The organism is Paraburkholderia sp. LEh10 (assembly GCF_017814945.1).
In the GTDB taxonomy this organism is placed as follows: Bacteria; Pseudomonadota; Gammaproteobacteria; order Burkholderiales; family Burkholderiaceae; genus Paraburkholderia.
Genome location: NZ_JAGIPX010000014.1, coordinates 114,170 through 165,939, shown reverse-complemented (window position 1 = coordinate 165,939; position 51,770 = coordinate 114,170). Strand labels below are relative to the sequence as shown.

Sequence of the window (51,770 nt, the reverse complement as noted above, 5' to 3'; positions counted from 1 at the left end):
GGTTGCTCAGGTCAAGGTTCAGGTCGGTCTGTTTCATGCGCTTATTGTGCCTGGCAGGCTTCGGGTTGAACAGCATGGCATGGGCGAGTTTTGAACACTTTCCCTAAAGTTCCAAACCGGAATGTCTACGTCCTTGGAGACGGCAGATGCGCGACATCGACCTGAAAACGCTGCGGTTGCTCGTCGCCGTGTGCGATCACCGCAATATGGCGCGGGCGGCGCAGGAAGCTCATATCGAACCCTCCGCGATCAGCAAGCGCATCGCGCAACTCGAAAGCGATCTGGGCGTGCCGCTCCTCACGCGCTCGCGGCGGGGTGTCGAGCCGACTGCCGCGGGCAATGCGCTGCTCGAGCACGCGCGCAGCGTGCTCTTCACGATGGAGCGCATCGCGAGTGACGTCGCGGCGTTCGGTGGCGGGCTGAAGGGGCGGGTCAGCCTATGCGCGTCAGCGTCGGCGATCGCCGAGGCATTGCCCGACGACATTTCGTCCTTCATGCGCGAACCCGCGAATCAGAACATCAGGGTCGATGTGGAAGAACGGCTGTCATCCGATCTCGTGCGGCTATTGCGCGAAGGCGCGGCGAGCTTGGGCGTGTGTTGGGACAACGTCGACCTTCAGGGCTTGCAACACCGGCCGTATCGGCAGGACCGGCTGGCGCTGGCCGTGCATCAGGATCATCCGCTCGCGAACGAAGCGTCCCTATGCTTTGATCAGACGCTGGAGTACGAACACGTTGGTCTGCTACCGTCGACGGCCGTCCACACGATGCTGCAGCGCGCGGCCGCAGGCGCGGGCAAGAGCGTGTCGTATCGCGTGATCGTGTCGAGTTTCGATGCCGCATTTCGCGTGGTTGCGGCTGGTCTTGGCATTAGTGTCGTGCCCGTGGAGGTCGCCGAGACCTACCGCCCAGTGCGTGGCATCAAGGTGATCCCGCTCACCGACGCGTGGGCTCAGCGCCGGTTCGTCGTGTGTTTCAGGAGCTTTGACGCGCTGCAGCCGGCCGCACAGCGGATGGTTGACTATCTGGCCAGCCAGGCCGGGACTTTGACGGTGAACGGCAGTACTTGAGAAATTGGCATTGAGACAACCACGTCAAGTACTACGCATCCTATTGCCTCCTCAAGGACCCACAGGCCAGGCGGACCAGCGCAGTTCAGCAACTGAGCGGCTGAGCATGTAATGTAGCCGCGCCGGGGCCTGACCGGTGCGGAACGAGACTGGCCGCTGTGCATTCGAAAGCGGCCGTCATGCGAGTGCGGTTGCGTATGACCGGAGAGGGATCGGCAACTGACATTGGCCTCTCCGCGTTGCCCGGAATGGCGTGGCATGCTGCACACAGCCATCGCAGCTCCCGCTAGAGAGATGGACATACGCATGGGCTCCCGCGATTCATCTCCATACAATCGGGATTACCGGTCTGGTAGCCGCCATGACCTTCGTCTCTTGCGCGAAAGGGGCGGCTGAAAACAAGGCGGCCGGTTACCTTGACCCGCCCCCGCCGTGACCGCCTCCGCCGTTCCCGCCTCCGCCATTCCCGCCGCCGCCGTGACCGCCCGAGCCGTTTCCGCCTGAGCCGTGACCACCTGCGCCTGCACCGCCTGCGCCCGCACCGCCTGCGCCCGCACCGCCTGCGCCATTCCCGCCTGCGCCGTTTCCGCCTGAGCCATTCCCGCCTGCGCCGTGACCACCTGCGCCTGCACCGCCTGCACCCGCACCGCCTGCGCCTGCACCGCCTGCGCCCGCACCGCCTGCACCCGCACCACCTGCGCCCGCACCGCCTGAGCCATTCCCGCCTGCACCGTTTCCGCCTGAGCCGTGACCACCTGCGCCTGCACCGCCTGCACCCGCACCGCCTGCACCCGCACCGCCTGAACCATTTCCGCCTGCGCCGTGACCGCCTGCGCCTGAGCCCGCACCGCCGGCGCCTGCCCCGCCTGCGCCCGCACCACCTGCGCCCGCACCGCCTGCGCCGTGACCGCCTGCGCCTGCGCCGCCTGCACCCGCACCACCTGCACCCGCACCACCTGCGCCTGCGCCGCCTGCGCCCGCGCCGCCTGCGCCCGCACCGCCTGCGCCCGCACCACCTGCGCCTGCCCCGCCTGCACCCGCACCGCCTGCACCCGCACCACCTGCGCCCGCACCACCTGCGCCCGCACCACCTGCGCCCGCACCACCTGCGCCCGCACCACCTGCGCCCGCACCGCCTGCGCCCGCACTGCCTGCGCCCGCACCGCCGACGCCCGCACCCGGACCGCCCGCACCCGAACCACCTCTGCCCTGACCGACCGCAGGCTGTCCTTCAGCCAGCTTCAGTGAAGCAGGTTTCGGAGAAGGTGCACCGCGATGATCGACCGAAGCGGAAGCCACTGGCGCGGTGCGCTCGGCACTGCCAATAGCAGTTCCCTGGGCAGCAGGTGACGATGAACTCGCGACATGACCGGACGAAGACGCTTGTTGCGTTGGCGATATAGGTCGGGTGATCCGGGGCGCATGCCGCGCGATTGCTCCCGCTTGCGGCGCGGGATGGCGGCGATTCTGTCTGGCGGCATAGCTTGCTTGACCAGGCACTCGTGCAACCGACTGCGGTGCAGCAGAATCCGGAGGAGGTCCAGCGCGTTGATCGGATGGAGCGGACGACACAGGTGGCGCGAGCTCTGCACTGGCAACCGCAGTTCCCTGAGCGGGAGGCGACGGTGGTAGCGCGACATCACCGGACCAGGACGTGTGTTCCGCTGGCGTCGTGGATCCGATGATCCCGGGCGCCTGATCATAGTGGAACCGATCGCCAAACGCGACGACACCCATCACCCCGACAGCCAATGATGCGCTCGCCCACGCAACCCAAAGCGCAAGACGTCTGCCCCGCACAGGCGGTGCGGCCTCGATGTCTGCATCCGGGTTACTCGCCCCCGAATGCGCAAGCTCGGCCTCGCGGGACACTGCAACACGCTTCGGCTCGTTTCGTCTGATCCTTCCATTCACTACGTTCATGTGCCGTCCCCTTGCGGAATGCTCATCGAAATGCGCCGCGGGACCGTTCTGCGTGTTCGACCTCTGGCTCCGCCACGGCAATGGGAGCGGAAAACCAATTGCCTATAGTAAGGCTTCGAGCGATGAAAGCGCTCGCCATCTTCGTGGCCGATCTGGACGGGTGGCTAGAGTCGCCGTCCGTGGGCTTCCCGCGATGATTCCACAGTTGGCGACGACACGATGCAAGTGAAGCATTCGCTGTGCCTGTTAGTCCGAATCAGATTGGATTGCGAGATCGTGGACATAGCATCGACATACACGATACGACACGGTCCGCGCCAAGCGACGCGCGGATCGAACTGGGAAAAGATAGAAGAGAATGATCTATGTGCGAATCTACTCAACCTTGACGCGGAAATAACGCGAAGCGATGGCTTGCGAGTAACAGGGCGATAGCGAATAACCTCCTTCTACTATCGGCTAAGGACCGACTGGCCGATTTAAGAGGCACCTCGTTTAAAAATCGCAGAAGCGCGAGACCAGGACGTCGCAAGTTCGCATTGAGCGTTGGGTAATCAGCCTGGATGTTACCGATAAGGTTGAAACTGCGACCCCGCCGAATCGCCCTGTCGTCGCGATGTTTGAATCGATGTCCACTCAAGCGAATGATCTGGACTGCTTTGCAACGATCGACCGCGGCGATTGCCGCCAGGACACGTTGTTCCTGCCGACCGCATCAGGCACAGGTCGGCCCCAACTACGATTGCACGGACCGCTTGAATCCGCAGATGCCAAACGGCCAGTGAAGCGTCTGCGTCACGTCAGCGGCGGACGTTGCCTGATGTGCCGGCCACCGCACACTGCGGCTTGACGGATAAGAGCGTTCACCGCTTCAGTTTGTTACAAAAAATTCGCGCAGCGTTCTTTGCCACGACCTAAAGTCATTCCATGCGTCTGACAAATGATGGTTCATCGCAAAGGGAACGCTCGTAGCGAGGCAAAATTTCCGACGCACGAGGAAACCGGTTGGTGTTGGGTAGTGAAGTCGCGACCGACGCGCTGGCGGTGATCAGCGCTCGCAGTCTGTGCAGTTGAAGCGGTAGTGAGTATGGCGAGCGGATAAGGTGGAAAGAAGGCGCGCCGACGATGCCATCGTTGAGACCTCAGGCATGGGTGCAATGGCGCTCCACTTCTTTCGCAACTGCCAGCAGGCTACCGTGGGCTGTTACAGGCCGCAATGGAGAAGGAGCCGTCCATGCGTTGCAACAAGCCCTCTGTAATTTTGAGCAGTGTTCCGCTCGCTGTTGTCCTCGCAACAGGCATTACAGCCAGTCGGGCTGCGCCCGTCCTGGTTTCCGGTCCCAGTCTCTTTGCCACGTGCACCATAGGCGGCCCCGGCACGAACTATGTGAACGCCGAAGTCGAGCCTTGGCTCGCCACGAACCCGAAAAATCCCTCGAACCTTATCGGCGTATGGCAGCAGGACCGGTGGAACAACGGCGGCGCCCACGGCCTGGTTGCCCGTTCGTCATTCGATGGCGGTTTTACGTGGAACACGCCAGCTGCACTGCCTTTCTCTGCATGCGCGGGCGGGACTGGTTACGAGCGCGCGTCCGATCCGTGGGTATCGATCGGCCCCGATGGAACGGCGTACGCCGTGTCGATCTCCTTCAATCAATCCAACAACAGCAATGCGGTGCTCGCGTCGGTTTCGAAGGACGGCGGCCTGACATGGGGGAAGCCGAGCATCATCATAGCCAACAACGAACCGTCACTGCAATTCTTCAACGACAAGGAATCGGTGACGGCGAATCCCGTCAAGGCAGGCGTCGCCTATGCAGTGTGGGACCGGCTGGAACTGCCGAACGGCAATCCTTACGCCAACAGGCATACGGCCGCCTTCCGGGGGCCATCGATGTTCTCGAGGACGCTCGATGGCGGCAACACATGGAGTCCGCCATCCGTGATCGTGACGGTGCCTTCGCGGCAGCAGACGATCGGCAACCAGATCGTGGTCAACTCGCAGACCGGAACGCTCTATGACTTCTTCAACCTGATCTCTCCGCCGTTCTCGAAGGCGGCCGGCAAGGTGGCGTTCATCAAATCGACCGATGACGGCGCAACGTGGACGAAGCCGAAAATCATCTCGGGTTTGCAGACCGTATCGGTGTTCGATCCGAACACGGGCGAAGCGGTGCGTTCAGGAGACATCATTCCCGAGCCCGCGATCGATCCGAAGACGGGGCAACTCTATGTCGTTTGGCAGGATTCGCGCTTCAATGGCGGGCACTACGACGAGATCGCGCTCTCTACGTCAACAGACGGCGGCAGTACCTGGAGCGCGCCGATCCGGGTCAATACGCCCACGGGACGGCCGGCATTCAATCCAAGCATTAACGTCAATTCATCGGGGACCGTTGCAGTGACGTACTACGATTTCCGCAATCTGGCGGATGGCAACACCACGACACTACCAACCGATATCTGGCAAACGACATCGACGAACAAGGGAACGACGTTCGCCAATGAAGTTCATCTGGCGGGGTCGTTCGACCTCAAGACGGCGCCGAACGCGGAGGGCTTCTTCGTCGGCGACTATCAGGGGTTGGCCGTGTTCGGCTCGACGTTCGTGCCGTTCTTCGTGCAAACAAACTCGGGCAATCTCAGCAATCGCACGGACGTATTCGCTCAGCCGTAAAGTACGCAACGCAGCACTCGGCGCGCAGCGTGCACATGCACGCGCGCTGCGCGCGACGGTGCGCGACGGTGCGCATTTGCGGTGAGCGAAAAACGCCTTCACACCACGCACCGCAATCACGATTCGCTCGCGCCCTCCGGCGGCACGAGCACGACGACATTCGTGATGCCCTGCCGCGCCATCTTCGTATAAGGGCAAAAGCGTTCGGTGTTGCGCACCAGTTCCTCGGCCACGGCGCGGTCGACGCCGGGCATGCGAATCCGCGTATGCGCGGTGACGAGATACAGGCCATCGACGGGATCGCGGCTCAACTCGACGGTGACGTCCACCGACGTATCGGCCATGGAAAGACCAGCCCGCGTCGCAAGCAGACTCAACGCGCCATGAAAGCAGGCCGCATAGGCGGCGGCGAATAGCTGTTCAGGATTGGTGCCGTCGCCCGGTCCGCCCATCTCTTTCGGCAATCGCAGCTCAAGAGCGAGATTGCCGTCGTCGGAACGCACGACACCCGACGCGCGCCCATGAGCCGCGTCGCCTCCCGTCACCGTGACCGTCGTCGAATACAGCGCTTGACGGTCCCGCCCGTGGTACTTGTCGAGCAGCGTCAGCGGAGGTGGGTTCAAAGTGGTCATGGCGCGCGTCATCTCTGTCGTGTGCGATTGTGGCTTGTGTCGCGTTGCCGCCCGCATGCATGCCGCGCGCGTCGCCGCCATTTCGCGTACTGCGACTGAGCGAACCACTTGTCGAAGTTCATCGCGCCAACGCGTGGATTTGCGCCCGGGCAGAGCGTGTCGTCCTGAAGCTTGGCGCCGAAGTAGCGGGCCTGCGCGTCCTCGACGGCCTTGCGCGAATCGTGAGTCGCGTTCAGGAAGCGCTGCACCATGTCGGCAAGTCGCGCGCGTTCCGGGCCTGCGATCTCGACGATACCATTACGCGGCGCACCATGTTGCATCAGAAGCACCAATCGGCAGGGCGCGCCCGGCATTGGCATGTCATTCGACCGTCATAGCCGAAGCTGGCGCAGCGGCACGGCATGGCGTCATCGTCGTGAGGCACTGCAGATCGAGCGCCCGCGTCTTCTCCGTCATGTAGTCAACGAACACGCGAATGCGCGCGGGAAGATGCTTGCGGCTGAGATAGCAGATGTAATGACCGCCATCGTCGGGCGCATATTGCGTGAGACAACTGACGAGCTGCCCCTTGCGAAGCAGATCGCAAGCTTCATAGGCGGGCAGTTGCGCAATGCCCTGCCCGTCGAGCACTGCCTGCAGGATCAGATCCGGGTCGTTGAACGTGTGATGCGCAGTGAGCTGGCGCCGCTGCGGCAAACCTTCCACCTTGAACTCCCACTCGCGCACGCGCCCCGACATCATCCGGAAGTTGATGCATTGATGACTCGCCAGCTCGTCGACCTGATGCGGCAAGCCATGCGCCCGTACATATTCGGGCGACGCGCAGACGATCATCTGCATCGGGATCAATTGCCGCGCGACGATTTCGCTGTCTTCCAGGCGTCCATCGCGAAACGACACGTCGATGCGGTCTGCCGTGAAGTCCGCATGACGGTCGATCAGCATCAGCTCCAGCGTGATGTCGGGATACAGCTCGCGAAAGCCGCGCAGCAACGGCGCGACGATCTTGCGCCCGAAACCGGCCGTCGAGCAGATGCGCAAGTGGCCTCGCGGCGGCCCGTGGCGCAGTTCGCGCATGTCTTCCAGCGCCTGCGCAATGCGCTCCACGCCGGGCTGACACTTCTCGTAGAAGAGTTCGCCCTCGCGCGTCAGCGACGTGCTGCGCGTCGTGCGGAAAAAAAGGCGCGCATCGAGTTGGGCCTCGAGCTTCTGCACGTTGCGGCTGACCGACGACCGGCCGATGCCGAGGCGATCGCCCGCGCGCGCGAAGCTGCCTTCGTTGGCGACAGCGAGAAAAGAGACGACGCATGCATAACTGGTCGCAAAGCTGCTTGCGAACGGGTCTTCGGCGTCGGTGACGGAACTGCGTGATGAGTAGTCTGACATTGAAAGCGCAAGGCAAGTAGAGTCCGTTACGAGACTAGACGTACGAGCGCCCTCGCTTGTGACACGGCCGGCCGTTTTTTTCGCGGCGGGCGTATCGGTGTGCATGCGGACTTACGGCTTCATCACCCGTTGCGCACCGGGTCAGGGCCTCATCGCGCACACGCCCGCGTGCGCGCCGGACGGGCTCGGCAATCACCCGATGCTGCACGCGGCTGCGATGCGCGCGAGCTTGTCGGGATTGCGTTGCACATGAATGCGGACGATGCGGTTGCCGTCCGTCTCGAACGATTGCGCCGATTCGAGCTGACCTTCGATAAAACGCAGCAGCGCCCACTCGCCATTGAGCAACACGAGCTTCACGCGAACCTCGCTGCGATAGCGCCGGCACGCGGCAAAGAAGAGCTGCGCGATGCGCCGTCCGCCCACCATCGGCTTCGGGAAGCTGGGCACCTTGCCGCCGCCGTCGCCGAACAGAATCGCGTCTTCGGCAAGCAGCGCGTTGATCGCGGAGAATTCGCCAAGCTGAAGCGCGCGCGCGAACGTCTCCAGCAGGCGGTGATGCGTCTCGCGCGACACCGTATAGCGCGGGCGCTCGTCGCGCAATTGCGCTTTCGCACGGCTCACCAGCTGACGGCATGCGGCTTCCGTCTTGCCGATCGCATTGGCGATGTCATCGTAATCCGTGTCGAAAACTTCGCGCAGCAGAAACGCCGCCCGCGCTTCCGGCGTCAGCCGTTCGAGCAGCATCAGAAAAGCGACGGAGACATCGTCGGCGCGCTCGGTCATCTCTTCGGGCGTGGCGGGGGACTCGGTCAGTTGCGGTTCCGGCAGCCATATGCCCGTGTAGTGCTCGCGCTGCAGTTTCGCCGCGCGCAGGCGGTCGATCGACATTCGCGTCGTAACCGAGACGAGCCACGCCTGGGCGTTGTCGATGCCCTCGCGGTCCGCAGCATGCCAGCGCAGCCAGACGTCCTGCACGATGTCTTCGGCTTCGGCAACGGACCCCAGCATCCGATACGCGATCTTCTGCAGGCGCGGCCGAAGCTGGTTGAAGACATGCAAATCGTCATCCATGAAAGCGCTCCTCTAGCGCGGAAAAGCACCACGGCCGCGCGAGCCGCGTGCCGGGCGCCCAGCATAGTGCCATGGTGGTGAAAAATTTCTGACGGTCTTTTTGTTGGCGTCCGGCGTCCAACGGAAAAGCGGTAATCGCCCTTCCCTTCCGCGCGAAATTCAGCGGGATCGTTCAACATCGCGTGGCCGCGCGGCACCGGCATCGCGCCACCGGCCATGACGAACCCGGGACCACATCCTTTCTATCGGCTTGCCACGGGATTACTACATACTTTAGCGGATAAGTCCCGCAAGAAAAGGAGGAACCATGTCTGCTGTGTCGGCATTCAAGCTGGTGCTGCTCTCGCTGATCGCGATCATCGCGCTTGAACTGCTTGCGAAACGCGTGCGCTTGCCGCCCGCCGCTGCGTTGCTGGTCGGCGGCGCCGCGATGGCGTTCGCCCCCGGCCTGCCGCCCGTCGTGCTCGACCCCGATCTCGTGCTGATCGTGTTCCTCCCGCCGCTTTTGATGAACGGCGCGTACTTCTTCGTCTGGACCGAGTTCAAGCGGCACCTCGCGCCCATTCTGCTGTTCGCCATCGGCGCCGTCGCGTTCACGACATGGATCGTCGGCGTCGTCGTGCATCTCGTCGCGCCGTCATTGCCGTGGGCCGTGTGCTTCGCGCTCGGCGCAGTCGTCTCGCCGCCGGATGCCGTCGCGGCAAAGGCCGTGCTCGCACGCGTCGCGCTGCCGCGCCGCCTGATGGTGCTGCTCGAAGGCGAGAGCCTGCTCAACGACGCCGCCGGCCTCGTGCTGTTCCGCTTCGCCGTCGCTGCGGCGCTGACGGGAGCGTTCAGCGCGTCGCATGCGGTGCTGAGCTTCGGCGCGCTTGCGCTCGGCGGCATCGTCGTGGGATGCGCCGTGGGCTATGCGGTCTTGTGGCTGTTACGCCTGCTCGATGACGACTACCTGATCATCACGACCTCGATGGTCTCCGCATGGATCAGCTATATCGCGGGCGAAATGCTCGGCGTGTCGAGCGTCATCGCGACGGTGACCTGCGGCATGTTGCTCGGCTGGCATCAGCACGAGGTCTTTTCGGCGACGGTGCGCACGCGCGGCACGGCATTCTGGCTGGTCGTCATATTCGTATTCGAAGCGCTGGTGTTCGTGCTGATCGGCTTGTCGCTGCGCGGCGTGATGCAGCGGCTCGGCGGCATCGACAACGCGATCACGCTGCTCGGCCCCGTCGCGATGGCGACTGTGGCCACCGTCGTCGTGTCGCGTTGCGTGTGGACGTTCGGTATCGAGTCGATCAAGGCGATCGTCCATCGCGTCTCGGCGCGCGTCGCCGAGCCTGCCGACTGGCGCTCGGCCACCATCGTCAGCTGGGCGGGCATGCGCGGCGTCGTGACGCTGGCTATCGCGCTGTCGCTGCCGGAAACGATTCCGGGACGCGACCTGATCCTCTTCTCTGCATTCGTCGTGATTCTTTTTACGGTGCTGCTGCAAGGCGCCACCCTCGGACTGTTGATCCGCCGCGTCAAGCCGGCGACCGATGCGCATCCGCAAAGCTATCTGACGGAGCCCAACGCATGGGCGCGGCTCGAAGCGGCCCAACTGGAAGCGATCAAGCCGCTCGTGTACGCGCCCGACGGCAGCGTGCTGCATCCGCGATTGCTCGAACAGTACAGCTACCGGGCCCGCCTGACACGCGACTATCAGAATGCCGCCGCCTTTCCGCTCGAAAAGCGCAAAGCGCACTACGACGTCGTGCTGGCCGCGATCGCCGCGGGACGCGCTGAATTGTTGCGGATGCATCGAAGCGGTCTGATCCACGACGATCTGCTGCACACGATGGAGCACGACCTGGATCTGCAGGAGATGGCCTCGCGCCACTCGCGCGGGTAAGTTCGCGAGGGCAGGTTCAAAAGCGCGCCCACTGCCTGGCGGAATGCCGCCGTCTGCTCATTGCTGCGGCGCTTGCGCGGCATGCGGCTTCACGCGCGCGACGACGGAATCCGTCACCTGGCGGGCGGCCTGCTTGATGTTCGCCTGCTCGTCGTTGCCCGCCATCACGTACCTTGCGGCCGCCACGTACGGATTGAGCTTGACGATCGCACCGGGCGCATGCGTGTCCGATTGCCCTTCGACTGTCTGATAGAGCGGCGCCGGCGACGGATTGGGCAGCTGATCGATCGCGACGGCCAGTTCGATCCTGCCCTGTCCCGCGCCGAAGCCGACGACGGCGCGCCGCACGCGATTGCCTTCGTCGACGCTCACGAAGACGCCGCGCACCAGCCACCCTTGCGCCGGCACGTCGGCGCCAGCGGGAAGACGGCGGGCATCGAAGCCTTCATGCTGAAGATCGGCGATGAGCGTCTCCGACATCCCGGAGACGATCTGCTGCGATTTCTTCTGCGGGTCCTGTTCCGTCAGATGCAGCGGCGACAGACTGCCTGCAAGGCGACGCGCTCTGCTCAGCCGGCTTTGGTCAGGCGTCACGTTGGCCGCATCGAGCTCGAAATCCGCCACATAGACGACGGGAGCGCCGCCGCCCTGCTGCGCGGGCGCAATCGACACGAACCCGCCTAGCCAGAAAGCTGCAACGACGCATTTCCACCATCGATTGTTCATCGCGGTCTCCGGATCGTCGCGATCATGCGGAAATTGTGTGGGTCGTGGATGAATATACGCCTCCTGCACCGACGCGGCTGGCGAGCGGCCGCAACATGGGCGCGGCCGCCGGGCAGCGCGACAACGCGTTCGCCGTGCAAATCGCCGATGAGCTGTGCGTCGACAAAGGGAAAGGCGCGAGATCGGCCGCGGCGGGACGCGATCAATACGAAAGTGATCGCCGTGCGGATCGAAGGTGGCGGCGGACGGCCGACCCGGACACAACGCCGCCTCCGGCCAGCGTCTCCAGGCGCTGCCGCGTGCAGCGTGTCATCACATGACGCGCGGCTTCACGCCGTCAGTCACGCGCGCCGTTTGGAATAGAGGCCGGACCAGAACCGGCGGCATGATTCCAGTCCGACAGCGCTCAAGCGCGCCACCGCGCTCAATTTCCAAAGAAAATCGTCCTCGGATGGCCGTCCGCCGTGCGGGGGGCGCCCGTCTGCATCGTACCGTTCGACGCCACGCCACCCACCGCGGTCTGCTCCATCGGCTGCTCGCCTGCCTTTGCTTCCGCGGCCTGGATGTCGGCCGGATACGTCGCGTCGTCGCTGGTCGCGCGATAGCCCGCCTGTTCGACGCGCTGCAGATCGTCGCGAACCTGCGCGCGCGTCTCGCCGCCCTGCTCGGCCTGGGCAAAGGCAAGTGCCGGCGCAGCCAGCGCGCACGAAACGAGGACTGCCTGAATCAGTGCTTTCATGATGGTTCACCTGCATGTGAGTCATTGACCAGCGCCACGTTCGTGATGAATGTGGCCCCAATGCCCTTCGCCGCATTTCGCGCAGTTCGCCATTTATCGGTTCCGGGCTCGTTCGCAAAGGGTTAACGCCATTGTGTGCAATGAGCGCTGACCTAAGCCTGTCTCTCACGTGACAAATGCGTCATCTACGCCGCGCGGCGAGATGTCGATTTTGTAATGTGGCAGTCACCGATGGGTAAGTGCGCCCCCGCCACACTTCGACCTCACGAAGCCCCCGCGCGTCCGCCGCGCCCGGGCCTCCCGGCAGATCATCGTCCAAGGAAACGTCATGTGGATCGTCAAGCTGGCCCTGCGGCGGCCCTATACCTTCATCGTGCTGGCCGTGCTGCTCTTCATCATTGGGCCGCTCGCGATCCTGCGCACGCCGACGGACATCTTCCCGAACATCGACATTCCCGTCGTCAGCATCGTCTGGACGTACAACGGCTTCTCCGCCGAAGACATGGCGCATCGGATCGTGTCGAACTACGAGCGCGCGCTGACGACGGATGTCGATGACATCGAGCACATCGAATCGCAATCGTTGAACGGCGTCGCGGTGGTGAAAGTGTTCTTCCATCCGGGCGCAGACATCAACCGCGCGATCGCCGAAGCCGCGTCGAACTCCGCGTCGATCCTGCGCGTGCTGCCGCCGGGCACGCTGCCGCCGAACATCATCACGTATAACGCTTCGACGGTGCCCGTGCTGCAGCTTGGCCTGTCGAGTCCGACGCTGCCCGAGCAGACGCTCTATGACCTCGGCAACAGCTTCATCCGCACGCAGCTCGCGACGATCCAGGGCGCGGCCGTGCCGCTGCCGTACGGCGGCAAGATCCGCCAGATCATGGTCGAGCTCGATCCGAAAGCGTTGCAAGCCAAAGGCCTCGCGCCCATCGACGTGGTCAACGCCGTCAACGCTCAAAACCTGATTCTGCCTGGCGGCACCGCGAAAATCGGCTCACGCGAATACAACGTCGAAATGAACGGCAGCACGAACACGGTGGCCGCGCTCAACGATCTGCCCATCAAGACGGTGAACGGCAGCGTGGTCTATGTGCGCGACGTCGCGCATGTGATCGACGGATACGCGCCGCAGACGAACATCGTGCGCAGCGACGGCAAACGCGCGGCGCTCTTGCAAGTGGAAAAGACGGGCAGCGCGTCGACGCTCACCATCATCGAGCAGGTCAAGGCGATGCTGCCGAAGATCGCCGCCGGCCTGCCGAGCGCGCTGCACATCACGCCGCTATCCGATCAGTCAGTGTTCGTGAAGTCCGCGATTTCGGGCGTCGTGCGCGAAGCGCTGATCGCCGCATGCCTGACGGCCGCGATGATCCTGCTCTTCCTCGGCAGCTGGCGCGCGACGCTGATCATCGCCGTGTCGATTCCGCTCGCGGTGCTCACGTCGCTGATCGCGCTCTCCACGCTCGGGCAAACCATCAACATCATGACGCTCGGCGGTCTTGCGCTGGCCGTCGGCATTCTCGTCGACGATGCGACCGTGGCAATCGAAAACATCACGCATCACCTCGAAAAAGGGGAGCCGCTACACGACGCTATCCTGAACGGGTCCGGAGAAATTGCCGTGCCGACGTTCGTCTCGACGCTTTCGATCTGCATCGTGTTCGTGCCGATGTTCCTGCTGTCGGGCGTCGCGCGCTATCTGTTCGTGCCGTTGGCGGAGGCCGTCGTATTCGCGATGTGCGCGTCGTACTTCTTCTCGCGCACGCTGATTCCGACGCTCGCGATGTACCTGATGCGCGCACCGTCAGCGAATGGACGCGGCGCGTCAGGTCCCTTCGCGATCTTCGCGCGCTTTCAACGCGGCTTCGAACAGCGCTTCGAAGCGCTGCGCAACCACTATCGCGATGCGCTGCAACGCGCGATTGCCAATCGCCGCCGCTTCATCCCGATCTATCTCGTGCTGTGTTTTACGTCGCTCGCGTTGATCGCATTCGCGGGCCGCGACTTCTTCCCCGCCGTCGATACGGGCGAAATCCGTCTGCATCTGCGCGCGCCGACGGGCACGCGCATCGAACAGACGGCGCGCATCACCGATGAAGTCGAGGCGAAGATTCGCACGGTGATTCCGAAGTCCGAACAGGCGGCCGTGCTCGACAACATCGGCGTGCCCGTGAGCGGCATCAATCTGACGTACGACTCGTCGGCCCCGATCGGCCCCGAAGATGCCGACATCATGGTGACGCTCAAGCCCGATCACAAGCCGACGGCGCAATACGTCGCGCAGTTGCGCAACGTGCTGACCCAATCGTTTCCCGGCGTGACGTTCGCGTTCCTGCCTGCCGACATCGTCAGCCAGATCCTGAACTTCGGCCTGCCCGCGCCGATCGACGTGCAGATCGTCGGCAACAAGCTCGCGCAGAACCGCGCCGTCGCGGACAAGCTGCTCGCGCAGATGCGCGGCGTGCGCGGCCTCGTCGATGCACGCATCCAGCAGCCCGGCGACGAGCCGACCATCGACGTCAACGTCGATCGCACGAAGGCGATTCAGGCAGGCCTCACGCAAAAGGACGTCGCGCAGAACCTGCTGATCGCGCTGTCGGGAAGTTCGCAGACCACGCCGAATTTCTGGCTCGATCCGAAGAACGGCGTCAGCTATCCGTTGATGGCCGAAGTGCCGCAGTACGACATTCACTCGCTGCAAACGCTCGCGAACATTCCGCTGACGACGAACCAGGTCAGCATCAATCCGCAGAACCAGCTGGGCACGCTCGGGACGATGTCGCGCAGCACGCAACAGGCGGTCGTGTCGCACTACAACGTGCAGCCCGTGCTCGACATCTTCGCGTCGACGCAAGGACGCGATCTGGGTGGCGTCGCAGCCGATGTCACGAAGCTCGTCGACGCCGCGCGCGCGCAGTTGCCGCCCGGTTCGTCGATCGTGATTCGCGGCCAGGTGCAATCGATGAACGAGTCGTTCGCGGGCCTCGGCGCGGGTCTCGTGTTCGCGATTGCGCTCGTCTATCTGCTGATGGTCGTGAATTTCCAGTCGTGGGTCGATCCCCTCGTCATCGTCAGCGGCCTGCCGGGGTCGCTGGCCGGCATCGCGTGGATGCTGTTCTCAACGCACACGACGCTCAGCGTCCCTGCGTTGACGGGAACGATCCTGTGCATCGGCATTGCGACAGCCAATAGCATTCTCGTCATCAACACCGCGCGTGAATCGCTCGCCAACGGCATGGAGCCGCTCGCCGCCGCGCTCGATGCAGGCTTCAACCGCTTCCGTCCCGTGCTGATGACGGCCCTCGCGATGCTGATCGGCATGCTGCCGATGGCGCTCGGCCTCGGCGACGGCGGCGAACAGAATGCGCCGCTTGGCCGCGCGGTGATTGGCGGTCTTGCCGTCGGCACGCTGTCGACGCTGATGTTCGTGCCCGTCGTGTTCGGAATGGTGCATGCATGGCTCGCGAAGCGCCGCGCGAAACAGGACGCCCGTCGCACCGACGTGACCACACACGCTCAATAAGGACAAGCCATGACCACGCCCAATCTGCCGACAGACGACGATGCGTCGACCCGCACCCGCCTCGTTCCCATCGACGGCGCACATCCGCGCACACGCCGACGCTTCGTGCTGCCCGTCGCGCTCGCGGCTGTCGCCGCCGCGCTGCTCGCGATCGGCATCGTGCCGCGCCTGCATGCGAGCACGGCGCTGACGGAACAGTCGGAAGCGCAGCGTTATCTGTCCGTCGAAGCGGTGACGCCGACGCGCGCGCCTGCGTCGCAGGAGCTGCTGCTGCCGGGCGCCGTGATGCCGTACGCGGATGCATCGATCTTCGCGCGCACGAGCGGCTATATCGAGCACTGGTACACGGACATCGGCGCGAAGGTCAAAGCGGGACAGACGCTCGCGGACATCCAGACGCCGGAACTCGACGCGCAATTGCTTCAGGCGCGCGCCGACGAGGCGACGGCGAAGGCCAACTACGGCTTTGCGCACAGCACCGCGCAGCGCTGGCAGACGATGCTGCAAACACAATCCGTCTCGCAGCAGGACACCGACGCGAAGACGAGCGACAGCGCGGCGAAGCTCGCAGCGTGGCAGGCGGCGCAGGCCAATGTCGCGCGCCTGACCGAGCTGGTTTCGTACGAGAAAGTGACGGCGCCGTTCGACGGCGTGATCACCGCGCGCAACGTGAACGTCGGCGCGCTGGTGACGGCGGGCGGCTCTCCCGGGCTCGCGGCCGCCGGCTCGGGCGAGCTTTTCCATATCGAACAGACCGACCGTTTGCGTGTGTATGTCGATGTGCCGCAGAACGATGCGAGCAGCGTCACGCGGGGCACGAGGGTCTATCTGACGACGCAGCAGTATCCGGCGCGACGGTTCGATGCGACCGTCGCGCGCAGCGCCGATTCGATTGATCCCGTGAGCCGCACGCTGCGCGTCGAGGTCGATGTCGACAATCGCGACGGCGCGCTGCTGCCGGGCGCATACGCACAGGTGCATCTCGCGCTGCAGACGGCGCATCCCGCGTTGGAGGTGCCCGTCAGCGCGCTGCTGTTCCGGCCCGATGGCGTGAGCGTCGCCGTCGTCGGCACCGACGACAAGGTGCAGCTCAGGACCGTCACCATCGGCCGCGACTTCGGCACATACGTCGAGGTCGCGACGGGGCTCGAAGCGACCGACCGCGTGATCAACAATCCCGGCGACGCGATCAGCAACGGCGAAACCGTGCGGGTCGAGCAAACCCAGGCGGCAACGCCCGCAACGCACGGCTAGGCGCGAGGCTCATCATGTTCGACTTTCGCGCATCGCTTATCCGCAAGGTGCTAGTCATCGGCATCGCCAGCGTGTTGACCGCGTGTTCGACCTTGCCGCCCTATTCGCAGCCGCAGACGGCTGTGCCCGATCACTATGCAAGCACGCCGCAGGCTTCATCCGGCTGGAGCGTCGCCGCGCCCGCCGACGCGCAGCCGCGCGGCCCCTGGTGGACGCTCTATGGCGATGACGAGCTGAACCGTCTCGAAGCGCAAGTCGATGTATCGAACCAGACCGTGCGCAAGGCCGTCGCGCAATTGCAAGCGGCGCGCGCGATGGTCGACTATCAGCGCGCGGGCTATGCGCCCGTCGTCACGGCGGGGACGGCAGTGACGCGGTCCCGCACGTCGCAGAACATCGTTCACCGCGGACTGGCGGGCCATACGGTGCCCGACTACTCGGTCGGCCTCGCGGCAAGCTGGGAGCCCGATCTGTTCGGCAGGGTAAAGGACGCAGCCGTCAACGCACGCGACAACGCGCAGGCCAGCGAGGCCGATCTGCAATCGGTGCGCCTTTCGATGTCGACGGATCTCGCGATCGACTATTTCGACCTACGCTCGCTCGACCGTCAGAAGAAGCTGCTCGACGATACGGTGACGGCATACGCGGCCTCGCTGCAAATCGTGCAGCAGCAATTGCAGGACGGCGCAATCGATGCGTCGGCTGTCGCCCAGGCTGAAACACAGCTTGAAAGCACGCGCACCCAGGACAGCGACATCGACATGCAGCGCGCGCACCTTCAGCACGCGATCGCGACGTTGATCGGCCAGCCTGCTTCATCGTTCGCACTGCCTTCGAAAGTCGAAAGCATCGCGTTGCCGCAGATTCCGACGGGCGTGCCGTCGCAACTGCTCGAACGCCGGCCCGACATCGCCGCCGCCGAGCGGCGCGTGGCCGCAGCGAATGCGCAGATCGGCCAGGCACACGCGGCGTTCTATCCTAACCTGACGTTGTCGGCGTCGGCCGGACTCGAAAGCAGCTACTTTGCACCGTGGCTCACCGCGTCGAGTCTCTTCTGGTCGCTGGGCGCGCAACTCGCGGGCACGCTGTTCGACGGCGTCCGCCGCACGGCCGTGTTGAAGAACGCCACCGCGCAGTACGACTCGGCCGTCGCCGACTACCGGCAAACGGTGCTCGTCGCGTTCCAGCAGGTCGAAGACAATCTGTCCGCGCTCAATACGCTCTCAAGCGAGGCGGACAGCCAACAGCGCGCAACCTCGGCAGCCGACCTTTCGCTGAAGCTGACCACCAACCGCTATCAGGCAGGCGCCGTCAGCTATCTCGACGTCGTCACCGCGCAGACCATCGCGCTGACCAACGAGCGCTTGACGGAGCAGATCGACGCGCGGCGCGTCGATGCGAGCGTGCAACTGCTGAAAGCGCTCGGCGGCGGCTGGGATCGCGCGACGCTGACCGACGCGCAAGCAACGGATTAAAGCGCGGCGAGACGGGGCACGGGTTCGTGCAAGGTCCGTCCGTTCACGACTGCAGCGTCAAGCGGGGCCATTGGAATATATGGCCATTCATAACGCGGCGGGAAAGACACGATGCGCAAGTCGCGGGACGGGAAAGGAGGTGCGGCAGTCCTCGTACGCCGCATGGACCTTGATTGGAAGACAACGACTTGTCAGCGCAGACGGTCGGTCATTTGAGTGCTTTTCGGATCTCGATGATGATTTAATTAGAACGACAACTATAGTCAAAGGTGCTGTCAGGCGCGGCATTGCTGACTTTGATCGCCCTTCGAGGTCGGGCACGGCGTTTGCTGACTCCCGCGTGGCTCACTGGCGGGAATTCGAAGCCTTATGCGTTAAACCAACGACTCGCTTGCGCGAGCTCGCAATTCATGACGTTCGTCCAAATGACAAAGCTACCCGCCTACATCAGCCTGGCTTTTCTGGCCTGTAGCGCGTCCATCGGCACGGCGCAAACGCCTTCGCCGCTCGGCGAGTGGCAATACTCGGCCGGGGTTCCGCTTGAGAAAATGTTCGCGCCAACCCGCCCTGATTGGGAAGTACGCATCGGCATTGGTTCGACCTTCGAGCCTCGGTATGACGGCTCCGATCGCTACCACACGTTGGTTGGGCCCAGCACGGATATTCGTTACAAGGATCTCGCTTTCCTGTCCACGGGCGAGGGTCTGGGTGTCAACGTGCTTCAAGGCCCCAACTGGCGAGTGAGCATCGCGGCCGTCTACGATCTCGGCCGGCGCGCACACGACGATCCGTCACGGCTCGACGGACTCGGAAATATCAACCCCGCTCCGGAAGTCAAGCTGGCGGGGGAGTACGTGGTTTCGAAGGAGTTTCCCCTTGTTTTCCGGGCAGCAGTGACCCGCAGTTTCGGTGGCTCGAACGGATGGGTCGCGGATTTGGGTACTTATATGCCGTTGCCGGGGAGTTCGGAAAGCTTCTTCTGGTTCGCCGGGCCCTCGGTGACTTTCGCCGACTCAAAATATATGAACAGCTGGTTTGGCGTAAGTCCGTCGCAGGCCGCGACATCCCGATATCAACCGTACGACGCTGGCGCTGGGCTGAAATCGGCGGGTTTCGGCGTGACGCTGATATGGTTCGTGAATAAGCACTGGTTTGTCACGGCGGACGGCGCGATCAAGCGGTTACTCGGCGGCGCGGCGAATAGCCCGATCACGCAGTCGAAGACGAATGGCGTATGTGACGTGTCGATAAACTATCAGTTTTGAAAATGGCGTGGTTGAGGGCGGGCGGGATGACCGATGGCAGAACTGTTTATTTCGTGATCCTTACTGATTTATCGTTAGAGGTCGTCGCGAATGGGTGCTATTGGAATATCCCGTTCCGCGTTGGGCGGGGCGGGCTCGCGAATCGGACAAAATGTCGCGACGGTTTAGGACGTTGAGGTGTCGGCGGCACTGTGAGGCATTTTGACGCCAGTTCGTTTGTTGGAGGATTGGGCCGAACGGGATGAACAAGTGAGCCGGCGTCTATTTATCGTAAATAGGCGATTCAAGTAGCATTGTCCCCAAGCGGGGTGGACGGATATCGCGTCCTGCGCTGCGGCCATCGCTGAACCGGTGAATGTCCCCATCTGGGGTGACTATTCGTGCGTATGCGCATGCATGCGTGGTCTCGGAGTGAAATTCGAGCTGGTTGGCCGGCTGCGGCGGCAAGAAATACGGCCAAATGGCCTAATGTCCCCAACTGGGGCGCCTCGAATCCGCGGCGGAATAACGAGGGATTTCATGTCCCCAGTTAGGGTGATCTCTCGTGGCGCGTCGGTCGAGCGATCGGGTATTTACCATAAATACGCGGCGCAACGGGGTCAGATGGACGCTTCGAAAAAATTTGCGTTTTCGGTTCATAGAGTTAGATGCACTCTCTCATCAAAATTCGAGTTTGTTCAAGTTTCAAGGCGGCATGGCCTTCGGAGTTGGCAGTTGGTCTGTCTGCGAAATAGCAGCAACAAACCGCGGGGTATTGTCCCCTTCTGGGGTGCTTTGAGGTTTGTATACCGTTTGGTAAACAACGTTTACACCGTTTACACCTCTAGAAACCTTATCTAGTAAGGATTTGCAGGCGTTAACGTCCCCGATTGGGGTGGCTTCCGTCCCCGATTGGGGTGCCTTCTCCGGTTATAAGTCCCCGTCTGGGGCGTCAGACGCCCCTAAACAGGGTGGAATTGTCCCCGTCTACGGTGACTAAGCGGAAAGGGACATTTATTCACATGGCTCGGTACCGAGGAAATCGATTAAACCGGCGTACTTGCATCCGAGATGTCCCATGCAATGATTGCAAGCTGGGGTCATTTAGCGCACAATTCCGGGCATGCGAAGATCCATGCCGACTGAGGTTCGTACCGAAAGCGTCAAAAAGCACGTAGCCGCGATCCATACCAGCGGCGAACTTTCGCTGCTGGAGCGCAAGCTTTCCAACGTGCTGCTACTGCATTCCTACGACAACCTTTTGACCACGAGAACGCACCGTCTTCCGGTGCGAACGCTCATGCTCGTGCTCGGCTGGACGGAAAGCGAAAATACCGAGAAGCTCCGCGAAGCGCTGCGGCAGCTCGCCACCACAGCCGTCGAATTCAACGTGATGGATGATGGCCGCGAGCGATGGAGCGTCATGCCGATTCTGTCGTTTGCGGAAATTCGCGCGGGTGTGTGTTCGTATCGCTACGATGAGGCGCTCGCGGAAAAACTCTACGATCCGTCGATTTACGCGACCGTCAATCTCGGCGTGCAGCGTAAGTTTTCGAAATCGCACGCGCTAACGCTCTATGAAAATTGCCTGCGTTTTCAGAAGGTTGGTTCCACCGGCTGGATCGAGTTGCCCGTTCTGCGAAAGATACTGGGTGCGACCCAGGAGTACTACGACGATTTTCGCCGTCTGAATAGCAAGGTCATTCAGAAGGCGGTGAAGGAAATCAACGATGTTTCTGATATCAACGTTGATGTCGAGTATCAGCGGGTCGGTCGTTCGGTCACGGGCGTAAAGTTTCTGATCCGCCAAGGCGCGCAGCAGTCGCTTCTTACGCCCGAAACAGAAGATGAGTTTGCGCACGTACGCGACAGCGAAATTTATCGGAAGCTTCGCGCGCATGGCATCGGCGATAAGCTCGCGCTCAGTTTCGTAATCGAGGATGAAGAGCGCGCGCGGCTCGTTGTCCAGCTTGCTGAAGAGAAGGATCGCAAAGGCCAGATAAAGCGCTCTACTGCCGGTTTTATCCGTACGTTGATCGAAAACAAGGCGGATGTTTCGGAGCCGGAATACGAAAAAGAGAAGCGAGAGAAGGCACAGAAGCAGGCTGCCGTTGCGCGTTCGCGCACCCTCGATGCCCGGCTGCAGGAGTTGCGCATCGATTTCGATCGTCTCCAGTGTGCGGCGGCCGTCAAAGCGTTGACGCAAGATGAGAAGCGTGACTTCGCGCGCCATTTCGTCGAGGGCGACGGGGCGAAGTACGCACGGGAGTTTCGTCCGGACAGCCCGGGGCTCTTTTCGGGGTCGGTCGGCCGTGTCAATTTCGCTTCGTGGCTGAGGAATCAAGTACGCCCAGAATTCGATATGAGCAAGTTCAACGCGTGGCTTTCGGAAAATCACCAGGAAATTGCGTTGCAACGGAATTCCTAGAAAACGCGATTTTCCGTTGAATTGATGGCTTTATGTCGAGCCATCTGATATAAGCTGACTGCATCGTCTTCCGCGGATCAGCTAATGAACATCACTATTCAAGACATCGTCGATCAAGCCGCTCGCGCGACTGACATCGTCTCCCAGGTTCGGGGCCGGATGCTGGCCCCAAACGCACGCAAAAACCCGCCCGTTTTCAACGCTTCACAGCTCGCCGCACTGTGTGAAGTCGATAAAAGCCAAATCACCTATCGCACCTCGAAAGGCGACCTGCCGTCCGGCACCGTCAACGCGACGGGTTCGCGCCGCGAATTCTCGCTGCCCGAGGCGCGTGAATGGGTTCGCGCCTATCGCGGCAATGCGCTGCGGCCTGACAGCGCACCCGCCATGACGGTGGCGATCGGGAACTTCAAGGGCGGCGTGAGCAAGACGACCACTGCGATGACGCTCGCGCAAGGCCTGAGTCTGCGGGGGCATCGGGTGCTCGTGATCGACACGGATCCGCAGGGGTCGCTGACCACGCTGTTCGGCATTCTTCCGGATACCGAGGTCGAAGAAGATTCGACCATCACTGCCCTCGCCACGGGCGATCAGTCGAGCATCGAGTACGCGATCCGCGAAACGTATTGGGATGGCATCGACCTCGTGCCCGCGTCGTCGTCGCTGTTCAACGTCGAGTTCATCTTGCCGAGTCGTCAGATGAAGGAGCCGGACTTCGAGTTCTGGAACGTGCTGAACGCAAGTCTTGAGCAGGCGCGGAGCAACTACGATGTGATCATCATCGATACGCCGCCGGCGCTCAGCTACGGCACCGTCAATGCGTTCATGGCCGCCGACGGGCTGATTGTTCCGACCCCGCCAAATGCACTCGACTTCGCCAGTTCGGCGCAGTTCTGGACTCTATTCAGCGATCTCGCGTCAAATCTGACGGCAGAGACGAACACCGACAAATCGTTCGAGTTCATCCATGTGCTGCTCTCGCGTGTCGATCCTGCCGACGCGGCCGCCGGCGTCGTCCGCGAGTGGATTTCGGCGACGTATGCCGAGAAGGTGCTGCCCGTCGAGATTCCGAAGACGGCGGTGACAGCCGCAAGCTCGGCGGAGTTCGGCACCGTGTACGACATATCCCGATATGACGGCAACGCAAAGACGTATCGGCGGGCGCGCGAGGCATACGACCGTGTCACGGAGATCGTCGAGCAATCCATCGTGGCCTTCTGGGCAAAGTCGAAATAAAGGGAGGAGTGAATGTCTATCAAGGACAGGCTTGCAAAAAAGACTGGTGACCTGATGGTGCCCGCGCCGGCCCCTACGGCGGAGACGGGCCGTGCCGCCTCTCCGCGCACGGCGCCCGGTCAGATGCTCGCGTTTCGTAGCGCGATGCGGGAAAGTTCCGATCGTGTCTCGCAGTTGGAATCGCAACTAAAGGAGTACGACGGCGCCGTCGCGATTCGCGCACTCGATCCGAAGACGATCCGTGCATCGAAGTGGGCGAACCGGCAGGATTTTGGCGATGAGAGTTTCGCCGAGTTGAAGTCGCTCATCTCGGAGACGGGCGGTAACACGCAACCAATCAAGGTTCGACCTGCGGCGGACGGCAACGGCTTCGAGATCGTCTTCGGACATCGTCGGCACCGCGCGTGTCTTGAACTCGACCTCCCGGTGAATGCGATCGTCGATCGCGAAATCACCGAGCAGGGCCAATTCGTCCAGATGGATCAGGAGAACCGGGCGCGAAAGAACCTGAGTCCTTGGGAGCAGGGCGTGTGGTACAAGCGAGCGTTGGACGACAAGTTGTGGCCGTCGCAGAACGCGATGGCGAAGGCTTGCGGGTTGTCGCAAGGGAACATTTCGAGCGCGCTGCTGGTGGCTGAACTGCCTGCGGAGGTGATTGGGGCATTTCCATCGCCGCATGACATACAGTTTCAGGCGGCGCGAAAGTTGTCGGTCGCGCTCAAGAAGGCACATGAAGAGATTGTGCAACGGGCAGTCGAGCTGTCGGAAGATTCCGGGAGGACGGCGCCGGAGGTGCTTTCAGCACTTTTGGGCGCTGCGCGGCCCGCGGCGCCTGTCAGGAAGGAGGAGGAAGTTGGTATCGAACGCAAGGGCGATCTGCTCGTGATCCGCCTTCGCGCGAGTGGTGTTCCGCAAGAGCGGGTGGAAGAGTTGCGACAGTTGGTGACGGGCTTTCTCGAGGACGTGCAGTCGTCCGCGGATTAAGGCGATTGATGGGTGCCTGTCGGCTTGCGGCAGGCACCGTTAAAGTTTGCGGTTGCGGTAACGGACGAAGGCTGGTTCGTTCGTCGCGGTGTCGATGCCTATCGACGGCGTGTTTCTTCTCTCGGTCGCGTCGACCACTTCTTTATTCCCCCCTGTATTTTCTTTTGCCGGTGCCCGTCTGATTTAGGCGCGCGGCGTGTCGGCATTTGTCTGCGAATGGTCGTTGGGGCTCGAGAGGTTAGTGAGTTTTTGCGGCATCCACGCGTGTTGTGCCGTCTTTGTACCCGGGCGCTCCTTTCTCGCGATGTCGTCCTGAACCGTCCGCGTGGGCTCCAGGTGTGTCCGCGTAGGACCGTGGTCCCTTGGATCACGAATGCGTTGGTCGGGTTATTTACGGTAAGTAAGCAGCGCCGCTTGGCCCCGGAATGAATCGGTTGGCGGGATCGGGAGTTAATGGCGCGGAGCACGGTGATATGCGCGGCGTGTCCGTCCGGAGCGCGAGGTTTTGCCATTCGCTAGCGGGTAGACGTTTGTACTTTTGGGGCATATCCGCGCGGCGTCTCTGCACGGACCGTCTCGAGCTATTTACGGTAGTCTCGAGTTATTTACGGTAAATAGGCCGAGGGATACACCGAACCCAATGAAGACGAGCGGGCTATTTACCGTAAATAAGTATCGGACTGTCACGAGTCGCCAACCCCTCAACTAACCCCACCGACGCTACGCAATCGACGACGAGGCGTGAGGGCAACGCACACATCCCTCTGCTAGCGTCGTCCGATGCGATTGCCGGTGCCGCCGTGCTTAATGCAATTGATCACGCCGACGGAAAGACGCATAGCCGCGTGAAACTATGGCAAACGCCATTGCGATGCTGGCGTTGTCAACCGGAAGCCTGTGCCACGAGGTAGCGTTGAGGGTACGGAACTGGCGTTGTCGGGATTCCGGTTGCACTAACAGACTCCTCCAGCGCGACGCGACCACTCGATCGCGGCTGACCGTGGAAATTGATCCCGCCGTTTGGGTAGTCCTTGTGCGCAATCGTCGGAAGGACGTTTCGCTAGAAGTCTTTCAAAAAAGGCGGGCGGGCAGATTCCCAGGATAGCGCTAGTATGAGCGGCGGGAAGCGTCTGACAGTCTCAGGCTCGATCCAGTCGTTCCCAGTCGATGTCATAGCGGAAGTCGGAAGGAATGCCGCGCCAGTCTCAACAAGCGTCACGTACTGATTCTGCCGAACCGCGGTTTCGGGCCACCCGATACGCGCACCATCTTGAGATAACACGACACCCAGACCGTTTTAGACCCCGCCAGGTGGAGCGCAGATCAATCGAGAGCACAAACAAAAGCGGTGCAACGTGATCTCTTCAAACGTGACTGAAGCGCGAACAACGTGACCAGTCACATCGAAAACTGGCGCGAAATTATCGAACGAAACCAATGGCGCAACCCGATCTGTCCGATCGGAACATCAATACAATGGCAGGTACCGGCCTCCATAACCAACGCGCGCGATAACACGCGACCGAAACAAGGCTAGCAGGACCTGCATGCAAACGACCAAACCAAACTACTGATTTTCGGACTATGCGCGCCCACCCGGTATTCGCACCGATTCGGCAAGAAACACCGTATCTCAAAAAAATCGTAAGTCAACCTAAGTAATACAAAGCAGCGGCGGGCGACGCACGTGCCAGCCGCACCATATCGTCAATCGTCGCACGCCGCACATTACGCTCAGTGTCCGAACCAAAAAGCGTGCGTCGGCAAGGACTTGGCGCCGAATCCGTGAAACAACCTTAAGAAAACCCGGCGATCTAATAAAACCTATATAATGCAATGAGTTAGCTCGCCGTTCCGCGAATGTTTCACGCCTTTCTCCCCCGGACGCGAGATTTCTTGCGCCGAATGCCGATTTCGCCCGTGTTCTAATTCAAAACGGTTCGACTGTAGCGGTCGTTACGTAGCGCGTCGTATTTGCTACGACTTTGGGGCGATTTCATGCGACTGACGAGGCAGACGCCGGCATTGGGCCCACTGCGCGGACTTCATCCCGAAGTTTCGGGCGCATCAAGCGATATCGGCAGTCAAGAAATGCTGCGTTCACTGAGGTGAACGGTCGAAACGCTAACCGCCGATGTCATCGATAAGCGTTGGTGCCGGGGCGAGGATCCGCTCGCGGGCAATACGACAGCAAAGTCGCGAGTCTGACTCGACGACCAGAAAAATCCAGCGAACGAAAAACCCGGTGCGGCAATTGACGCCTGAAGCGGGCGCGAAAATATCCGGTCAAACCGCTAAGCTCTGTTCCTCCGTACGCGATTGTTGCGCCACAAGGAATTCATCGCCGAAGCGCGCTGCGCGTCCCGACCACCATCGAATCGACCAACCCAATCCGATGAACAAGGAAGTCGAACTCAAACGAGCCAAGCAACGCGCGACCCTCCTGCTCCTGATCGCCACGGGCGTCTTCGTTGCGACGGCCTTCATGCAACGAGGCATGTGGGTCGATGGCGTCAAGGCCATTGCGGAAGCGGCGATGGTCGGCGCGCTGGCAGACTGGTTCGCTGTCGTCGCGCTGTTTCGCCGCGTGCCCATTCCCGGCGTGGCGGCGCACACCGCGATCATTCCGCAGAACAAGCACAAGATCGCCGACAATCTGGCGCTTTTCGTGCGCGAGAAGTTTCTCGACGAGTCGTCGATTATCGGCCTCATCCGCAAGCACGATCCGGCGCACAGCATTACGAACTGGCTGTGCGTCGAGGCGAATACGCAGCGTCTCGGCGACTACGTGCTGAAGCTGACGGGTGGGGTCCTCGAGTTGCTGGACGACGCGCGCATCCAGACCTTCATCAAGGATGCGCTCGACGCGATGCTCGACAGAATCGACCTGTCCAAAACGACGGGCGCGATACTCGACACGTTGACGCGCGACGGCCGTCACCAGCAATTGCTCGACGAAGGCATCGAGCACCTGATGACGCTGCTTCGCGAGCCGGGCGTGCGGGCGTTCATCGCCGAGCAGATCGTCGACTGGTTCAAGCGTGAGTATCCGACGATCGAGAAATACATGCCGTCGGACTGGCTTGGCGAGAGAGGGGCGAATATCGTCGCGGATACCGTGAACAACATGCTGTTGCGCGTGAGCGAAGATCCCGGACACAAGTTGCGTCAAAAGTTCGACGACGCGGCCGGCCGGCTGATCGTCAAGCTCAAGTCCGATCCCGCGTTTTTGCAGAAGGGCGAGGAAATCAAGCGCTATCTGAAGGACAGCGAGAATCTTGCGCTATACGTGAAAGACTTGTGGGGTCAACTGCGCGCTTGGCTTCGGGTGGACCTCCAGCGCCGCGATTCCGTGTTGCGCGCGAAGGTGGCCGCGATGGGGCAATGGGTCGGGCGCGAGCTGGCGCAAGACGAAGCGCTGCGGCGCTCACTGAACGACCATATGGAGGAAGCGGCCCGCGCGATGGCGCCCGACTTCGCCGGCTATCTGACGCGCCACATCAGCGATACGGTCAAAAACTGGGATTCGCGCGAAATGTCCGAGCAGATCGAATTGAACATCGGCAAGGACCTGCAGTACATCCGCATCAATGGCACGCTTGTCGGCGGCTGTATCGGCCTGTTGCTCTACGCGAGTTCACAGGTGTTCGCGCTCGTGCGGCTGCATCTCAACTAACGCGTGCGGGCGCGCGGGTTACTGCGCGGGCGTCGCTTTCTTTTGTTGTGCGCATTCCTGCGTGAAGACCATGCTCGCCTGGTCCGGCGTCATGGCCGCGCCGCTGTAGATCCTGTCGATGACGGCCGTGAACGCCTGACGGTCGGACTCGTCCTTGTAGTACGTTTGCGCCTGCGTCAGCGCCTGTGCCTTGGTCTTCTTATGGAGGCGCCACGATGCCACCTGGCCTGCGATATCGCCAATTGCGAAACATCGGTCGGCGACCGTCTGCGCGAACGCCGGCATCGACGGTTGCGCGACGCCGACGGCGAGCGCCGCCACGAGTAGTGCTCGTTTCATTTCCGGTTCCTGTGATCAGATGGGCGATAGTATAAAGACGCGGGCTCTCGCGAGGCGGCCGGATGCGAGCGCCCGCTGATCAATATCGACCGGACTCGACAGCAGAACGCTCATGCCGCTCAACCCCTTGTCACCGCTTGCCAGATTGATCAACGGTCCCGTGCATCCCGGGCGGATCGTCTGGATTGGATTGCGGCCGCGGCGAAAGGCCGCGATGGTGCTGGTCGAATCGGCCGAGCTCGATGCTGACGACGGCCTTGTCGGCGATCACTACGCGAGCCGCGGCGGCGCACGGCAGGTGACGCTGATTCAGGCCGAGAGTTTGCGCACCATCGCAAGTCATCTGGGGCGCAGCGACGTATTGGCGGGTGACCTGCGACGCAACATCGTGACGGAAGGCATCAACCTGATGGCGCTGAAGGACCGGCGATTTTGCATCGGCGATGCCGTGCTGCAAACAACGGGTGAGTGCCATCCGTGTTCCCGCATGGAGGAAGTGCTGGGCGCGGGGGGCTACAACGCGGTGCGCGGGTTTGGCGGGATCACGGCGCGCGTCGTGAAGGGCGGGGCGATCAGGATCGGCGACGAGATCGAGGCGCTGCCCGCAATCGGCTCACTCATTTGATACCGGCAGCCGCGTCGCGCGACGCGGAACTTATCGGAACACATGCCGCCGGCGTGACGGCGATCACGGTGATCACCGTGATTCAAGCCGCCGGATCGCTGTCGTGTGGGCTTACTTCTTCGCGATATCGAAGAGACTGCGGTACTGCCCGTAGCCTTCCTCTTCCAGCCGCGCGAGGGGAATGAACCGCAGCGACGCCGAATTGATGCAGTAACGCAGTCCTCCCGTTTCCGGCGGGCCATCCGGAAAGACATGGCCCAGATGGCTGTCGCCGTGTTTCGAGCGCACTTCGGTCCGGATCATGCCGTGGCTCATGTCGCGCAGTTCGACGACATGCTCGTCCTCGAGCGGCTTCGTGAAGCTCGGCCAGCCGCATCCGCTATCGAATTTGTCCAGTGACGTGAAAAGCGGCTCGCCGGATACGACATCGACATACAAGCCCACTTGCTTGCTGTCCCAGAACTCATTGAAGAAAGGGCGTTCCGTCCCGCTTTCCTGCGTCACGCGACGCTGTTCGGACGTGAGACGGGCCAATGCTTCGGGTGTTTTTTCGTAGACGGGCATGTGTAAACCTCTCCTTGATAGACGCGCGTTGTTTCGGCGCTCGCCGCCTCGGGCCGATGACCGGCTTTTCGACGCTGCATGCGACGGGCAGTCATATATATGGGCAGTGTGGATACGCACAAGCATACGCAAATGTCCGTTCGCTTGCAGTGCGCGCGCCACCCGGGTGTTTTCCCGCGCACGCCTGCGTGTCTGTTTCGCCGTGAGACACACATTTGCATCGCCAGCCAAGGTTCTCGTCCAGATGCTAAGGATCTCTTACGCGGCAAAGCATATGCCGCCAGGCTCGCAGCATTTGAGCAACCTGAAGATGTACTCGACGGCGACTGGGACGCCGAAGAGCAATGCGAACGAGTGAACAGGCCCGGACGTTCGCTTTGACTCGGCGTTCATCACCAGCAACCGTAAGTCCCGAAAATTCGTTTCGGGCCGTTGCCATCAGCCGGAAACCGGCGCCAAATATGGACGACTGACGGACTCACTTTCGAACCCGCTGTTATGCAAGCGCTACACAGGCGCCATGCGTGACCAGACGACGGTACCGATCTCCTTCCGGCCAGACGGTGCGCCGTGCAGCTTTCCCGCGACGAGCGGTTGAATCACAAGACAGGCCGCGTGTCTCGCGTCAATGAGGTCGCAACGGGAGGGAAACGATGCTACATATCTTGCGAAGATCTTTTATCATCGGGCTGGCTGTCGTTGGGATTTCACTTGCGGGCAATCAGTCCATTGCACAGCAGGTCGTGAGGATCGGCGTGTCAGCGCCACTGACGGGCGTGAGCGCAGCCAATGGAAAGGACATCGAGAACGGCGTTCGCCTCGCCGTCGATGAAGCGAATGCCCAGCACATCAGGCTCGATGGACAGGAGGTACGCTTCGAGCTGAACTCCGTCGATGACCAGGGCGATCCGCGCGTCGGCGTGCAGGTGGCACAGAAACTGGTGGATGACGGAGTCGTGGTGGTGGTGGGCTACTACAACTCTGGCGTCGCGCTGCCCGCGTCGCCCATTTTTGCAAAAGCCGGCATTCCGTTGATGGACCCCGCAGCGACCAATCCGGCTATAACACGGCAGGGCCTGAAGAACGTGTTTCGCATTATCGCCACCGATGCACAGAACTCCGGCAATGCGGGAACGTATGCGGTCACGGTGACCAAGGCGCAGCGTATTGCCGTGATGGACGACCGCACGGCATTCGGCCAGGGCGCCGCCGACGAATTCAAGAAGGCCGTGGTGGCAGCCGGTGGTCATATCGTCGCTTCCGAATTCACCAACGACAAGGCCGTCGAATTCAATGCGCAACTCACGAACATCAAGGCGGCAAACGCAGACCTCCTGTACTTCGCCGGTCTCGACAACCAGGCCGCATTGTTGACGAAGCGAATGAAGCAGCTCGGCATGCGGACACAGTTCGTTGGAAGCGGCGGTATCGCCGACAGCATCTTCATCAGTGTTGCGGGCAGTGCTGCTGAAGGCGCAATGGCGTGGGAGTACGGGCGGCCCGTCGAGTCGCTGCCTCAGGGCAAGGCGTTCGCAGAAAGGTTCAAGAAACGGTTTGGCGCAGATACGTTGAGCTACGCACCATTCGCCTACGACTGCGCATGGGTTGCCATCAATGCAATGAAGCAGGCGAATTCGGCAAAGCCTGAAGTCTTCATGCCTGCACTTCGAACGACGCAATACGACGGTATCACAGGGAAAATCGAGTTCGATTCGTATGGTGATCTCAAACATCCAACCTCGACGCTCTACCAGGTAAAAGGCGCCAGGTGGGTGCCTGTAACGACTATGAGCGCTGAGTGACGACCTGATTCGGGGCTGGCGTCAACGGCTTGGATGTGGTGGCGGATAAACGGGAGCGGCCGATGCTCAGGATATCGAATGAAATGAAAAAGGCCGACAGCATGAGTAATGTCAATGAGCAACGCGGCATCGAAGTCATGTGGGCAAAGCCGGGCCGAATGACGAAGCCACTTCGCCAGCCGATGCCCGGCTCGACAATCCATACCGTCACTTGGGCATCAGCACCTTGTCGACGACCATGATGACGCCGTTGCTCTGCATCACGTCGTACGTCGAAATGTTGGCCGTGTGTCCGGACGCATCGGCAACGACGATATTGTGTGGGCCATTCTCCGAAAAGGTCAGCATTTCTCCGTTGACGGTCTTGAGTTCCGTCTTTCCACCACTCTCCTTGATGGCCGCGTCGAGTTTGCGAAAGTCGTAACGGCCAGGGATGACGTGATAGGTCAGAATGCGGGTAAGGGCCATTTTGTTCTCGGGCCTGGTGAGCGTTTCGACGGTGCCCGCAGGCAAGGCCGCGAACGCCTCATTGGTGGGGGCCAGAACGGTGAACGGTCCTTTGCTCTTCAGCGTATCGACAAGACCCGCTGCCTTGACGGCAGCGACGAGGGTAGTGTGGTCCTCGGAGTTGACCGCGTTGTCCACGATATCCTTGGTCGGATACATCGCCTGCCCGCCTACCATCGTTTCGCCAGCGGCAAACACGTTGGACGTCGCGATTGCGAGTGCCAGGGCCGTCAGAAGCATCTTGCGTTTCATGCCTGTCTCCAGAAGAGGTCGCACGTGATTGCGCGGCCGTGACCCATATACGGAAAGTGCCGGCGTCCGGATGCAGGCGCGCGGAGGTTGCGCACGGTCGCGGCGAACCTCCCGGATAGAAAACGCGAAGCGCGCTAAACTGAATGCGTTACTCGTCGTTACAGATGCGCGCGGACGGTTTCACCCGCTGATGCATCCAGCGGCTATGCTGCCAATCAATGCCTCACAGTCGTGTTGAGCCCGATCGGCCAACCGGCAGGGATGTCACATCATGAAGTACGCAATTTCGCTGCTTCTCACGGTTCTCGCGACCGTGTCCGTATCTGCGCCTGCTTTCGCGCAGGGCAATATCGGTGTCTATCGCGGTCTTGGGGTTCCGGGGCCCGTCCCGTCTCACCCGCCATCCGTCACGTATCAGCCCGCCTACAGCGCCCCCGGCACGAACGGGACTCCAGGCACCTACGTGTCGCCTTCCGCCGTCTATCAGGGGCCGCCTGCCGTGTATTGGGGGCCGCCCCCCGGTTATCGCCAGGGCCGGCGGCACGGCAACGGCTGGCAAAATGACTGGTGATACGCTCACCGCCGGGACAGCGCGCATCGGTTGATGCGCGTGCGGAATCATTCGTCGAACTTGCGACGGGATGGCGGGCAATACGACAATAGCGGCACATTGCCAGCACGCCTGATGCGCACCCCGCGCCGAACCCATTGCCCGCATGGGCATCGACGATGAAGAAAGCCACTTCCGCCACGAAGCCCGCCGCGAAGAAAATCCGCGCTGCCGTAAAGAAAGCCGCGCGCCCAAAGAAGCCGCAACCGCTCGACGCCGTCGTCTGCGCCGACGGCTTGGCGCGTCCGCCATGGGCCGCCGTCGATCCGCTGCTCAAGCACTACTACGACACCGAATGGGGCATGCCCGTGCGGGACGAGCGCGGCCTGTTCGAGCGCTTGAGTCTGGAGGCGTTTCAGTCGGGGCTTTCGTGGGCGACGGTATTGCGCAAGCGCGATGCGTTTCGTGAGGCTTTTGCCAACTTCGAACCCGATCGTGTCGCGGCGTTCGGCGACGAGGACGTCGCGCGCCTGATGGCCGATGAACGGATCATTCGCAACCGCGCCAAAATTGTCGCGACGATCACGAATGCCGCCGCGACCGTCAGCTTGCGCGAAGAGGGCGGGCTGGCCGAACTGATCTGGTCGTTCCAGCCGCATATGACACCCTCGCCGCGCACGATCGCCGAGATTCCGACGACATCCGCCGAATCGGTCGCGCTGAGCAAGGCATTGCGCAAGCGTGGCTTCGTGTTCGTCGGGCCGACGACGATGCATGCGTTGATGGAAGCGACGGGCATCGTCGATACGCATCTCGTCGACAGTCATCGCCGGGGCAGTTCGGGAGTCTGGCCGCGACAGTGAATGCCGTTCGTGCGCGGCTTGCGCAGCGGCTCAGTTGCTGCGGCGCGCTGCCATGAACGCTTCGACATACCGGATCGCCTGCTCGCATTGATCGGGCGTCAGCATGTGAATCGAATTGGGCAGCGGATCAAAACCGAGTTCGGTCGAGACCCAGCGGATCGCTTTCGCGCGCGCCTCGAATGCATTGACGCCATCGCGCCGCACCTTGCCGGCGACGAGCGGTTCGAGCGCATCGTGCAAGCGGCTCTTCGCTTCGCGCAGCGCCGCATCCGCGAGGCGGCCGAGCGGAACGTGACGCGTGCTGCGCGCGTGAATGCCGATCCACGCCTGACATGGCGCGCAGACCCAGACGGGACCATGATCGTCGCGATACGGGTAGCTTTCGTCGCCGGCGCGCGCGAGCACGGCCTTTGCGCCGCAGTAATCGCAGAGCGGCTGCGGCAGCGCCTTGACGGGCTTGCCTACGCGCATCGCGGCGCCCCGGACGGTTGGACTGGCTTCATACAACGGTTCGCGAATTGGTGACGACCCAAAGATACCACCTGACGTTCGTGGCACGATAGACGCTTACGTGTGCTGTGTCCGCCGCAAGGCAAGCGGACAAAAACAAACGGACGAGAACGGATGACCTGAACATGAACCGGAACCGCGCCGTATCGTCGGTGCATTCGCGCGGCACGACGCATCGCACGACGACCCGTGATGCACATACCATGGCCTGGTCCGTGCACGGCGATCCTTGCGGCGAGCCTGTGGTGGTACTGCACGGCGGCCCCGGAAGCGGCAGCCAGCCGGGAGCGCTGCGTCTGTTCGATCTTTCGCGCATGCGCGTCGTGCTGGTGGACCAGCGAGGCGCGGGCGCGTCGAAGCCGCGAGGCAGCGTTCGGCATAACGACACGCGCCGCCTGGTCGGCGATCTCGAAGCGATACGCGCACAGTTGGGCATCGCGCGATGGGGCGTCGTCGGTGGATCGTGGGGCGCCGCGCTCGCGCTCGCTTACGCGGGAACGCATCCCGCTTGCGTCAGCGCCGTCGTGTTGCGCGGGCTTTTTCTAACGACGCAGCGCGAAGTGCGCCAGTTGTTCGTGACGTCGCGCTCGCGCGCGCCGCACGCATGGCGCGGGCTGATGCAGGCGGCGAAATGCGCGAGTGCGTCGGCGCTGCCAGCGGCGTGCATGCGATCGATGCAGCGGCGTTCGCACACGCGCGCTGATGCTGTGGCCGCCGCGTGGCGTGCCTATGAAAACGCGGTACTCATGCACGCTTCGTCGCGACGCGCAAAGACGCGCAACGAGAGACGAGCGCCGGCCCGCGACTTCACGACGACAGAGAAATACCGCATCCAGGCACACTATCTTGCGCACGGTTGCTGGCTCGGCGAGCGGCGATTGCTCGCATTGGCAAAGCGGGCCGTCGCGTCAGGTGTCGCGGTGTATGCCGTGCATGGTTCGCGCGATCCCGTATGTCCGCCCGACAATCTGCGCCGTCTGATGCGCGCCGTTCCCGGCGTGCGTGGCCGTCTGGTCGAGGCCGGGCATCTGGCATCGGATGCACGTCTCGCCGATGCCCTCGTGACCGCGCTTGACCAGGCGTTCTTGCGCAACTGATGTGTCTACGTAAACGCCTTACCACTTGCAACGCGAGTGCCCGTCGCCGTCAGCGGAGGTCAATCGTCATCGTCGTGATGATGACGATGCCAGCCGCGATGGCGGCCATGATCGTGCCACCAGCGCTCGTCGCGATAGCCGTATCCATAACCGTAATAGACGGGTGCGGGTGCATAGACTGCGGGCGGCGGCGCTTCATAGACGACAGGCGGCTGCTCGATGTACACGGGCGCGGGAACGCCGAACGTCACGCCGACATCGACATGAGCGAGCGCTACCGTAGACGAACACGCGGCGACGAGGCCCGCTGCGCAAATGAGTGTCAGGCGTTTCAACTGGTTGCTCCCTTCCGTGCGTCTGCGGATGAATGCCATTCGTTGGCGAGTGACGCGATTCTAGGAACGCAGTCGTTCTCATGTTGCAATCGCCGTGTTGCGTCTGTAACTGCCCGTAACGGCGCGGCGAGTTCACGCGCGTCACGAGGCAGCTTGCGCGACAGGAATTCGTCGGTCTGGGCGGCAATCTGCGCGCCATGTGTTTCGAGCGCGAAGTGCCTATCGAGCAGATGCACTTCAGCCGGCGGTATGTCGCGCTGGTACGCGAATGCACTGGGCGGAATGAACGCGGGGTCATGCTTGCCCCACACAGCGAGAAGCGGCGGCTGATGCAGTCGAACTGGCCGCGCGGCGGCGCCTTGGTCTGCCCGAAACCCCGCAGGTCCGGCGCGATCAGCCGGTAACGGCTGGCGAGCATCGGCATCAGGCTGAGGAACACGTGCTGGGCCGCGATTACCCCGTTCGTATCGTATGACGCGCGAGGCCGCGGCGATCTATTGCTCCCGCAAGGTGCACCTTATTCGTGCGATTTATCTCGTTTCGTGCAACTGTGAGTTGGGCGATCAGGTGTTTATCCCCGGGGGCGAGCCTCCTAAACTGTTTTCAACGCTGCGAACAAACCAGTTCGAAGCAACCGAAAACGAATCCTGGAGGTAATGATCATGAAATCGCTCATCAAGGCTGTCGCAGTTGCTGCTGTCCTCGCTGTTCCCGTCATGTCATTCGCGCAATCCAGTCAGCCGGTTACCCGTGCACAGGTTCGCGCAGAGCTGGTGCAACTGGAGAAGACGGGTTACGTCCCATCGAATAGCAACGACACGCAGTACCCGGCCAACATTCAGGCAGCGGAAGCGAAGGTCGCGGCTGCCAATGGCAGCGAAACGGGCGGTGTCGGCGGTGTCGCGGATAGCTCGTGGCAATCGGGACAACGTACGTCGTTCGCGCCGAGCGCGTATTCGGTGCCCCTCTTCGAGCATCACTAAGCAGCGGGCGCTGGCCTTGCCGGCGCCAGCATCGAACGCAGTAACGCAACAGGCCGCGACACGCACCGTCATACGACGGAGCGCGTGTCGCGGCTTCTGTTTTTTGGCGAGCGCGACGCGCGGCGATGAGCACTGGGCGACCTCATTTGCGATTCATCCGATCCGTGGCTAATCTGACGATGCCCGCGGGTTGCCGGCTTTCGTCAAGCGTCGGCTGCTTTGACCGGCCGAAAGCAAAGGAGCAAGGCGACGCTCGGGTGAACGGCCTTTTCTGAAGTCTCTGACACAAAGGCGCGCACATGAGCAGCGACGAAAACGAGACCTCATCGGGCGTGCCGGAAGACGCGCATGCGGGCGCTGGCCGTTATCGTCTGGGCGATGTGGCGAACATCGTCTCGCACCATAGCGCCGACGAAATCGATTCGATCGAATCGGACGCGGCGTTTTCCCCGCTTTCCAGCCGTCTTCATCAGATGTTCCCGTCTCTGTCCGCGCGGGAAATCGAGCGCATGCGGCCGTTCGGCTTCGAGACGACATGGAAAGCAGGCGAGACGCTGTTCACGATGGGCAAGCCGAGTCCCGGCCTCGTCGTGATTCTGAGCGGCCTCGTGCGCGTCGCGCGCCGTGATGCGATGGGCAAGCTGCATCGCGTGACCGACCAGCATGCGGGCCATTTTCTCGGCGAAATCGCGCAACTGTACGGCCATCCATGTCTCGGCGACGGTCATGCCATCGAAGATACGAAAGGACTCGTCGTGCTTTCGCCGCAATTGCGCAGCCTGCTGGTCGCCGAAGCGGAGCTTGGCGAAAAGATCATGCGCGCGCTGATCCTGCGGCGCGTCGGGTTGATCGAAAGCGGCAGCGGCCCGGTGCTGGTCGGCGATACCAGCGACGCGCACATGATCTCGCTGCAAAGCCTGCTTCGGCGCAACGCTTACCCGTACAGCATCATCGATGCGGGCAGCGAGCCGGACACCGTCGCGCTTCTCGAGCGTATCTCCGCCTGCAAGGCCGATTTCCCGATTGTGATTTGCCCCGATGGCACGGTGTTGCGCGCGCCCGACGAAAATCAGCTGGCGGCGCATCTCGGCTGGCTGCCCGAGTTCGATCCCATTCATGTGTATGACGTCGTGATCGTGGGTGCCGGGCCAGCCGGCCTCGCGTCGGCTGTCTATGCGGCGTCGGAGGGATTGTCGGTGGCGGTGTTCGACAGCCGCGGGCCCGGCGGGCAGGCGAGCGCAAGCGCGCGCATCGAAAACTATCTGGGTTTTCCGACGGGCATTTCCGGTCAGGCGCTGACAGGCCGCGCGTTCGTGCAGGCGCAGAAGTTCGGCGTGCACATCTCGATTCCGACCCGTGTGCGCGCGTTGCATTGCGACCGCATGCCCCTCGAAGTCGAGCTCGCGGACGGCAAGCGAATCGCGTCGCATACCGTCGTGATCGCATCGGGCGCGGCGTACAGGAAGCCCGCCATCGAAGGACTCGACCGGCTGACGGGGCACGGCGTCTTTTTCGGCACGTCGCCCGTGGAAGCCAAGCTGTGCCGTGCGCTCGACGTCGTCGTGATCGGCGGCGGCAATTCGGCGGGGCAAGGCGTCGTGTATCTGGCATCGCAGGCGAACCATGTGCATCTGCTGATACGCGGGCGTGAGCTGGAGTCGAGCATGTCGCGCTACCTGATCGACCGGATCGCGCGTTTGCCGAACGTGACGCTGCACACGGAAACGGAGGTCGTATCCCTGAGCGGCGATGAAAGTTCGCTGACAGCCGTCAATTGCAAATCGCCGCAAGGCGATGTGTCGTTCGACGTGAAGCATCTGTTTATTTTCACCGGCGCGGACCCGAACACCGACTGGCTCGAAGGCTGCAACGTCGAAACGGACGACAAAGGTTTCATCCGGACGGGGTCCTCTGTCCACGACGGTTACGAAGACGTCGATCTGACGCTCGAGACAAGTGTGCCGGGCGTGTTCGCGATCGGCGATGTCCGTTCGGGATCGACCAAGCGCGTCGCGGCCGCTGTCGGCGAAGGTGCCGCTGTGGTCGGCCAGGTTCATGGCGTGCTGCGTGAGCGTCAGCGGCTGACAGGCGGCGCGCGCTGAACCGATGGACGGCGCGCGTGCTCGTTCAGCGCCTCCCCATTCGAAGTGGGACGCAGGCCGCACGCGAGCCGCTCGAATAGCGGCGTGTACGGCTGGCCGCCGCTCACTGCGATATCCACCCGCGCCCGATCGGCCACGCGAGTAGCTTTCGATACAGCGCGATCAGCGCATTCGTGACGGCTTCACCTGCCAACGACCAAAGCGGCATCACAACGGCGAACGCGACACAAGCGATCACGACAGCGCCCGCCATATCGAGCGGAAAGTGCACGCCGATAAAAAGGCGCGCCCACGCAACGGCAAGCCCGGCAACGAGCATCAGTGAGCCGTACCATCGCATGCGCGCGACCAGCAAGGTCAACGCGACACTGGCGAATACCGTGCCGTGATCGCTCGGAAACGATGAATCCGGCGCATGCTCGATAAACGTATGGCCGACTCCCATCATGAACGGCCGTGGATGCATCCAGTAAAGCCCGATGATCTGATTGAATCCGAGCGCAAGCAGTGCGACGCAACATGCGCGGATTGCCGTTTCGCGCTGATGTTGTCCGCCCAGCAGCCAGAGCGCGCCCAGCACCAGCGGAACGAGATAGACGACGTAATCGGCGACTGCCAGCGCGACGCCGATTTGCCAGTGCGGTGTCGACGTCGTCGCGTTGATCGTGAGAAAGAGCGCCTGGTTGAATGCTTCGAGTGTCGTCATGCCGTAATCGCGTCGATGCCGATGGTCTGGAACGCCCTCCGAAGAAAGCGCAGTATGCCGATGCGATCGTACGGGCCGAAGCTTATGTCACGCTTATGCAGCCGGTGTGCAGGTTCGGCACCCGTGCGCGGCGATCGGAGTATCCTTTCGGTGGACTTGCAAAAGACGGCACGGCCGCCGTCTTGTTAGCAGCATGCCGAATATGAAGGACGGTGCTTCATGGATGCGGTCTCCGACGTGTTGCGCGTCGTGCGCCTTGGCGGTGCAGTCTATCTCCACGCCGAGCTGACGGCGCCGTGGTGTCTGATCGGACACGCCGATCAGGGGTTGTGCACGGCCTATCTGCCGAGATCGGATCGCGTCGTTTCCTATCATCTGATCACGGAGGGGACCTGCTGGGCGCATCTTCCCGATCGGACCGATCCCGCGATTCACGTCGGCGCCGGCGAGCTGCTCGTCGTGCCGCAAGGCGAGGCGCACATCATGGGCAGCGCGCTCGATCTCTCTCCCGTGCCGGCGGGACCGCTTCTCGAAACGCAGATCGAAACCATGCCGGGCGAAGTGATGAACCTCTCATACGGAGGAGGCGGCGCGCCGACACGCATCCTGTGCGGCTTCCTTGCGTGTGACGACGCGCTCAGCAATCCCGTGCTCGGCTCGCTGCCGCGCCTCTTCAAGGTCGACGTGCGCAACGACCCGCAATCGGCGTGGCTCGAAGCGTCGCTGCGCTTTGCCGCCGCCGAAGCGGCGCAACGGCGCGCAGGCAGCGCGATCGTTCTCGCGCGGCTGTCGGAACTGCTGTTCGTGTGGGCCGTGCGACGCTGCATCGACGACTTGCCCGCTGACCGCAAGAACTGGCTCGCGGGCGTAAAGGACAGGTTCGTCGGCCGCGCGCTGTCCATTTTGCATGCGCAGCCCGCGTACAACTGGACCGTCGATGAGCTTGCGCGGAAAGTCGGACTGTCGCGCTCGGCGTTCGCGGCCCGCTTCAGCGACCTGCTGGGACAGCCGCCGATGCAATATCTGGCGCGCTGGCGCCTGATCGTCGCGGCGCAGGAGTTGTCGTACAGCAGCAAGGCCATTGCAGCCATCGCCGAAGAAGTCGGCTACGAATCGGAATCGGCGTTTCACCGTGCGTTCCGGCGCGAGTTCGGCATGCCGCCAGCGGCCTGGCGAAAGCGTCATAGCCACGTCAACGGCGCCGACGTCATGGCCGAAAGCCCGTAACGTTCCCAATCGATGATTGCACGGCCCACGCGGGCGGCACGCATCGGGCGCGCACGCTCGCCCGGCGTGTCCGCGCGCGCATCGCTTTGCATGCGGTGTGCGGCGTCGGGGCGCGCCGTTCGCATCGGCATCGAAGGCGACGCAGCGCAAGGTCCGGCGATCGCGTGCATCAACCGGCGCGCGGCGGCGTGCCATACGAGCGGATCGAGTATCCGCGTGCCGCGCAGCGACCTCAGGAGCGAGAGCGCGGTGCTGAGCTCTCGCATGTGTCTGCCGTGGTCGTTGTCCAGTTGGCGCACCACCGCGAAGCAGGCATCCCAGCCGACATGCGTATGCACATGCAGCAACGCGAGCAGCAGCACGGGCGGCAGCAGCGCAAGACTGTCGCGCATCAGCGGATCGCTGTGCAATTGCGCTAGATACGCCGCTTGTGAGTCTTCACTGATGCAGCATCGCTGCGGGTCCGGCAGGTGACGCATGACAAAGCCTCCTGTTACGAAAGGGGTCGGCGAATTTTCGTGGCCGTGCTGGTCGGCGGCGCTTCATGCCTGACTACGGCGATGGAAATGGCTGGACACCTGACTTCAAGAGACCTTGCTGCCCGACGTTCTGTAACGCGCTTGCTGCAACAGATGATTCATGGTGCTCGATGCCGTCTCGAGACTCACTATGCGGCCGAGTATCCGAACGAACCTTGTCCGCGCGTCGCGCGTCTTTATCCCATCGTCCTTTTTTGCTCTACGCGTCGCGCGCGCTTTGCCGGGTGTCCGGCGCGGTTTGCCGCGCGTCCGGCAACGTGTGGACGTGCCGGTGCGCATCGCGCATTCGCGCCGTTGCCCTTATCAACGCTCGGCGTGTGCTTTCGCTCCCGCTGCTCTATAAAAATGTCATGCGTGTGGAAGTTCGTCCCCGTCAATGGGCGTGGAGTGGCTCGACGGGCTTTGACTTACATTTGGGAGCGCGTACTTCATGAACAGTCTGGACGGAACCATCGTCGCCATTACGGGCGCCTTCGGCAGCCTCGGTCTCGTGACGGCGCAAGTGCTGGCGCAGCGCGGCGCGAAAGTCGCGCTGATCGGCAGGGGCAACGCGCCCGCAAACTTGCCCGCGTCGCTGGCGCAGGCGTGCGTTGCGGGCGGTGTCGATCTCGCGCAGCCGAACGCTGCGCAGGCCGCAATCGATTCGATTGCAAGCGAACTCGGCGGGCTGAACGCGCTCGTCAACGTGGCAGGCGGATTCAGCTGGGAGACGGTCGCCGATGGCAGCGCGGCAAGCTGGGAACGCATGTTCGACGTGAATGTGAAGACGACGCTGAACGCATCGAAGGCGGCGCTTGCGCATCTGACGGCGGGCGCGGGCGGGCGGATCGTCAATATCGGTGCAATGGCGGCGTTGAAGGCCGGCATGGGAATGGGCGCTTATGCCGCGTCGAAAGCCGCGGTGATGCGTTTGACGGAGGCGCTCGCCGAAGAACTCAAGGACAAGGGCGCGACCGTCAACGCGATCTTGCCGAGCATCATCGATACGCCGCAAAACCGCGCCGACATGCCCGATGCGGATTTCACGCGCTGGGTGACGCCCGAACAGATCGCCGCGGTGATCGCGTTTCTGCTGTCGAAAGACGCGCAATGCATTACGGGGGCGCTGATTCCTGTCGCCGGAAGGGTCTGACGGGAGCGCGTCAGACCGGCGCGCCGCCATGCACGAGCGAGCCTGGGCGCGGGCTGATTGTTGAGTCCGTTGAGCCTGTTGAGCCGACAAACCAGCCAGCCAACCCCACCAATGGATCACGAAAACATCGCGCAGCCACTCGACTACGCAGGTCGCAAGGCCATGACGATCATCGCTGGCTAACGGTGGCTAACGGTAGCTGCCGCTCGGCAGCGCGGCGACGGCATCGCTGCTCGCGGCCTGCCGCGGCGGCAACGACCTCGCGACGAGCCACGCGCCCGCCGCGACACCCGCCGCGTTCGCCGCGGCGTCGTTCGATCAAGCTCGCGTGACAGCAGCGCTTGCGGCGATTCCCTCGGGCCTCATCGCGGGGAAGTTGACGGCGCCTTGCACCGAAACGCAATTCACGGTTCGCAGGCGATTCATCGACCCCTATTCGGAGGGGCTTTTTTATCGCCGCGGACTTTCGCGCAACGTTTGGACTCCTTGCGCAATTCGGCGATCTTCGCCGCGACGCTCGCCAGGATGCCGAGCGCGCCGACTGTTTCGACCAAAGCAGAAAGCATGGGGTGTCTCCTGATGCAGATGCGAAGGCGCGTGATGCCGGCAACCCGTGCAGTGCAGAGTAAGGCCGCGCTTTACCGCTCACAATCTGGAAGTTCCAAATCCAGACTTCGCCCGTACCGAAGCGTGACGTTCGCAAGTCGAGTCGTGCGCGATGGCGCGCGCCGGTAAATAGAAGAACGTTCGCGGGCTGCGCGATTTGAAGCCGGCGTATTGCGAAGCAACCGCCGCCTCACGGTTTCTTACATCGCGGGCCGTCGGGCGTACGGGTCTGTTTCACCATCCGCTGCGCGGCGCAGCCGTCGGGCAAGAACGGGCGCCGCAAAGGATCCGACCTGCGTGGAAGCGTTTTTCGTATCGAGATCGAGCCGCGTCGAGCGCATCATGTTCGCCGCGTCGCACGGTTCAGAAAGAGACGGAAGGGACGGGCGCGTTCGCGCTCGGTCAGGGACGGTCGCTACTGGGCAAGCTGGAGCAACGGCTCTTCGATGGGCGCGCGGTCCGCGTATCGGATCTCGTGCTGCCGTCGCTGACCAGCAAGGTCCGGATAGTCGTGATGCACGACTGACGCGCTACACGGAACGCTGCGTCCCGGCCAGTGGGACGCGCACCGACGCAATCGTAAAACCGAGCGGAGGCTCGGAATTTTACCTTTGCACTTAACATTGGCTCCCCATCTGTCGATATAGCGAAGACCGAGGGCGGCCAGTTTGCGTTGATGTTCATGGACCTCGACGGCTTCAAGGTCGTCAACGATGCGTACGGCCATCAGGTCGGCGACCGCCTGCTGGTCCAGGTCGCGCAGCGGCTCGCGGCGGCGGTGCGCGCGAGGGATACGGTCGCGCGCGTGGGCGGCGACGAATTCGTGCTGCTCATTCCCGATGAGGGCGCGGCGGGCGCGTCGGCCGTTGCGAGCCGGCTGCTCGCCGCGATTGGCGCGTCGTTCGACGTGGCGGGCCACGATCTGCGGATTTCGGCGAGCATCGGCATCGCGCTGTGTCCCGCCGACGGCGCGTGCGCGCACGACGCGCTGATGCACGCCGACGCCGCGATGTATCACGCGAAGTCGCTCGGCCGCAATGCGTTTTGTTTCTTCGACGCGTCGATGAACGAGAACATGCAGGGCCAGTTGCAGCTGACGCAGGACCTGCGCACGGCGATCGAGCGCAAGCAGCTGGTGTTGCACTACCAGCCGCAGTTCGCCGCGCCGGACGGGCCGATTACGGGCGTCGAAGCGCTCGTGCGCTGGGCGCATCCGACGCGCGGCCTGGTCGGCCCCGACGAATTCATTCCGCTCGCCGAGAAGACCGGGCTGATCGTGCCCATCGGCGAGTGGGTGCTCGACGAGGCGTGCCGCCAGATCCGCGAATGGCACGACACGGGTGCGTTCGGCTGGAATGTGGCCGTCAATCTGTCGCCCGTGCAGTTCAGCCACCCGCAACTGACGGCGCTCGTGCGCGATACGCTCGCGCGGCATCGCGTCGATCCTCGCCATCTGACGATCGAGGTAACGGAGTCGGCGGCGATGCGCGATGTCGAGGCAAGCCTGAGAATCCTGCAAAGCCTCCACGACATGGGCGTGCGCATCTCCATCGACGACTTCGGCACCGGCTATTCGAGCCTGATGTACCTCAAGCGCCTGCCGGCGAGCGAGCTGAAGATCGACCGCGGCTTCGTGCGCGAGCTTGCGCACGACGCGGAGGATGCGGCGATCGTATCGTCCGTGGTCGCGCTTGAGCAGACACTCGGCATCGATATCGTCGCGGAAGGCGTCGAGACACGCAAAAGGAATTTTTGACGCGGCTAGGCTGCAATTCGCTGCAAGGCTTGCTGCTCGGACGGCCCGTGCCAGCTGCGGATCTGGGTGCTTTCCGGGCCATGTGCCCGCAGGCGACCCTGTCATGACGCGAGCGCCTCGGCGGCGCGATCCACCGATCGGCGCGATCGGCACGATTTGCGCGGGCGGCGCATTTCGTCTGAGTGTTGGCTGGCACACAATTCGTCGAGTGTGTCTCGGCGATACTCTGCGTGCGCACGGGGGAAGTTTGCGCATAGCGACAAGTCCAAAGGGGCGAAGCGTTGAACCGTCTGCAAAGCGAGCGCGCCGTGCGGTGCGAGACTTTGCCGAATGCCTAACCTTCTGGCGCCGTAAGGCGACCTCAGCCTCCAAAACTACACTCTGAACGCCGGCCTTGGCCGGCGTTTTCTTTTTCGCGTGCCGCAGCTTTGCCGCATGCGGTTTCGTCATCGCCGGTAGTATCTGGGTTTGCCTTGCGCCCCTCCAAGTCTTTGCCAATGACATATAACCTGCGCGCTGTCCTCACCAAATGGCTGTTCATCGTCTATCTGCTCGGCAGCGGAACGATCTGGTCCGTGCTGATGCTGCTGCTGTATCCGTTCGTCGGACGGCAAGGGCGCTACGGGCTCGCGGCGCTATGGTGCCGGGCGCTCGTCGCGGTGATGCGCGTGTTGCCGGGCATCCGCTGCTCCATAGAAGGTCTGGAGCATCTGCCGAAAGAGCCGTCGATCATCCTGTGCCGTCACGAGTCCACGTGGGAGACGCTTGCGTTCCTTGCGCTCTTTCCGCGCCGGATCAGCTTTGTGTTCAAGCAGGACCTTCTGCGCATTCCGTTTTTCGGCTGGGTGCTCAGAGGGCTCGACATGGTGAGCCTCGATCGGGGTTCACCCCGCCAGGCGCATGTCGCCGTGACGCGGGAAGCGGCGCAGCGGCTCGCGAAAGGCGATATCGTCGTGATCTTTCCGGAGGGCACGCGCGTGCCGCACAGCGCGCCCGTGAAGCTGACGTCGGGCGGCGTGCGTCTCGCTTGCGCGACGGGCGCCATGATCGTGCCCGTCGTCCACAACGCGGGGAAAGTGTGGCCCGCGAAGGGCTGGCCAACGGGCGCGGGTCATATCCGCGTGGTCGTCGGTCCTACGCTGTCGCCCGTCGACCGGTCCGCGCAGGAACTCAGCCACGAGGTTCATGACTGGATGCAGGCGGAACTTCAAAAGCTCTAGCTTGCCCGGAATCTGCCCGCATCGTGCCGGGCGACACGGCATCGGCGTGATGTGTTGCGTGTCGCGTGCTTACGCGGTCGCGACGGCTTGCGCCATATCCTGCTCGGTGCGCATCAGGCCTTCGACCATGCGTGCTTCGGCCTTCGCGATGTCTTCGAGCGATGCCGCGGCGAGCTGCCGTTCGAAGATGCCGAGCGCGATCGACAGCCACGCGTAGTTCTCGCCGTCGATCATCCACTGGCCGCTCGCCTTTTCGGTGGCGTCGATGTCCGTCATTGCGATCTGCGCTTCGGCGATGTCATCCAGCGCGTCAGGGCGATGACCAATGCGGCTGAGTTCTTCCGCGACCAGCAGTTGCCTGCCGAGCGTGGTGAAAAGCTCGCGCGAGCCATGACCACGGCGGAACGCGTCGAGACTCGCGTACGCCTGCAGAAGCATGGCCCGCGTGATCGGCTCGTGCGCCGCGCGGCTGAACGTCAGCGCGCGCAGCAGCGGCGACATGGCGGGACGGGTCTGTTTGCGGCTTCGCGATTTGTGCGACATGGTGGTGTACCTCTTTTCTTCGTTTCCGGCGGCAGATGGCTTGTGAATTGCGCGGAAAAAGGGTGCCGCCGATGTTCTGGCGGCACGTCACAGGGGAATCAATGACAAGCCTGCGAGCGGATAATGAGCCGCGACAATTAAGGCAGAATTAAATCGTGCGCGCGGTTCGATCGGTACGCTCAGGCTTCGTCGAATCTACTGGTATTGCGCGTGGAGCGATTGATGTTGCGCGGCCTGTTCTTCGGCGTGCTTTTTCGCAAGATGGCGTCCGACGATGCAACCGCCCACCGCGCCGACCACGGCATGATGGCCCGCATAGTGTCCCGCGACGCCGCCGACCACGGCGCCCTTGAGGCAGCCCGCCGCATGCGCCGTCCCGCCGATGGCAAAAAAGAGCGTTGCGGCGGCGAGCGTGGCTTTCCCGAAAGCTGTCATGCTGATGTCCGTTTAATGTGTGTTGGTTTTGTTCGATCCGATGTTGCGCCCGCGGCTTCGATTTCAATAGCACCGAAAGCAGCACTCGAAAGCCGCACTCGAACGCCGCTTGCGCTCGCGACGCTGATGGCGCTCACAGTGTCGGCGCAGTGTACGCGGCGCCCCATGCCGAAGGTGCAACATGTCTGCGAGTTTCGTAACAAGCAGTTAGGTCGCGCAAAGCACGTGAGTATCGCGCAGCCGTCGCGCGACACGGCTTCGTCAATGCGCTGGCGTTTCGTGCAGACGGTGCGTCGTTTTCGGCGCGGCGGCGGCCGCCGACGCCGCTGCCGACACGCCGACGGGACCGGAAGGCAGATCGGCGGGGCGCGTCGACTTGCCCGCCGCGTCGGGATACATCGCCATCAGCGTAAGCAGCACGCCGTTCGTCCAGCCGAAGCCATCCTGCAACGGATACTCGCCGCCGCCCGCGGCCGTCGCGCCCGCCTGCGCGTCGATGTCGTACTTTTCGACCAGCTTGCCCGTGTGCTGGTAGTACGTGACATTGGTCCGTATCCAGCGCGTGGCGATCTGCTGTGCGAGGTCCATGTGGCCATAGCGCCGCAGGCCCGTCACGGCGAGATACTGCAACGGCGCCCAGCCGTTCGGCTCGTCCCATTGCTGTCCCGTCTGGACCGTGGTGGTCGCGAGGCCGCCCGGACGCAGCATCCGCGCGCGCAACGTGGCGGCCACCGACCCAGCCTGCGCTTTCGTCGCGACGCCCGCATACAGAGGGTAGACGGTCGCCGCGCTGAGCCTGTGCGTGAGCCGGCCCTTGACGTAGTCGTAATCGCCGAATGCATTCATCTGCGCATCCCATAACACGCGGCGGATCGCATCGGCGCGCGCGGCGGCGCGCTGCTCCAGGTTCTCCGCATGCGTGGCGTCGCCCTGCACGCGATACGCTTTTGCCAGCGTCCGTTCGAGTTCGACGAGCAGACAGTTCAGATCGACGGGGATCAGCGACGTGACGTCGATGGTCGCGAGCGACCTGCCGTCGGCGAACCAGCGCGAGCTGAAGTCCCATCCCGTTTCGCCGCCCGCGCGCAGGTTGCGCCACAGGTCTTCGGCGTTGCGCTGCGGTGTCGCTTGCGCGGCGACGACGTCTTCCCGATACGATTCGTCGCGCGGTGCGGCGCGGTCGTCCCAATAGCGGTTCAGCAACGTGCCGTCCGGCAGACGCACGAGATGTCCGTACGCGCTGCCGGGCGCGATCCTGTCGTGGCCGTCCATCCAGTACGCGTATTCCTTTCGCAGTACGGGCAGGTAGTGCAGATACGCCGCGTCGCCTTCGCGGTCGGCGTCGAGACGCACCATCTGCGCAAAGAACGGCGGTTGCGAGCGGCTGAGGTAATACGTCCGGTTGCCGTTGGGGATATGGCCGTACCGGTCGATCAGCGTCGCGAAGTTGTCGAGCTCGTTTTTCAGCAGTTTTTCGCGCCCGCTCTGCCGCAGTCCGAGCATGATGAAGTACGAGTCCCAATAGTAGATTTCGTCGAAGCGGTCGCCGGGCACGATGTACGGATCGGGCAGCGGCAGCAGCGACGACCACGGGCTGGCGCTCGCATCGGGGTCGCGCCGCAGGACGGACCAGAGCGTGTCGATATGCGCGGTGACACTCTGATTCGGATCGGACACATAGTCTTTCGTTTCGCGCGCGGGCAGCGTGAAGCGCTGTTCGACGAAGCGCCTCAGGTCGAACTGCACGTCTTGTCTCTGCCCGGCATAATCGGCGACGATCTGCTGAGGTGGCGCGTTGGGCACCATATCGGCGAACGTCTTGCTGTCGGGATACAGATGCGCGAGTTCGACGTCGCGATACAACTCGCCGTACAGATCGGATGGCGGCACGGGCACGACGGGCGACGCGTTCCGCGTGCCCGCGTCCGATGCGGCGGCAGCCGCCGATGCATCCGGAATCGGCGTGGCAGGCGAAGGCTGCGCGAAAGCCTGCTGCGCATTGAGCATCAGCAGCGCGCCGGCGCACAGGGCGATACGGGCTGCGTCGAGCGCTGCCGGCAGAATGCGGCAGGCTGGGGTGTGCGGTATCGGCATGTCGTTCCTGGGACGAAGTCTGTTCGCATAGACGAGTCGCGCCAGCAAGCTAAGTTCCCCGACAAATCGAAACCACGCACATGCGCGGTCGAGAACCGCATATCGAGCATGCGTTTTGATGGAAGCACGGGATGACTGTCCAGCAACGAAAGGGGTTCAGAGACCTGATTGCCGCGCCCGAAACGCGGCGCCTCGCGCGCACGCTGACGGGCTGCGTGCTCAGCTATGGCGCGGCGCGTCTTGCGACCTTGCCCGAAGGATACTGGGCGCTCATCACGACACTGATCGTCGTCACGCAGCCGAGCCTCACGCAGGCGATCACAACCGCGCGCGACCAGATCATCGGCGCGTGCATCGGCGCGATCGTCGGCGGCTTGTGCATCGTGGTCGTCGAGCGCGGCGCGGACCCGATCACGGTGTTCTCGATAGCGCTGCTGCCGCTCGCGGCGCTCGCGGCCGCGCGGCCCGGCTTGCGGCTTGCCTGCGTGACGCTGGTGATCGTCGTGCTCGTGCCGGGTGACGGCGGATCGGCGTTCGAGCGGCCATTGCATCGCGTAGCCGAGATTCTGATCGGCGCAGCCGCCGCATTCATCGCCACGGTGACGTGGCCGAACCGCGCGGTGAAGGGCGCGCACCGCAATGCGCGCGAATGTCTCGATGCGCTCGCGCAGATGATCCAGTTCAGGCTCGATGCAAAGCAGGACGATGCCGCGCTCACGCGTCTCGAGCAACGCAGCATCGACGCGCAGGCGGCGCTTGCGGAAGCATTGCAGGAGGCCGGGCGCGAGCATGTGTTCGTGCCGATCCTGCGTGGCAGCTCCGATGCGATCGACAAGATGCCGCCGTTTCTGAGCCGCTTGCATCGCGACGTGCTGGTGTTCGGCCAGGCGCTTGCGCATGAGCGCCTGGGCAACAGCGACGCGCATGTCGATGAAGCGTGGTCGGCGTTACCGCGCGCGCTGTCGTTGCTCGCCGACGGCGCGGGCGCGCTGCCCGTGAATGCGCGCAAGCTGCGGCAGGCGCGCGAGGCGCTTGCCCCATTGCTGGAAAGGATCGATGGACGCGTGGATGGCCGTCGTCCGGCGTGGGGCGTCGAACTGGTGATGGCGTTGATCGTCAAGGATACGGACGGTCTCGTGCAGGTCCTGACGCCGTCGGGCAAGGGCGCGGCGCTGTAATCGAATGCCTGCGTGGCGCGGGCCGCGGTCTGCCGCATGGTCCCGCTCAGGCCTCGCTAACGCGATGGCGATCGAGCGGCTATGCTGGTAGAGGGCGCGAGCGTCGTCTTCATGCAAACGACTGATGAATGAGTTGCGCGCGTCGTCGTTTGCAAACGAGCGTGCCGTCGATTGCTGCCGCAACGATCGAACAAGGAGTCGAACAATGAAAACCCTTGCTTGCGTGCTTGCTCTTGCGGGCCTCGCTGGATTGGCCGCGCCGATCTCGTCGTTCGCGAAGATCGATCAGAACGCAGACTACTATCGCGCCGAAGATCGCGTGAGAAACACGTCTGGCGACCCGAAGGATGCCGCGCAGCACGCCGATTGCCAGAAGAGCGGCAAGTGCGGCAGCAGCGCGACGCCAGGTGCCGCGAATCAGTAATTGCCGCGCTGTCGGCCTTCTCCGCGACGCGAGGCGACGCGAGGTGATGCGTCGCCTCGCGGATTCGTTTCGTTTCGCTCGTGTTGCAAACATTCGCGCAGCGCTCGCTGACGCTGGCGTCGCCCTGCGCGCAGCGCGGGCACGAACGTCGGACGACCCGCAACACCCGTGCAGAAAGAGTCTATTCACTGCAAAGAGGTAATGACGGCCTTCCCACGAGCGATAATTCGCGCTCGAAACGCAAGTCAACCCTTCCGGATGCCACACCCCGATTCGAGCAAGCCGACAGCGAAAAGAAAGCTACGGACCGAATGAACGTTTAAAATCCGGGCTCGCGATTTTCTTTGACCGTTTGCAATCCCCCGGTCGCCCGTCAATTTTTCGTTCCATTTCATGTCGACTCCCAACCGTACCCACTCCCGGCGTTCGCTGACGCTCCTCGAAACGCTGTCGCTGATAGGCATCGCCGCCGTGCTGTGCAGTGCGTTGCTGCGTCACTTCTTTTAGGCGTTCCGGCACTTCGCCCCTCATTTCACATGTACAAGAAAGCCACCGCTGTCGAAATCCAGTTCTCGCCCGATCGGCTCAACGATGGGGCAGGCGATCCTTTCTGGATCGATCTGAACCTGACGGAGGCGGCCGCGCTGCATCAGGCGCTGCAGCGCTATCTCGACTCGCATGCGGATCAGCGGAGCACGCCGCTCGTCGTGACGCTCGATCACGACGGGCACGCGACGAAGCCGGCATCGAACGACGCGGCGGCGGCACGGCCGTCTTCAACAGCCGATGACTTCAAGCAGTGGGTGTGCGTGATTTGCGGCTGGATTTACGACGAGGCAGCCGGCTTGCCGGAAGAAGGCATTGCACCCGGCACGCGCTGGGCCGACGTGCCGGAAGACTGGCGCTGTCCGCTTTGCGACGTCGGCAAGCAAGACTTTGCACTGGTCGAATTCTGATCGCGGCGCAAAGCCAAAGCGAACAGCGAGTCACGCCCGGCGGAGCGGGTATACTTTCGCGCCTTGAACGTTTGCAACACATTCGCACCCAAGGCGTCACTCCGCAATGAAACACTTCACTGCTGCATTCGGCCTCTTTTGTCTCGTCTGGTTCTGCTCGAGCGCGTTTTCGCAGTCGCAAGCCGATGTTCCCGACGACTATGCGTACCTCGCGCGTCTGCATGTGCGCCCGGCCGTCATCAATTGCATTGCCGAACTCGACAACTGGATCCGGACTACGTCACGCTATGACATGTTTCTCGCGCCGGACCGTCGCGCGCTGAAGGCGAAGGTCGACGAAAACGACGGCCTCTTCTCGGGCAACAAGGGTCCGCAGCAGGTCGAATCGACGGTGACGATGCGCGCGTTCGCGCGGGTTCGCAGCAAGCAGTCGTGGATCCCCGTGGTCGCGAAGTGCGGCATCTGGCGCGAGCACGTCGTCGGC

General features: G+C 62.8%; 41 protein-coding genes and 2 pseudogenes (1 of these 43 cut by a window edge). 26 read left to right on the top strand and 17 right to left on the bottom strand.

The genetic code is table 11. The features are described from left to right. Nucleotides 1–146: 146 nt before the first annotated feature. Complete coding sequence (locus J8I87_RS14735; RefSeq protein WP_209932178.1) at nucleotides 147–1,070, top strand: LysR family transcriptional regulator; 924 nt, start codon at nucleotides 147–149, stop codon at nucleotides 1,068–1,070. 341 nt (nucleotides 1,071–1,411) lie between these two features. Here the strand turns inward: J8I87_RS14735 and J8I87_RS45675 are convergent, their stop codons facing one another. Then, nucleotides 1,412–2,263 carry a hypothetical protein gene (locus J8I87_RS45675; protein ID WP_209932193.1) on the bottom strand — a complete coding sequence of 284 codons (852 nt, stop codon included), beginning with the start codon at nucleotides 2,261–2,263 and terminating at the stop codon, nucleotides 1,412–1,414. 1,964 nt (nucleotides 2,264–4,227) lie between these two features. Between J8I87_RS45675 and J8I87_RS14725 the strand changes: the two genes are divergently transcribed. Beyond that, a complete protein-coding gene (locus J8I87_RS14725; protein WP_209932177.1) occupies nucleotides 4,228–5,670 on the top strand; it encodes a sialidase family protein in 1,443 nt (480 codons plus the stop codon). A 116-nt stretch (nucleotides 5,671–5,786) separates the two neighbouring features. Here the strand turns inward: J8I87_RS14725 and J8I87_RS14720 are convergent, their stop codons facing one another. From J8I87_RS14720 to J8I87_RS14705, 4 genes and pseudogenes are all read right to left on the bottom strand, one after another. Continuing rightward, entirely contained in the window at nucleotides 5,787–6,302 is a 516-nt protein-coding gene (locus J8I87_RS14720) for an Ohr family peroxiredoxin (protein WP_209932176.1), read from the bottom strand. An 80-nt stretch (nucleotides 6,303–6,382) separates the two neighbouring features. Beyond that, a pseudogene (locus tag J8I87_RS14715) lies at nucleotides 6,383–6,613 on the bottom strand (LysR family transcriptional regulator); the annotation flags it as partial. A gap of 49 nt (nucleotides 6,614–6,662) precedes the next feature. Beyond that, on the bottom strand, nucleotides 6,663–7,688 hold the full coding sequence (locus J8I87_RS14710; RefSeq protein ID WP_209932175.1) for a LysR family transcriptional regulator: 1,026 nt from the start codon (nucleotides 7,686–7,688) through the stop codon (nucleotides 6,663–6,665). Between the two features lie 192 nt (nucleotides 7,689–7,880). Next, nucleotides 7,881–8,762: an RNA polymerase sigma-70 factor gene (locus J8I87_RS14705; RefSeq protein WP_209932174.1), complete on the bottom strand. Its 882-nt coding sequence runs from the start codon at nucleotides 8,760–8,762 to the stop codon at nucleotides 7,881–7,883. Nucleotides 8,763–9,069: 307 nt separating this feature from the next. On the opposite strand from J8I87_RS14705, the gene J8I87_RS14700 reads away from it, so the two are divergent. Beyond that, on the top strand, nucleotides 9,070–10,653 hold the full coding sequence (locus tag J8I87_RS14700) for a Na+/H+ antiporter (protein ID WP_209932173.1): 1,584 nt from the start codon (nucleotides 9,070–9,072) through the stop codon (nucleotides 10,651–10,653). 57 nt (nucleotides 10,654–10,710) lie between these two features. Here the strand turns inward: J8I87_RS14700 and J8I87_RS14695 are convergent, their stop codons facing one another. After that, a complete protein-coding gene (locus J8I87_RS14695; protein ID WP_209932172.1) occupies nucleotides 10,711–11,379 on the bottom strand; it encodes a DUF4410 domain-containing protein in 669 nt (222 codons plus the stop codon). A gap of 424 nt (nucleotides 11,380–11,803) precedes the next feature. Next, nucleotides 11,804–12,118, bottom strand: coding sequence for a DUF4148 domain-containing protein (locus J8I87_RS14690; protein WP_209932171.1), 315 nt, complete (start codon nucleotides 12,116–12,118; stop codon nucleotides 11,804–11,806). A 328-nt stretch (nucleotides 12,119–12,446) separates the two neighbouring features. On the opposite strand from J8I87_RS14690, the gene J8I87_RS14685 reads away from it, so the two are divergent. The 8 genes from J8I87_RS14685 to J8I87_RS14650 all read left to right on the top strand — a co-directional run bounded on the left by J8I87_RS14685 (nucleotide 12,447) and on the right by J8I87_RS14650 (nucleotide 27,941). Next, nucleotides 12,447–15,644, top strand: a complete 3,198-nt coding sequence (locus tag J8I87_RS14685) for an efflux RND transporter permease subunit (RefSeq protein ID WP_209932170.1) — start codon at nucleotides 12,447–12,449, stop codon at nucleotides 15,642–15,644. Nucleotides 15,645–15,653: 9 nt separating this feature from the next. Then, complete coding sequence (locus J8I87_RS14680) at nucleotides 15,654–16,898, top strand: efflux RND transporter periplasmic adaptor subunit (protein ID WP_209932169.1); 1,245 nt, start codon at nucleotides 15,654–15,656, stop codon at nucleotides 16,896–16,898. A gap of 14 nt (nucleotides 16,899–16,912) precedes the next feature. Next, nucleotides 16,913–18,373 (top strand): efflux transporter outer membrane subunit, encoded by a 1,461-nt coding sequence (locus J8I87_RS14675; protein ID WP_209932168.1) that lies wholly within the window; start codon nucleotides 16,913–16,915, stop codon nucleotides 18,371–18,373. A gap of 425 nt (nucleotides 18,374–18,798) precedes the next feature. After that, nucleotides 18,799–19,638 carry a MipA/OmpV family protein gene (locus J8I87_RS14670; protein ID WP_209932191.1) on the top strand — a complete coding sequence of 280 codons (840 nt, stop codon included), beginning with the start codon at nucleotides 18,799–18,801 and terminating at the stop codon, nucleotides 19,636–19,638. Nucleotides 19,639–20,752: 1,114 nt separating this feature from the next. Beyond that, nucleotides 20,753–22,045, top strand: coding sequence for a replication initiation protein (locus J8I87_RS14665; RefSeq protein ID WP_245253938.1), 1,293 nt, complete (start codon nucleotides 20,753–20,755; stop codon nucleotides 22,043–22,045). Between the two features lie 84 nt (nucleotides 22,046–22,129). Continuing rightward, nucleotides 22,130–23,281, top strand: a complete 1,152-nt coding sequence (locus tag J8I87_RS14660; protein ID WP_209932166.1) for a ParA family protein — start codon at nucleotides 22,130–22,132, stop codon at nucleotides 23,279–23,281. A 12-nt stretch (nucleotides 23,282–23,293) separates the two neighbouring features. After that, nucleotides 23,294–24,265: a ParB/RepB/Spo0J family partition protein gene (locus J8I87_RS14655; RefSeq protein WP_209932165.1), complete on the top strand. Its 972-nt coding sequence runs from the start codon at nucleotides 23,294–23,296 to the stop codon at nucleotides 24,263–24,265. A gap of 2,395 nt (nucleotides 24,266–26,660) precedes the next feature. Beyond that, nucleotides 26,661–27,941, top strand: a complete 1,281-nt coding sequence (locus tag J8I87_RS14650; RefSeq protein ID WP_209932164.1) for a DUF445 domain-containing protein — start codon at nucleotides 26,661–26,663, stop codon at nucleotides 27,939–27,941. Nucleotides 27,942–27,959: 18 nt separating this feature from the next. Here J8I87_RS14650 and J8I87_RS14645 read toward each other — a convergent pair whose 3' ends face one another. Next, on the bottom strand, nucleotides 27,960–28,280 hold the full coding sequence (locus J8I87_RS14645; RefSeq protein ID WP_209932163.1) for a hypothetical protein: 321 nt from the start codon (nucleotides 28,278–28,280) through the stop codon (nucleotides 27,960–27,962). A gap of 112 nt (nucleotides 28,281–28,392) precedes the next feature. Here J8I87_RS14645 and J8I87_RS14640 point away from each other — a divergent pair, with 112 nt between their 5' ends. Continuing rightward, nucleotides 28,393–28,905, top strand: a complete 513-nt coding sequence (locus J8I87_RS14640) for an MOSC domain-containing protein (RefSeq protein WP_209932162.1) — start codon at nucleotides 28,393–28,395, stop codon at nucleotides 28,903–28,905. A 111-nt stretch (nucleotides 28,906–29,016) separates the two neighbouring features. Here J8I87_RS14640 and msrB read toward each other — a convergent pair whose 3' ends face one another. Then, nucleotides 29,017–29,469, bottom strand: coding sequence for a peptide-methionine (R)-S-oxide reductase MsrB (gene msrB / locus J8I87_RS14635; protein ID WP_209932161.1), 453 nt, complete (start codon nucleotides 29,467–29,469; stop codon nucleotides 29,017–29,019). A gap of 653 nt (nucleotides 29,470–30,122) precedes the next feature. Between msrB and J8I87_RS14630 the strand changes: the two genes are divergently transcribed. Further along, the gene (locus J8I87_RS14630; RefSeq protein WP_209932160.1) at nucleotides 30,123–31,271 is read left to right on the top strand and encodes a branched-chain amino acid ABC transporter substrate-binding protein; all 1,149 of its coding nucleotides are present in this window, start codon (nucleotides 30,123–30,125) and stop codon (nucleotides 31,269–31,271) included. Nucleotides 31,272–31,478: 207 nt separating this feature from the next. Here J8I87_RS14630 and J8I87_RS14625 read toward each other — a convergent pair whose 3' ends face one another. Next, the gene (locus J8I87_RS14625; protein WP_209932159.1) at nucleotides 31,479–32,030 is read right to left on the bottom strand and encodes a fasciclin domain-containing protein; all 552 of its coding nucleotides are present in this window, start codon (nucleotides 32,028–32,030) and stop codon (nucleotides 31,479–31,481) included. Between the two features lie 271 nt (nucleotides 32,031–32,301). Here J8I87_RS14625 and J8I87_RS14620 point away from each other — a divergent pair, with 271 nt between their 5' ends. Beyond that, nucleotides 32,302–32,601: a hypothetical protein gene (locus J8I87_RS14620; RefSeq protein ID WP_209932158.1), complete on the top strand. Its 300-nt coding sequence runs from the start codon at nucleotides 32,302–32,304 to the stop codon at nucleotides 32,599–32,601. 158 nt (nucleotides 32,602–32,759) lie between these two features. Beyond that, on the top strand, nucleotides 32,760–33,443 hold the full coding sequence (locus J8I87_RS14615) for a DNA-3-methyladenine glycosylase I (RefSeq protein ID WP_209932157.1): 684 nt from the start codon (nucleotides 32,760–32,762) through the stop codon (nucleotides 33,441–33,443). Between the two features lie 30 nt (nucleotides 33,444–33,473). On the opposite strand, the gene J8I87_RS14610 is transcribed toward J8I87_RS14615, so the two are convergent. Further along, nucleotides 33,474–33,914 (bottom strand): zinc-finger-containing protein, encoded by a 441-nt coding sequence (locus tag J8I87_RS14610; RefSeq protein WP_209932156.1) that lies wholly within the window; start codon nucleotides 33,912–33,914, stop codon nucleotides 33,474–33,476. A gap of 164 nt (nucleotides 33,915–34,078) precedes the next feature. Between J8I87_RS14610 and J8I87_RS14605 the strand changes: the two genes are divergently transcribed. Next, on the top strand, nucleotides 34,079–35,050 hold the full coding sequence (locus J8I87_RS14605; RefSeq protein ID WP_209932155.1) for an alpha/beta fold hydrolase: 972 nt from the start codon (nucleotides 34,079–34,081) through the stop codon (nucleotides 35,048–35,050). Nucleotides 35,051–35,109: 59 nt separating this feature from the next. On the opposite strand, the gene J8I87_RS14600 is transcribed toward J8I87_RS14605, so the two are convergent. Then, a complete protein-coding gene (locus tag J8I87_RS14600) occupies nucleotides 35,110–35,385 on the bottom strand; it encodes a hypothetical protein (RefSeq protein WP_209932154.1) in 276 nt (91 codons plus the stop codon). Between the two features lie 662 nt (nucleotides 35,386–36,047). Between J8I87_RS14600 and J8I87_RS14595 the strand changes: the two genes are divergently transcribed. Both J8I87_RS14595 and J8I87_RS14590 read left to right on the top strand, forming a co-directional pair. Then, a complete protein-coding gene (locus tag J8I87_RS14595) occupies nucleotides 36,048–36,368 on the top strand; it encodes a DUF4148 domain-containing protein (RefSeq protein WP_209932153.1) in 321 nt (106 codons plus the stop codon). Between the two features lie 299 nt (nucleotides 36,369–36,667). Then, complete coding sequence (locus J8I87_RS14590) at nucleotides 36,668–38,470, top strand: FAD-dependent oxidoreductase (RefSeq protein WP_209932152.1); 1,803 nt, start codon at nucleotides 36,668–36,670, stop codon at nucleotides 38,468–38,470. 103 nt (nucleotides 38,471–38,573) lie between these two features. On the opposite strand, the gene J8I87_RS14585 is transcribed toward J8I87_RS14590, so the two are convergent. Beyond that, the gene (locus J8I87_RS14585) at nucleotides 38,574–39,176 is read right to left on the bottom strand and encodes a phosphatase PAP2 family protein (protein WP_209932151.1); all 603 of its coding nucleotides are present in this window, start codon (nucleotides 39,174–39,176) and stop codon (nucleotides 38,574–38,576) included. 219 nt (nucleotides 39,177–39,395) lie between these two features. Between J8I87_RS14585 and J8I87_RS14580 the strand changes: the two genes are divergently transcribed. Then, nucleotides 39,396–40,403 (top strand): AraC family transcriptional regulator, encoded by a 1,008-nt coding sequence (locus tag J8I87_RS14580; RefSeq protein ID WP_209932150.1) that lies wholly within the window; start codon nucleotides 39,396–39,398, stop codon nucleotides 40,401–40,403. Here J8I87_RS14580 and J8I87_RS14575 read toward each other — a convergent pair. Then, nucleotides 40,358–40,882: a hypothetical protein gene (locus J8I87_RS14575; protein WP_209932149.1), complete on the bottom strand. Its 525-nt coding sequence runs from the start codon at nucleotides 40,880–40,882 to the stop codon at nucleotides 40,358–40,360. The two genes, J8I87_RS14580 and J8I87_RS14575, sit on opposite strands and share 46 nt — an antisense overlap. 490 nt (nucleotides 40,883–41,372) lie before the next feature. Here J8I87_RS14575 and J8I87_RS14570 point away from each other — a divergent pair, with 490 nt between their 5' ends. The 3 genes and pseudogenes from J8I87_RS14570 to J8I87_RS14560 all read left to right on the top strand — a co-directional run bounded on the left by J8I87_RS14570 (nucleotide 41,373) and on the right by J8I87_RS14560 (nucleotide 45,656). After that, complete coding sequence (locus J8I87_RS14570) at nucleotides 41,373–42,074, top strand: SDR family NAD(P)-dependent oxidoreductase (protein WP_209932148.1); 702 nt, start codon at nucleotides 41,373–41,375, stop codon at nucleotides 42,072–42,074. A gap of 1,252 nt (nucleotides 42,075–43,326) precedes the next feature. Then, a pseudogene (locus tag J8I87_RS14565) lies at nucleotides 43,327–44,543 on the top strand (putative bifunctional diguanylate cyclase/phosphodiesterase); the annotation flags it as partial. A 402-nt stretch (nucleotides 44,544–44,945) separates the two neighbouring features. Beyond that, complete coding sequence (locus J8I87_RS14560; RefSeq protein WP_209932190.1) at nucleotides 44,946–45,656, top strand: lysophospholipid acyltransferase family protein; 711 nt, start codon at nucleotides 44,946–44,948, stop codon at nucleotides 45,654–45,656. A gap of 69 nt (nucleotides 45,657–45,725) precedes the next feature. Here the strand turns inward: J8I87_RS14560 and J8I87_RS14555 are convergent, their stop codons facing one another. The 3 genes from J8I87_RS14555 to treF all read right to left on the bottom strand — a co-directional run bounded on the left by J8I87_RS14555 (nucleotide 45,726) and on the right by treF (nucleotide 48,641). Continuing rightward, nucleotides 45,726–46,199 (bottom strand): hypothetical protein, encoded by a 474-nt coding sequence (locus J8I87_RS14555; protein WP_209932147.1) that lies wholly within the window; start codon nucleotides 46,197–46,199, stop codon nucleotides 45,726–45,728. A 195-nt stretch (nucleotides 46,200–46,394) separates the two neighbouring features. Then, nucleotides 46,395–46,634, bottom strand: coding sequence for a hypothetical protein (locus J8I87_RS14550; protein WP_209932146.1), 240 nt, complete (start codon nucleotides 46,632–46,634; stop codon nucleotides 46,395–46,397). 261 nt (nucleotides 46,635–46,895) lie between these two features. Beyond that, on the bottom strand, nucleotides 46,896–48,641 hold the full coding sequence (gene treF / locus J8I87_RS14545; protein WP_209932189.1) for an alpha,alpha-trehalase TreF: 1,746 nt from the start codon (nucleotides 48,639–48,641) through the stop codon (nucleotides 46,896–46,898). A 218-nt stretch (nucleotides 48,642–48,859) separates the two neighbouring features. Between treF and J8I87_RS14540 the strand changes: the two genes are divergently transcribed. The 4 genes from J8I87_RS14540 to J8I87_RS14525 form a co-directional block, all read left to right on the top strand. Then, entirely contained in the window at nucleotides 48,860–49,906 is a 1,047-nt protein-coding gene (locus J8I87_RS14540; protein WP_209932145.1) for an FUSC family protein, read from the top strand. A gap of 205 nt (nucleotides 49,907–50,111) precedes the next feature. After that, on the top strand, nucleotides 50,112–50,330 hold the full coding sequence (locus J8I87_RS14535) for a hypothetical protein (protein WP_209932144.1): 219 nt from the start codon (nucleotides 50,112–50,114) through the stop codon (nucleotides 50,328–50,330). A gap of 536 nt (nucleotides 50,331–50,866) precedes the next feature. Beyond that, on the top strand, nucleotides 50,867–51,286 hold the full coding sequence (locus J8I87_RS14530; protein WP_209932143.1) for a rubredoxin: 420 nt from the start codon (nucleotides 50,867–50,869) through the stop codon (nucleotides 51,284–51,286). A 106-nt stretch (nucleotides 51,287–51,392) separates the two neighbouring features. Then, nucleotides 51,393–51,770 carry the 5' portion of a BspC domain-containing protein gene (locus tag J8I87_RS14525; RefSeq protein WP_209932142.1) on the top strand. The gene runs 45 nt beyond the window's last position, so the window shows 378 of its 423 coding nt (coding positions 1–378); it begins with the start codon at nucleotides 51,393–51,395; the stop codon falls past the right edge of the window.

Excerpts from the sequence above, each read along its gene's own strand:
- J8I87_RS14735 (WP_209932178.1), top strand. The coding sequence starts at position 147 with ATGCGCGACATCGACCTGAAAACGCTGCGGTTGCTCGTCGCCGTGTGC.
- J8I87_RS14725 (WP_209932177.1), top strand. The coding sequence starts at position 4,228 with ATGCGTTGCAACAAGCCCTCTGTAATTTTGAGCAGTGTTCCGCTCGCT.
- J8I87_RS14720 (WP_209932176.1), bottom strand. The coding sequence starts at position 6,302 with ATGACCACTTTGAACCCACCTCCGCTGACGCTGCTCGACAAGTACCAC.
- J8I87_RS14710 (WP_209932175.1), bottom strand. The coding sequence starts at position 7,688 with ATGTCAGACTACTCATCACGCAGTTCCGTCACCGACGCCGAAGACCCG.
- J8I87_RS14705 (WP_209932174.1), bottom strand. The coding sequence starts at position 8,762 with ATGGATGACGATTTGCATGTCTTCAACCAGCTTCGGCCGCGCCTGCAG.
- J8I87_RS14700 (WP_209932173.1), top strand. The coding sequence starts at position 9,070 with ATGTCTGCTGTGTCGGCATTCAAGCTGGTGCTGCTCTCGCTGATCGCG.
- J8I87_RS14695 (WP_209932172.1), bottom strand. The coding sequence starts at position 11,379 with ATGAACAATCGATGGTGGAAATGCGTCGTTGCAGCTTTCTGGCTAGGC.
- J8I87_RS14690 (WP_209932171.1), bottom strand. The coding sequence starts at position 12,118 with ATGAAAGCACTGATTCAGGCAGTCCTCGTTTCGTGCGCGCTGGCTGCG.
- J8I87_RS14685 (WP_209932170.1), top strand. The coding sequence starts at position 12,447 with ATGTGGATCGTCAAGCTGGCCCTGCGGCGGCCCTATACCTTCATCGTG.
- J8I87_RS14680 (WP_209932169.1), top strand. The coding sequence starts at position 15,654 with ATGACCACGCCCAATCTGCCGACAGACGACGATGCGTCGACCCGCACC.
- J8I87_RS14675 (WP_209932168.1), top strand. The coding sequence starts at position 16,913 with ATGTTCGACTTTCGCGCATCGCTTATCCGCAAGGTGCTAGTCATCGGC.
- J8I87_RS14670 (WP_209932191.1), top strand. The coding sequence starts at position 18,799 with ATGACAAAGCTACCCGCCTACATCAGCCTGGCTTTTCTGGCCTGTAGC.
- J8I87_RS14665 (WP_245253938.1), top strand. The coding sequence starts at position 20,753 with ATGCCGACTGAGGTTCGTACCGAAAGCGTCAAAAAGCACGTAGCCGCG.
- J8I87_RS14660 (WP_209932166.1), top strand. The coding sequence starts at position 22,130 with ATGAACATCACTATTCAAGACATCGTCGATCAAGCCGCTCGCGCGACT.
- J8I87_RS14655 (WP_209932165.1), top strand. The coding sequence starts at position 23,294 with ATGTCTATCAAGGACAGGCTTGCAAAAAAGACTGGTGACCTGATGGTG.
- J8I87_RS14650 (WP_209932164.1), top strand. The coding sequence starts at position 26,661 with ATGAACAAGGAAGTCGAACTCAAACGAGCCAAGCAACGCGCGACCCTC.
- J8I87_RS14645 (WP_209932163.1), bottom strand. The coding sequence starts at position 28,280 with ATGAAACGAGCACTACTCGTGGCGGCGCTCGCCGTCGGCGTCGCGCAA.
- J8I87_RS14640 (WP_209932162.1), top strand. The coding sequence starts at position 28,393 with ATGCCGCTCAACCCCTTGTCACCGCTTGCCAGATTGATCAACGGTCCC.
- msrB (WP_209932161.1), bottom strand. The coding sequence starts at position 29,469 with ATGCCCGTCTACGAAAAAACACCCGAAGCATTGGCCCGTCTCACGTCC.
- J8I87_RS14630 (WP_209932160.1), top strand. The coding sequence starts at position 30,123 with ATGCTACATATCTTGCGAAGATCTTTTATCATCGGGCTGGCTGTCGTT.
- J8I87_RS14625 (WP_209932159.1), bottom strand. The coding sequence starts at position 32,030 with ATGAAACGCAAGATGCTTCTGACGGCCCTGGCACTCGCAATCGCGACG.
- J8I87_RS14620 (WP_209932158.1), top strand. The coding sequence starts at position 32,302 with ATGAAGTACGCAATTTCGCTGCTTCTCACGGTTCTCGCGACCGTGTCC.
- J8I87_RS14615 (WP_209932157.1), top strand. The coding sequence starts at position 32,760 with ATGAAGAAAGCCACTTCCGCCACGAAGCCCGCCGCGAAGAAAATCCGC.
- J8I87_RS14610 (WP_209932156.1), bottom strand. The coding sequence starts at position 33,914 with ATGCGCGTAGGCAAGCCCGTCAAGGCGCTGCCGCAGCCGCTCTGCGAT.
- J8I87_RS14605 (WP_209932155.1), top strand. The coding sequence starts at position 34,079 with ATGAACCGGAACCGCGCCGTATCGTCGGTGCATTCGCGCGGCACGACG.
- J8I87_RS14595 (WP_209932153.1), top strand. The coding sequence starts at position 36,048 with ATGAAATCGCTCATCAAGGCTGTCGCAGTTGCTGCTGTCCTCGCTGTT.
- J8I87_RS14590 (WP_209932152.1), top strand. The coding sequence starts at position 36,668 with ATGAGCAGCGACGAAAACGAGACCTCATCGGGCGTGCCGGAAGACGCG.
- J8I87_RS14585 (WP_209932151.1), bottom strand. The coding sequence starts at position 39,176 with ATGACGACACTCGAAGCATTCAACCAGGCGCTCTTTCTCACGATCAAC.
- J8I87_RS14580 (WP_209932150.1), top strand. The coding sequence starts at position 39,396 with ATGGATGCGGTCTCCGACGTGTTGCGCGTCGTGCGCCTTGGCGGTGCA.
- J8I87_RS14575 (WP_209932149.1), bottom strand. The coding sequence starts at position 40,882 with ATGCGTCACCTGCCGGACCCGCAGCGATGCTGCATCAGTGAAGACTCA.
- J8I87_RS14570 (WP_209932148.1), top strand. The coding sequence starts at position 41,373 with ATGAACAGTCTGGACGGAACCATCGTCGCCATTACGGGCGCCTTCGGC.
- J8I87_RS14555 (WP_209932147.1), bottom strand. The coding sequence starts at position 46,199 with ATGTCGCACAAATCGCGAAGCCGCAAACAGACCCGTCCCGCCATGTCG.
- J8I87_RS14550 (WP_209932146.1), bottom strand. The coding sequence starts at position 46,634 with ATGACAGCTTTCGGGAAAGCCACGCTCGCCGCCGCAACGCTCTTTTTT.
- treF (WP_209932189.1), bottom strand. The coding sequence starts at position 48,641 with ATGCTCAATGCGCAGCAGGCTTTCGCGCAGCCTTCGCCTGCCACGCCG.
- J8I87_RS14540 (WP_209932145.1), top strand. The coding sequence starts at position 48,860 with ATGACTGTCCAGCAACGAAAGGGGTTCAGAGACCTGATTGCCGCGCCC.
- J8I87_RS14535 (WP_209932144.1), top strand. The coding sequence starts at position 50,112 with ATGAAAACCCTTGCTTGCGTGCTTGCTCTTGCGGGCCTCGCTGGATTG.
- J8I87_RS14530 (WP_209932143.1), top strand. The coding sequence starts at position 50,867 with ATGTACAAGAAAGCCACCGCTGTCGAAATCCAGTTCTCGCCCGATCGG.